The sequence below is a fragment of the Streptomyces sp. enrichment culture genome (assembly GCF_964273255.1).
Lineage (GTDB): Bacteria > Actinomycetota > Actinomycetes > Streptomycetales > Streptomycetaceae > Streptomyces.
In genome coordinates this window covers 1,828,727-1,886,397 of the sequence record NZ_OZ186835.1, presented here as the reverse complement: position 1 = coordinate 1,886,397, position 57,671 = coordinate 1,828,727, and the positions used below count along the sequence as shown (strand labels likewise).

The 57,671-nt window shown below is 73.4% G+C and carries 44 protein-coding genes (1 of these 44 cut by a window edge); 29 read left to right on the top strand and 15 right to left on the bottom strand.

The window, feature by feature from the left end; translation table 11 throughout:
• Nucleotides 1–110: 110 nt before the first annotated feature.
• The 9 genes from ACSU53_RS07945 (at nucleotide 111) to ACSU53_RS07905 (ending at nucleotide 13,155) form a co-directional block, all read left to right on the top strand.
• Nucleotides 111–1,733, top strand: a complete 1,623-nt coding sequence (locus tag ACSU53_RS07945; RefSeq protein WP_437025933.1) for a PucR family transcriptional regulator — start codon at nucleotides 111–113, stop codon at nucleotides 1,731–1,733.
• A gap of 168 nt (nucleotides 1,734–1,901) precedes the next feature.
• Entirely contained in the window at nucleotides 1,902–3,347 is a 1,446-nt protein-coding gene (locus ACSU53_RS07940) for an aldehyde dehydrogenase family protein (protein ID WP_437025931.1), read from the top strand.
• Nucleotides 3,348–3,587: 240 nt separating this feature from the next.
• Nucleotides 3,588–5,537, top strand: a complete 1,950-nt coding sequence (locus ACSU53_RS07935) for an acyl-CoA dehydrogenase family protein (protein WP_437025930.1) — start codon at nucleotides 3,588–3,590, stop codon at nucleotides 5,535–5,537.
• 101 nt (nucleotides 5,538–5,638) lie between these two features.
• On the top strand, nucleotides 5,639–6,901 hold the full coding sequence (gene dxr, locus ACSU53_RS07930; protein WP_437025928.1) for a 1-deoxy-D-xylulose-5-phosphate reductoisomerase: 1,263 nt from the start codon (nucleotides 5,639–5,641) through the stop codon (nucleotides 6,899–6,901).
• Nucleotides 6,902–6,909: 8 nt separating this feature from the next.
• On the top strand, nucleotides 6,910–8,202 hold the full coding sequence (locus tag ACSU53_RS07925) for a M50 family metallopeptidase (protein WP_437033073.1): 1,293 nt from the start codon (nucleotides 6,910–6,912) through the stop codon (nucleotides 8,200–8,202).
• Between the two features lie 206 nt (nucleotides 8,203–8,408).
• Nucleotides 8,409–9,566, top strand: a complete 1,158-nt coding sequence (ispG, locus tag ACSU53_RS07920; protein ID WP_437025927.1) for a flavodoxin-dependent (E)-4-hydroxy-3-methylbut-2-enyl-diphosphate synthase — start codon at nucleotides 8,409–8,411, stop codon at nucleotides 9,564–9,566.
• Between the two features lie 290 nt (nucleotides 9,567–9,856).
• Nucleotides 9,857–10,705 carry a GNAT family N-acetyltransferase gene (locus ACSU53_RS07915; RefSeq protein ID WP_437025925.1) on the top strand — a complete coding sequence of 283 codons (849 nt, stop codon included), beginning with the start codon at nucleotides 9,857–9,859 and terminating at the stop codon, nucleotides 10,703–10,705.
• A 52-nt stretch (nucleotides 10,706–10,757) separates the two neighbouring features.
• The gene (locus ACSU53_RS07910) at nucleotides 10,758–11,327 is read left to right on the top strand and encodes a GNAT family N-acetyltransferase (protein WP_437025923.1); all 570 of its coding nucleotides are present in this window, start codon (nucleotides 10,758–10,760) and stop codon (nucleotides 11,325–11,327) included.
• Between the two features lie 124 nt (nucleotides 11,328–11,451).
• Nucleotides 11,452–13,155, top strand: coding sequence for a proline--tRNA ligase (locus ACSU53_RS07905; RefSeq protein ID WP_437025921.1), 1,704 nt, complete (start codon nucleotides 11,452–11,454; stop codon nucleotides 13,153–13,155).
• 99 nt (nucleotides 13,156–13,254) lie between these two features.
• Here the strand turns inward: ACSU53_RS07905 and ACSU53_RS07900 are convergent, their stop codons facing one another.
• Nucleotides 13,255–13,500, bottom strand: coding sequence for a hypothetical protein (locus ACSU53_RS07900; RefSeq protein ID WP_437025919.1), 246 nt, complete (start codon nucleotides 13,498–13,500; stop codon nucleotides 13,255–13,257).
• 143 nt (nucleotides 13,501–13,643) lie between these two features.
• Nucleotides 13,644–14,066, bottom strand: coding sequence for a helix-turn-helix domain-containing protein (locus tag ACSU53_RS07895; protein ID WP_437025917.1), 423 nt, complete (start codon nucleotides 14,064–14,066; stop codon nucleotides 13,644–13,646).
• A 406-nt stretch (nucleotides 14,067–14,472) separates the two neighbouring features.
• On the opposite strand from ACSU53_RS07895, the gene ACSU53_RS07890 reads away from it, so the two are divergent.
• The 3 genes from ACSU53_RS07890 to ACSU53_RS07880 are packed head-to-tail and all read left to right on the top strand — an operon-like array spanning nucleotide 14,473 to nucleotide 16,540.
• Nucleotides 14,473–15,054, top strand: coding sequence for an RNA polymerase sigma factor (locus ACSU53_RS07890; protein WP_437025915.1), 582 nt, complete (start codon nucleotides 14,473–14,475; stop codon nucleotides 15,052–15,054).
• Nucleotides 15,051–15,992 (top strand): BN159_2729 family protein, encoded by a 942-nt coding sequence (locus ACSU53_RS07885; protein WP_437025913.1) that lies wholly within the window; start codon nucleotides 15,051–15,053, stop codon nucleotides 15,990–15,992. Before ACSU53_RS07890 ends, ACSU53_RS07885 begins: the two co-directional genes overlap by 4 nt.
• Entirely contained in the window at nucleotides 15,992–16,540 is a 549-nt protein-coding gene (locus tag ACSU53_RS07880) for a hypothetical protein (RefSeq protein ID WP_437025911.1), read from the top strand. The genes ACSU53_RS07885 and ACSU53_RS07880 overlap by 1 nt, the downstream gene beginning before the upstream one ends.
• A 131-nt stretch (nucleotides 16,541–16,671) precedes the next feature.
• Here the strand turns inward: ACSU53_RS07880 and ACSU53_RS07875 are convergent, their stop codons facing one another.
• From ACSU53_RS07875 to ACSU53_RS07865, 3 genes are all read right to left on the bottom strand, one after another.
• Nucleotides 16,672–17,583: an aminoglycoside phosphotransferase family protein gene (locus tag ACSU53_RS07875; protein WP_437025908.1), complete on the bottom strand. Its 912-nt coding sequence runs from the start codon at nucleotides 17,581–17,583 to the stop codon at nucleotides 16,672–16,674.
• A 103-nt stretch (nucleotides 17,584–17,686) separates the two neighbouring features.
• Nucleotides 17,687–18,130: a DUF4439 domain-containing protein gene (locus ACSU53_RS07870; protein WP_437025905.1), complete on the bottom strand. Its 444-nt coding sequence runs from the start codon at nucleotides 18,128–18,130 to the stop codon at nucleotides 17,687–17,689.
• A complete protein-coding gene (locus ACSU53_RS07865) occupies nucleotides 18,127–18,732 on the bottom strand; it encodes a hypothetical protein (RefSeq protein WP_437025903.1) in 606 nt (201 codons plus the stop codon). Before ACSU53_RS07865 ends, ACSU53_RS07870 begins: the two co-directional genes overlap by 4 nt.
• A gap of 207 nt (nucleotides 18,733–18,939) precedes the next feature.
• Between ACSU53_RS07865 and rimP the strand changes: the two genes are divergently transcribed.
• The 9 genes from rimP (at nucleotide 18,940) to ACSU53_RS07820 (ending at nucleotide 31,377) form a co-directional block, all read left to right on the top strand.
• The gene (rimP, locus tag ACSU53_RS07860; protein WP_437025901.1) at nucleotides 18,940–19,473 is read left to right on the top strand and encodes a ribosome maturation factor RimP; all 534 of its coding nucleotides are present in this window, start codon (nucleotides 18,940–18,942) and stop codon (nucleotides 19,471–19,473) included.
• 2 nt (nucleotides 19,474–19,475) lie between these two features.
• Complete coding sequence (gene nusA, locus ACSU53_RS07855) at nucleotides 19,476–20,474, top strand: transcription termination factor NusA (RefSeq protein ID WP_437025899.1); 999 nt, start codon at nucleotides 19,476–19,478, stop codon at nucleotides 20,472–20,474.
• A 182-nt stretch (nucleotides 20,475–20,656) separates the two neighbouring features.
• Entirely contained in the window at nucleotides 20,657–20,938 is a 282-nt protein-coding gene (locus ACSU53_RS07850) for a YlxR family protein (protein ID WP_362101673.1), read from the top strand.
• Nucleotides 20,939–21,102: 164 nt separating this feature from the next.
• Nucleotides 21,103–24,126 carry a translation initiation factor IF-2 gene (gene infB / locus ACSU53_RS07845; protein ID WP_437025897.1) on the top strand — a complete coding sequence of 1,008 codons (3,024 nt, stop codon included), beginning with the start codon at nucleotides 21,103–21,105 and terminating at the stop codon, nucleotides 24,124–24,126.
• A 197-nt stretch (nucleotides 24,127–24,323) separates the two neighbouring features.
• Nucleotides 24,324–24,620 (top strand): DUF503 domain-containing protein, encoded by a 297-nt coding sequence (locus ACSU53_RS07840; protein WP_362101735.1) that lies wholly within the window; start codon nucleotides 24,324–24,326, stop codon nucleotides 24,618–24,620.
• A gap of 47 nt (nucleotides 24,621–24,667) precedes the next feature.
• A complete protein-coding gene (gene rbfA / locus ACSU53_RS07835) occupies nucleotides 24,668–25,117 on the top strand; it encodes a 30S ribosome-binding factor RbfA (RefSeq protein WP_019527009.1) in 450 nt (149 codons plus the stop codon).
• Complete coding sequence (gene truB / locus ACSU53_RS07830) at nucleotides 25,114–26,019, top strand: tRNA pseudouridine(55) synthase TruB (RefSeq protein WP_437025895.1); 906 nt, start codon at nucleotides 25,114–25,116, stop codon at nucleotides 26,017–26,019. Before rbfA ends, truB begins: the two co-directional genes overlap by 4 nt.
• Nucleotides 26,020–26,564: 545 nt before the next feature.
• Nucleotides 26,565–30,173 (top strand): trypsin-like peptidase domain-containing protein, encoded by a 3,609-nt coding sequence (locus ACSU53_RS07825; RefSeq protein WP_437025893.1) that lies wholly within the window; start codon nucleotides 26,565–26,567, stop codon nucleotides 30,171–30,173.
• 247 nt (nucleotides 30,174–30,420) lie between these two features.
• Nucleotides 30,421–31,377 carry a bifunctional riboflavin kinase/FAD synthetase gene (locus tag ACSU53_RS07820; protein ID WP_437025891.1) on the top strand — a complete coding sequence of 319 codons (957 nt, stop codon included), beginning with the start codon at nucleotides 30,421–30,423 and terminating at the stop codon, nucleotides 31,375–31,377.
• A 153-nt stretch (nucleotides 31,378–31,530) separates the two neighbouring features.
• Here the strand turns inward: ACSU53_RS07820 and ACSU53_RS07815 are convergent, their stop codons facing one another.
• The 8 genes from ACSU53_RS07815 to eccE all read right to left on the bottom strand — a co-directional run bounded on the left by ACSU53_RS07815 (nucleotide 31,531) and on the right by eccE (nucleotide 43,905).
• The gene (locus tag ACSU53_RS07815; protein ID WP_437025889.1) at nucleotides 31,531–32,565 is read right to left on the bottom strand and encodes an ABC transporter ATP-binding protein; all 1,035 of its coding nucleotides are present in this window, start codon (nucleotides 32,563–32,565) and stop codon (nucleotides 31,531–31,533) included.
• Nucleotides 32,562–33,572: an ABC transporter ATP-binding protein gene (locus ACSU53_RS07810; protein ID WP_437025888.1), complete on the bottom strand. Its 1,011-nt coding sequence runs from the start codon at nucleotides 33,570–33,572 to the stop codon at nucleotides 32,562–32,564. Before ACSU53_RS07810 ends, ACSU53_RS07815 begins: the two co-directional genes overlap by 4 nt.
• Complete coding sequence (locus ACSU53_RS07805; RefSeq protein ID WP_437025886.1) at nucleotides 33,569–34,579, bottom strand: ABC transporter permease; 1,011 nt, start codon at nucleotides 34,577–34,579, stop codon at nucleotides 33,569–33,571. The genes ACSU53_RS07810 and ACSU53_RS07805 overlap by 4 nt, the downstream gene beginning before the upstream one ends.
• The gene (locus tag ACSU53_RS07800; protein WP_437025884.1) at nucleotides 34,576–35,655 is read right to left on the bottom strand and encodes an ABC transporter permease; all 1,080 of its coding nucleotides are present in this window, start codon (nucleotides 35,653–35,655) and stop codon (nucleotides 34,576–34,578) included. Before ACSU53_RS07800 ends, ACSU53_RS07805 begins: the two co-directional genes overlap by 4 nt.
• Nucleotides 35,656–35,687: 32 nt before the next feature.
• Nucleotides 35,688–37,595 (bottom strand): ABC transporter substrate-binding protein, encoded by a 1,908-nt coding sequence (locus ACSU53_RS07795; RefSeq protein ID WP_437025882.1) that lies wholly within the window; start codon nucleotides 37,593–37,595, stop codon nucleotides 35,688–35,690.
• Nucleotides 37,596–38,279: 684 nt separating this feature from the next.
• The gene (locus ACSU53_RS07790; RefSeq protein WP_437025881.1) at nucleotides 38,280–41,561 is read right to left on the bottom strand and encodes an SCO5717 family growth-regulating ATPase; all 3,282 of its coding nucleotides are present in this window, start codon (nucleotides 41,559–41,561) and stop codon (nucleotides 38,280–38,282) included.
• A gap of 209 nt (nucleotides 41,562–41,770) precedes the next feature.
• Entirely contained in the window at nucleotides 41,771–42,583 is an 813-nt protein-coding gene (locus tag ACSU53_RS07785) for a hypothetical protein (protein ID WP_437025879.1), read from the bottom strand.
• Between the two features lie 5 nt (nucleotides 42,584–42,588).
• Nucleotides 42,589–43,905, bottom strand: coding sequence for a type VII secretion protein EccE (gene eccE, locus ACSU53_RS07780; protein WP_437025878.1), 1,317 nt, complete (start codon nucleotides 43,903–43,905; stop codon nucleotides 42,589–42,591).
• Nucleotides 43,906–44,120: 215 nt separating this feature from the next.
• Between eccE and eccB the strand changes: the two genes are divergently transcribed.
• The 7 genes from eccB (at nucleotide 44,121) to ACSU53_RS07745 (ending at nucleotide 51,520) form a co-directional block, all read left to right on the top strand.
• Nucleotides 44,121–45,656, top strand: a complete 1,536-nt coding sequence (gene eccB / locus ACSU53_RS07775) for a type VII secretion protein EccB (protein ID WP_437025877.1) — start codon at nucleotides 44,121–44,123, stop codon at nucleotides 45,654–45,656.
• 13 nt (nucleotides 45,657–45,669) lie between these two features.
• On the top strand, nucleotides 45,670–46,932 hold the full coding sequence (mycP, locus tag ACSU53_RS07770; RefSeq protein ID WP_437025875.1) for a type VII secretion-associated serine protease mycosin: 1,263 nt from the start codon (nucleotides 45,670–45,672) through the stop codon (nucleotides 46,930–46,932).
• Between the two features lie 256 nt (nucleotides 46,933–47,188).
• Nucleotides 47,189–47,647, top strand: coding sequence for a hypothetical protein (locus ACSU53_RS07765; RefSeq protein ID WP_437025874.1), 459 nt, complete (start codon nucleotides 47,189–47,191; stop codon nucleotides 47,645–47,647).
• Nucleotides 47,647–49,431, top strand: coding sequence for a hypothetical protein (locus tag ACSU53_RS07760; protein ID WP_437025872.1), 1,785 nt, complete (start codon nucleotides 47,647–47,649; stop codon nucleotides 49,429–49,431). The genes ACSU53_RS07765 and ACSU53_RS07760 overlap by 1 nt, the downstream gene beginning before the upstream one ends.
• A gap of 117 nt (nucleotides 49,432–49,548) precedes the next feature.
• Nucleotides 49,549–50,748 carry a S8 family serine peptidase gene (locus ACSU53_RS07755; protein WP_437025870.1) on the top strand — a complete coding sequence of 400 codons (1,200 nt, stop codon included), beginning with the start codon at nucleotides 49,549–49,551 and terminating at the stop codon, nucleotides 50,746–50,748.
• Between the two features lie 84 nt (nucleotides 50,749–50,832).
• The gene (locus tag ACSU53_RS07750; RefSeq protein ID WP_164337346.1) at nucleotides 50,833–51,174 is read left to right on the top strand and encodes a WXG100 family type VII secretion target; all 342 of its coding nucleotides are present in this window, start codon (nucleotides 50,833–50,835) and stop codon (nucleotides 51,172–51,174) included.
• Between the two features lie 43 nt (nucleotides 51,175–51,217).
• Nucleotides 51,218–51,520, top strand: coding sequence for a WXG100 family type VII secretion target (locus ACSU53_RS07745; RefSeq protein ID WP_437025869.1), 303 nt, complete (start codon nucleotides 51,218–51,220; stop codon nucleotides 51,518–51,520).
• Between the two features lie 120 nt (nucleotides 51,521–51,640).
• Here the strand turns inward: ACSU53_RS07745 and ACSU53_RS07740 are convergent, their stop codons facing one another.
• Both ACSU53_RS07740 and eccCa read right to left on the bottom strand, forming a co-directional pair.
• Nucleotides 51,641–52,363, bottom strand: coding sequence for a hypothetical protein (locus ACSU53_RS07740; RefSeq protein WP_437025867.1), 723 nt, complete (start codon nucleotides 52,361–52,363; stop codon nucleotides 51,641–51,643).
• Nucleotides 52,364–53,122: 759 nt separating this feature from the next.
• Nucleotides 53,123–57,100 (bottom strand): type VII secretion protein EccCa, encoded by a 3,978-nt coding sequence (gene eccCa, locus ACSU53_RS07735; protein ID WP_437025865.1) that lies wholly within the window; start codon nucleotides 57,098–57,100, stop codon nucleotides 53,123–53,125.
• Between the two features lie 417 nt (nucleotides 57,101–57,517).
• On the opposite strand from eccCa, the gene eccD reads away from it, so the two are divergent.
• Nucleotides 57,518–57,671, top strand: partial view of a type VII secretion integral membrane protein EccD gene (gene eccD, locus ACSU53_RS07730; protein ID WP_437025863.1) — the start only. The gene runs 1,358 nt beyond the window's last position; the window shows 154 of its 1,512 coding nt (coding positions 1–154); it begins with the start codon at nucleotides 57,518–57,520; its stop codon lies off the right edge, out of view.

The window sequence follows — 57,671 nt, the reverse complement described above, 5'->3', positions numbered from 1 at the left end:
ACGCCGCCGCACCGTACAGTGAGGCAGAATCACCACAGGACGTTCATACATGGCGGCCAAAAGATCACCGTTCATCCTCACTGAAGCAGACCCGGAAGCGCGACAGCCCCATGCCCCTGACGCTCGCCTCGCTCGTGCACCACACCGCGCTGAAGCTGACCGTGCGCGCGGGGGAGGACCGTCTCGACGTGCCCGTCCGCTGGGCCCACGCCAGCGAACTCGCCGACCCCGTGCCCTACATGGAGGGCGGGGAGCTGCTGCTGATCACCGCCCTGAAGCTGGACGCGGAGAACCCGGAGGCCATGCGCCGCTACGTGAAGCGGCTGGCCGGGGCCGGCGTCGTCGGGCTGGGCTTCGCCGTCGGCGTCCACTACGAGGACATCCCCGCAGCGCTCGTCGACGCCGCCCGCGCGGAGGGTCTGCCCCTGCTGGAGGTGCCGCGCCGCACGCCGTTCCTGGCGATCAGCAAGGCCGTCTCCGCCGCCATCGCCGCCGACCAGTACCGCGCGGTGACCGCCGGGTTCGCCGCCCAGCGGGAACTGACCCGGCACGCCCTCAGCGACGGACCCGAGGGTCTGCTCGCCGCCCTCGCCTCCCAGGTCGACGGATGGGCGGCGCTCTACGACGCCTCCGGTGCTGTCGTCGCGGCGGCACCGGACTGGGCCGGCCGGCGCGCCGCCCGTCTCACCGCGGACGTCCAGCGGCTGCGGGAACGGCCCGCGCCCGCCTCCGCGGTCGTCGCCGGACCCGAGGGCGAGGACCGTGACGACCGCGTCGAACTGCACTCCCTGGGCACCGGCCGGCGCCCCCGCGCCGCCCTCGCCGTCGGCACCGCCGCCGCCCTCGGCACCGCCGAGCGCTACGCCCTGCACTCCGCCATCGCCCTGCTCACCCTCACCACGGAACGCTCCCGCTCCCTGCACGCCGCCGAACAGCGCATCGGCGCCGCCGTCCTGCGCATGCTGCTCGCCGGACAGCCCGACCACGCCCGCGCGGTGGCCGGCGACCTGTACGGGGACCTGCTCGACGCGCCCTTCCGGATCGTCGTCGCCGAGACCGTGCCGGCGCCCGGCGGCGTCCACGACCGCGGCGACACCGGCACCGACGCCCTCGGGGCCCTCACCGAGGCCGTGGAGTCCGCCGCCGCCCGGTCCGGCGAGGCGGTCCTCGTCGTCCCCGAGGGGGAGCGGCTGGTGGTGCTGGCCACCGACGGCGGCGCCGCCGTGACCGCCTGCTGCGATCACGCCGCCGCCCAGGAGGCCGCCCGCACCGGCGGCCCGGCCCGGCCCCTCGGCGGCCCCGACCAGGGCGACCTCGTCGTCGGCCTGTCCGCCCCCGCCGGACCGATCGCCGCCGCCACCGCCTACAAGCAGGCCGGGCAGGCCCTGTCGGTGGCCCGGCGGCGCGGCCGGGCCCTGGTGGAGCACGAGCAGATGGCCGCCGGGTCCGTCCTCCCGCTGCTCGCCGACGACGCGGTCCGGGCCTTCGCCGACGGACTGCTGCGGGCCCTGCGCGACCACGACGCGACCGGGCGCGGCGACCTCGTCGCCTCGCTCCGTGCCTGGCTGTCCCGCCACGGCCAGTGGGACGCCGCGGCGGCCGACCTGGGCGTGCACCGCCACACCCTGCGCTACCGCATGCGCCGCGTCGAGGAGATCCTCGGCCGCTCGCTGGACGACCCGGACGTCCGCATGGAGCTGTGGCTGGCGCTGAAGGCGACCTCCGCGGACTGACACGCCGGGCGTGCGCCCGTTCGTTCCCCGGACGGAACCCTTGCGCCAAAGCGGCGCGGCTGCTCACCCGACTGCTACGACTCGGACAAACGACCGCCCACCGGCCCGCCCCTACCGTGGTTCTCACCGATCCATGCATCCCCTCACACGCGGAAGGGCCGGGACTCCATGACTTCCACCCACGCCTTCTGGCTCGCCGGCCGCCAGGCCACCGGCGAGGCCGCCTTCGACGTCACCTCCCCCTGGGACGGCCGGGTCGTCGGCACCGTCAGCGTGCCCACCGACGCCCAGGTCGAGGAGGCCGTGGCCGCCGCGTACGCCGTGCGGGACGCCTTCGCCGCCACCCCCGCCCACTTCCGGGCCGCCGCCCTGGACCACGTCAGCCGCCGCCTCGTGGAGCGCACCGAGGAGATCGCGCTGCTGATCTCCGCCGAGAACGGCAAGCCGGTCAAGTGGGCGCGCGGCGAGGTCGGCCGGGCCGTCTCCGTGTTCCGCTTCGCCGCCGAGGAGGCCCGCCGGTTCAACGGCGGCGAGGCCCAGCGGCTCGACACCGACGCCGGCGGCCAGGGCCGTCTCGCCTTCACCCGGCGCTTCCCCAAGGGCGTGGTCCTCGGCATCGCGCCGTTCAACTTCCCGCTGAACCTGTGTGCCCACAAGATCGCCCCGGCGATCGCGGCCGGCGCGCCGATCGTCCTCAAGCCCGCCCCGGCGACCCCGCTGTCCGGGCTGATCCTCGGCGAGCTGCTCGCCGAGACCGACCTGCCGGCCGGCTCCTGGAGCATCCTGCCGGTCCCGAACGACCGCATGCCCGCCCTCGTGCAGGACGAGCGGCTGCCGGTCATCTCGTTCACCGGCTCCGAGCAGGTCGGCTACGCGATCATGGACTCGGTGCCACGCAAGCACTGCACCCTGGAGCTGGGCGGCAACGGCGCGGCCGTCGTCCTCGCCGACTTCGCGAGCGACGAGGACCTCGACCGGGCGGCGAGCCGTATCGCCACCTTCTCCAACTACCAGGGCGGCCAGTCCTGCATCTCCGTGCAGCGGGTCATCGCCGACGCGTCCGTGTACGACCGGCTGCTGCCGCGCATCGTCGCCGCCGTCGAGGCCCAGGTGACCGGTGACCCGAACGACGACCGGACCGACGTCGGCCCGCTGATCAGCGAGGACGCCGCGAAGCGGGTCGAGGCCTGGGTGGACGAGGCGGTCGCCGCGGGCGCCACGCTGCGCACCGGCGGCAAGCGGGACGGCGCCTCGTACGCGCCGACCGTGCTGACCGACGTGCCGGCCGACGTCACCCTCTCCTGCGAGGAGGTCTTCGGCCCCGTCCTGACCGTGCAAAAGGTGGACGGCGAGGCCGCCGCCTTCGACGCCGTCAACGACTCCAAGTACGGCCTCCAGGCAGGCGTGTTCACCCACGACCTGCAGACCGCCTTCCGGGCCCACCGCGCCCTGGAGGTCGGCGGCGTGGTCATCGGCGACGTGCCGTCCTACCGCGCCGACCAGATGCCGTACGGCGGCACCAAGCAGTCCGGCGTGGGCCGCGAGGGCGTCCGCTTCGCGATGGAGGACTACACCTACGAGCGCGTGATGGTGCTGACCGGCCTCGACCTCTGAGCCCGTCCGTCCCGTCCGTCCCGTCCGCCGGGGCCCGGCACCGGAACCCTCCGGCGCCGGGCCCCGCGCGTCGTTCCCGGACCGCCCGGCGGTCCGCTGCGGGGCCGCACGGACGAGGGCCGGCATCGGCCGAACGGGCGCACGAGGGGTGGTGGTGCCGCTACCCATCAGGTACATACGATCGGGTAGCACCAGTCGGTAACGCACCCACTCCCCCCGATTCGCGGCGAGGTGAGCCTCATGTCCGCAACACCCGCAACGCCCCCGGTTCCGTCTCCCCCCACCGTCACCGAACGTGAGGCACGCCAGGTCGCGGAGGCCGCCCGGGAACAGGACTGGCGCAAGCCCAGCTTCGCCAAGGAACTGTTCCTCGGCCGCTTCCGCCTCGACCTGATCCACCCGCACCCGCTGCCCGCCGACGAGGCCGCCCAGCGCGGCGAGGAGTTCCTCGCCAAACTGCGCGACTTCTGCGAGACGAAGATCGACGGCGCCCTGATCGAGCGCGAGGCGCGCATCCCCGACGAGGTGATCACCGGGCTCAAGGAGCTCGGCGCCCTCGGCATGAAGATCGACACCAAGTACGGCGGCCTCGGCCTGACCCAGGTCTACTACAACAAGGCCCTCGCCCTGGTCGGCTCCGCCAGCCCGGCGATCGGCGCGCTCCTCTCCGCCCACCAGTCGATCGGCGTCCCCCAGCCCCTGAAGATGTTCGGCACCCGGGAGCAGCGGGAGACGTTCCTGCCGCGCTGCGCGCGCACCGACATCTCGGCGTTCCTGCTCACCGAGCCGGACGTCGGCTCCGACCCGGCCCGCCTCGCCACCACCGCCGTGCCCGACGGCGACCATTACGTGCTCGACGGCGTGAAGCTGTGGACCACCAACGGCGTGGTCGCCGACCTCCTCGTCGTCATGGCCCGGGTGCCGAAGTCCGAGGGGCACCGGGGCGGCATCACCGCCTTCGTCGTCGAGGCCGGCTCCGAGGGCATCACCGTCGAGAACCGCAACGCCTTCATGGGCCTGCGCGGACTGGAGAACGGCGTCACCCGCTTCCACCGGGTCCGGGTGCCCGCCGCCCACCGCATCGGCGAGGAGGGCCAGGGCCTGAAGATCGCGCTCACCACCCTCAACACCGGCCGGCTGTCCCTGCCCGCGATGTGCGTCGGCGCCGGGAAGTGGTGCCTGAAGATCGCCCGCGAGTGGTCGGCCGCCCGCGAGCAGTGGGGCAAACCGGTGGCGCTGCACGAGGCCGTCGGCTCCAAGATCTCCTTCATCGCCGCCACCACCTTCGCCCTGGAAGCGGTCCTCGACCTGTCCTCGCAGATGGCCGACGAGGACCGCAACGACATCCGCATCGAGGCCGCTCTCGCCAAGCTGTACGGCTCGGAGATGGCCTGCCTGATGGCCGACGAACTCGTCCAGATCCGCGGCGGACGCGGTTTCGAGACCGCCGACTCCCTCCGGGCGCGCGGCGAACGGGCGGTTCCCGCCGAGCAGATGCTGCGCGACCTGCGCATCAACCGCATCTTCGAGGGCTCCACCGAGATCATGCACCTGCTGATCGCGCGGGAGGCGGTCGACGCCCACCTGTCCGTCGCCGGCGACCTGATCGACCCCGAGAAGTCCCTCGGCGACAAGGCCCGGGCGGGCGCCAACGCGGGCGTCTTCTACGCCAAGTGGCTGCCCCGGCTGGTCGCCGGACCGGGACAGCTCCCCGGCGCCTACGGCGACTTCAAGCACGGCATCGACCTGTCGCCGCACCTGCGCTACGTCGAACGCACCTCCCGCAAGCTGGCCCGCTCCACCTTCTACGCCATGTCCCGCTGGCAGGGGAGGATGGAGACCAAGCAGGGCTTCCTCGGCCGGATCGTCGACATCGGCGCCGAACTGTTCGCAATGAGCGCCGCCTGCGTCCGCGCCGAACTGCTGCGCCGCCGGGGCGAGCACGGCCGCGAGGCGTACCAGCTCGCTGACGTCTTCTGCCGCCAGTCCCGCATCCGCGTCGAGGAACTGTTCGACCGGCTGTGGACCAACACCGACGACCTGGACCGCAAGGTCGTCAAGGGCGTCCTGTCCGGCACCTACACCTGGCTGGAACAGGGGGTCGTCGACCCCTCCGGGGACGGCCCCTGGATCGCGGACGCCTCGCCCGGCCCGAGCACGAAGGAGAACGTGCACCGGCCGATCCGCTGACGCCGCCACCGGCCCGCCCGGCGGCCGGAAGCACGGCGGACACGGGAACCGGCTGCCGGGGCGGGACCCGGCAGCCGGCGCGACCGGACACAATAGAGCCCATGACCGACGCTCCAGCTCCCCTGGCCGATCCGCATCTGGTGTACGACCCCGTTGCGGGGGACGGCCCCAAGGACGTGGTGATCCTCGGCTCCACCGGGTCGATCGGCACCCAGGCCATCGACCTCGTGCTGCGCAACCCCGACCGCTTCCGGGTCACCGCCCTGTCCGCCCACGGCAGCCGGACCGGCCTCCTCGCCGAGCAGGCCCACCGGCTGCGGGTGCGCACGGTCGCCGTCGCCCGCGAGGACGCCGTACCGGCGCTGCGTGAGGCGCTGTCCGCGCGGTACGGGGCCGGGGAGCCGCTGCCCGAGATCCTCGCGGGGCCCGACGCGGCCACCCACGCCGCCGCCTCGCCCGCCCACACCGTCCTCAACGGCATCACCGGCTCCATCGGCCTCGCCCCGACCCTCGCCGCCCTGGAGGCGGGCCGCACGCTCGCGCTGGCCAACAAGGAGTCGCTCATCGTCGGCGGGCCGCTCGTCAAGGCGCTGGCCAAGCCCGGTCAGATCATCCCGGTGGACTCCGAGCACGCCGCGCTGTTCCAGGCGCTCGCCGCGGGCACCCGCGCCGACGTCCGCAAGCTGGTCGTCACCGCCTCCGGCGGCCCCTTCCGCGGCCGGACCCGGGCGGAGCTGGCCGACGTCACCGTCGAGGACGCCCTCGCCCACCCCACCTGGGCGATGGGGCCGGTGATCACCATCAACTCGGCGACGCTCGTCAACAAGGGCCTGGAAGTCATCGAGGCGCACCTGCTGTACGACATTCCCTTCGACCGCATTGAGGTCGTCGTGCACCCGCAGTCGTATGTCCACTCGATGGTTGAGTTCACGGACGGATCGACACTGGCCCAGGCGACGCCCCCCGACATGCGGGGGCCCATCGCCATCGGCCTCGGCTGGCCCGAAAGGGTCCCCGACGCCGCCCCGGTCTTCGACTGGAGCAAGGCGTCCACCTGGGAGTTCTTCCCCCTGGACCACGAGGCGTTCCCCTCGGTGGGCCTCGCCCGGCACGTGGGCGAGCTCGCGGGGACCGCACCGGCGGTGTTCAATGCCGCCAACGAGGAGTGCGTGGAGGCCTTCCGGGCCGGCACGCTGCCGTTCAACGGCATCATCGAGACCGTCACGCGGGTGGTCGAGGAGCACGGCACCCCGCGGCCGGGAACCTCGCTGACCCTGTCGGACGTCCTCGAAGCGGAGACCTGGGCCCGCGCGCGGGTCCGGGAACTGACCGACCGGACGGCGAGCGCGGAGGCGCGTGCATGACGACCCTGATGTTCTTCCTCGGCATAGTCGTCTTCGCGGTCGGCCTGCTGGTCTCCATCGCCTGGCACGAACTGGGACACCTGTCGACGGCCAAGATGTTCGGCATCCGGGTGCCGCAGTACATGGTCGGCTTCGGACCGACCCTCTGGTCGCGGCAGCGGGGCGAGACCGAGTACGGCGTCAAGGCGATCCCGTTCGGCGGCTACATCCGCATGATCGGCATGTTCCCGCCCGGCCCCGACGGACGGCTGGAGGCCCGCTCCACCTCCCCGTGGCGCGGCATGATCGAGGACGCCCGCTCGGCGGCCTTCGAGGAACTGCAGCCCGGCGACGAGAAGCGCCTGTTCTACACGCGCAAGCCGTGGAAACGGGTCGTCGTCATGTTCGCCGGCCCCTTCATGAACCTCGTCCTGGCCGTGGCGCTGTTCCTGACCGTCCTTATGGGCTTCGGGATCCAGCAGCAGACCACCACCGTCAGTTCCGTCTCGCCGTGCGTCATCTCCCAGAGCGAGAACCGCGACAAGTGCAAGGCCGGCGACCCCGAGTCCCCGGCCGAGGCGGCGGGCCTGAAGGCGGGCGACCGGATCGTCGCCTTCGACGGCGTGCGCACCGAGGACTGGGCCACGCTCTCCGACCTCATCCGGGACAGCGCGGGCAAGGAGGTGCCGATCGTCGTCGACCGCAAGGGCGAGGAGGTCGCCCTCCGGGCCGAGATCGCCACCAATCTGGTCGCCAAGAAGGACGGCAACGGCACCTACGTCGAGGGCGAGTACGTCAAGGCCGGCTTCCTCGGCTTCAGCGCGGCCACCGGCGTCGTCAAGCAGGACCTCGGCGACTCCGTGGTCTGGATGACCGACCGGGTCGGCGACGCCGTCGACTCCCTCGCCGCCCTGCCGTCCAAGGTCCCCGCCCTGTGGGACGCGGCCTTCGGCGACGGACCGCGCGAACCCGACTCCCCGATGGGCGTCGTGGGCGCGGCCCGGGTCGGCGGCGAGATCGCCACGCTGGAGATCCCCGCCTCCCAGCAGATGGCCATGTTCGTGATGCTGCTCGGCGGCTTCAACCTCTCCCTGTTCCTGTTCAACATGCTCCCGCTGCTGCCGCTCGACGGCGGGCACATCGCGGGCGCGCTGTGGGAGTCGCTGCGCCGCAACCTGGCCCGGGTCCTGCGCCGGCCCGACCCCGGACCGTTCGACGTCGCGAAACTGATGCCGGTGGCCTACGTGGTGGCCGGGATCTTCGTCTGCTTCACGCTGCTCGTCCTGGTCGCCGACGTCGTGAACCCGGTCCGCATCTCCTAGCCCCAGGGGGCGGACACCCCCTGGCCGGACACCCGTCACCCGCCGTTCACGACGGCCCGGAACCGCCCGGTTCCGGGCCGTCGTCCTTTGGGTGGGTTTAGGGGCGTGATGTGCCCGGCCGCGCGCCCGTACCGTAATCTCGGGACCCGGAGCCCGCTGCTCACCGGGAGCCGGACCTTGATCCACGACTTGGGGTTGCACAGCAGATGACTGCGATTTCTCTCGGCATGCCGTCCGTTCCGATCAAGCTGGCCGAGCGCCGCAGGAGCCGCAGGATCCAGGTCGGGTCGGTGGCGGTGGGCGGTGACGCGCCGGTGTCGGTGCAGTCGATGACGACGACGCGGACGTCGGACATCGGTGCGACGCTGCAGCAGATCGCGGAGCTGACGGCGTCGGGGTGCCAGATCGTGCGGGTGGCGTGTCCGACGCAGGACGACGCGGACGCGTTGTCGGTGATCGCGAGCAAGTCGCAGATCCCGGTGATCGCGGACATCCACTTCCAGCCGAAGTACGTGTTCGCGGCGATCGAGGCCGGGTGCGCGGCGGTGCGGGTGAATCCGGGCAACATCAAGAAGTTCGACGATCAGGTCAAGGAGATCGCGAAGGCGGCGGGGGAGCGGGGGACGCCGATCCGGATCGGGGTGAACGCGGGGTCGCTGGACCGGCGGCTGCTGCAGAAGTACGGCAAGGCGACGCCGGAGGCGCTGGTGGAGTCGGCGCTGTGGGAGGCGTCGCTGTTCGAGGAGCACGGGTTCCGGGACATCAAGATCTCGGTGAAGCACAACGACCCGGTGGTGATGATCGAGGCCTACCGGCAGCTGGCCGAGAGTTGCGACTACCCGTTGCATCTGGGGGTGACGGAGGCGGGTCCGGCGTTCCAGGGGACGGTGAAGTCGGCGGTGGCGTTCGGTGCGCTGCTGTCGCAGGGGATCGGGGACACGATCCGGGTGTCGTTGTCGGCGCCGCCGGTGGAGGAGATCAAGGTCGGTAACCAGATCCTGGAGTCGCTGGGGTTGCGGCAGCGGGGTCTGGAGATCGTGTCGTGTCCGTCGTGCGGGCGGGCGCAGGTGGATGTGTACAAGCTGGCCGAGGAGGTCACGGCGGGTCTGACGGGGATGGACGTGCCGTTGCGGGTGGCGGTGATGGGCTGTGTCGTCAACGGTCCGGGTGAGGCCCGGGAGGCCGACCTGGGGGTGGCGTCGGGCAACGGCAAGGGGCAGATCTTCGTCAAGGGCGAGGTCATCAAGACGGTGCCGGAGTCGAAGATCGTCGAGACGCTGATCGAAGAGGCGATGAAGATCGCCGAGCAGATGGAGAAGGACGGCATCGCCTCGGGCGAACCCCAGATCTCCGTCGCGGGCTGACCAGGGCCTGTCCCGCAAGATCCGCCGGACGGACCCCGGACCGCCCACGCCGTTTCGGACGCGTCCCGACGACCGGGCGGACGGGGGCCCGCGGCGGCCCCCGCCCGCCCGGCGGCGACAGCGGCCTCCCGTTCCGGCCCCGCGGCCGACCGGGGCCCGGCGCCGGTGCCCGTCGGCCCGGCACGGGTCTCCGACCGGGCCCCGGGCAGGCGTCCGCACGATGCGGCGCGGCAGCGGCTGCGCAGGTACAGTGCGGAAACCAGCAGACCCCAGTGTGTGAGGCCCCGCGCGTGTTGACGCAGACCACCTCCCGGGTCCTCGAACCGAGTGACCTGGACGCCGCTCTCGCGGTCCTCGACCGCGAGCCGGTCGCCAACGCCTTCGTGACGTCCCGGGTGCAGGTCGCGGGCCTGGACCCCTGGCGGCTCGGCGGCGAGATGTGGGGCTGGTACGAGGGCGGCATGCTGACCTCCCTGTGCTACGCGGGCGCCAACCTCGTCCCCATCTGCGCCACCCCCCGGGCCGTGCGCGCCTTCGCCGACCGGGCCCGCCGGGCCGGCCGCCGCTGCTCCTCCATCGTCGGCCCGGCCGAACCCACCGCGGAGCTGTGGCGTCTGCTGGAACCCCAGTGGGGCCCCGCCCGCGAGGTCCGCGCCTGCCAGCCGCTCATGGTCACCGACCGCATGCCCGCGGACCTCGCCCCGGACCCCTACGTGCGCCGCGTCCGCAAGGACGAGATGGAACGGATCATGCCGGCCTGCGTCGCCATGTTCACCGAGGAGGTCGGCATCTCCCCGCTGGCCGGTGACGGCGGACTGCTCTACCAGGCCCGGGTCGCCGAACTCGTCGGGGCGGGACGTTCCTTCGCCCGCTTCGACGCCGACGGCAACGTCGTCTTCAAAGCGGAGATCGGCGCCGCCACCGACCGCGCCTGCCAGATCCAGGGCGTCTGGGTGGCCCCCGAACACCGCGGCACCGGCGTCGCCGCCCCCGGCATGGCCGCCGTCGTGCGCTACGCCCTCGCCGACATCGCCCCCGTGGTCAGCCTCTACGTCAACGACTTCAACACGCCGGCCCGCCGCACCTACCGGCGCGTGGGCTTCGAGGAAGTCGGCGCGTTCATGAGCGTGCTGTTCTGAGACGGCCGGGCGAGCCGTTCTGACCGGTCCACACGCCCTGTAGTCTCCCCGCATGCTGCGCTTTCCCGGTCACGGCCGACCCGCCGCCGACGACATCGTGATCGGCCCCCTCGACCTGCCCGCCCGCGTCGACGACGCCCTGGCCGTCCAGGCGGTGGCATTCGGCCTCGGCCCCGACGAGGTGGCCGTGCGCCGGCAGATCGTGCTGCGCCACATGACGCTCCCCGGGGCCCGGGCGTTCGGCGCCACCACCGCCTCCGGGCGCCTGGTCGGGTTCGTCTACGGCATGCCCAACGACCGCGGCCACTGGTGGTCCACCGTGGTGGAGCCCTACCTGCGCGCCCTCGGCCACGCGGACTGGCTCGACGACTCCTTCGTCATCACCGAGCTGCACGTCCACCCGCGGCACCAGCAGCACGGCATCGGCCGCGCCCTGATCACCACGATCACCGACGGCGCCGACGAGCCCCGCTCGATCCTCTCGGCCATCGACGTGGAGAGCCCCGCCCGCCGCCTCTACCGTTCCCTCGGCTACCAGGACCTGGCCCGGCGGGTGCACTTCCCCAGCGCCACCAAGCCCTACGCCGTGATGGGCGCGCCCCTGCCCCTGCTGCGCCCCTGACGGGCCCGCTGCCCCAAACCGATTTCCACCGCCCCGTCCCGCCCGGCTAACCTCTCGTCATCACCTTCCCCCCTCTCGGCTGCGTTCGAGCCGGGGGACCCCCAGCAGCAGGAGTACGAGAACCATGGCGAACGCACCGGTCCAGCGCATGTCCCAGTTGATGGCGAAGACGCTGCGCGACGACCCGGCGGACGCCGAGGTCCTCAGCCACAAGCTGCTCGTCCGTGCGGGCTACGTGCGCCGCACCGCCGCCGGCATCTGGAGCTGGCTGCCGCTCGGGAAGAAGGTCCTCGCCAACGTCGAGCGCATCGTCCGCGAGGAGATGGACGCCATCGGCGCCCAGGAGGTGCTGCTGCCCGCCCTGCTGCCGCGCGAGCCCTACGAGGCGACCGGCCGCTGGGACGAGTACGGCGGCGAACTGTTCCGCCTGAAGGACCGCAAGGGCGGCGACTACCTCCTCGGCCCGACGCACGAGGAGATCTTCACCCTGCTGGTGAAGGACCAGGCGTCCTCCTACAAGGACCTGCCGGTGATCCTCTACCAGATCCAGACCAAGTACCGCGACGAGGCGCGTCCCCGGGCGGGCATCCTGCGCGGCCGCGAGTTCCTGATGAAGGACTCCTACTCGTTCGACGTCACCGACGACGGGCTCGGCGAGTCCTACGCCCTGCACCGGCAGGCGTACCAGCGCGTCTTCGAGCGGCTGGGCCTGGACTACCGGATCTGCGCGGCCACCGCCGGTGCGATGGGCGGCTCCAAGTCCGAGGAGTTCCTGGCCCCGGCGGAGGCCGGCGAGGACGTGTTCGCCGACTGCCCGAACTGCGACTTCGCCGCGAACACCGAGGCGATCACCTACGAGGTGAGGCCGGTCGACGCTTCGGACGTGCCCGCGGCCGAGGACATCCCGACCCCGGACACCCCCACCATCGAGACCCTCGCCGCCTCCCTCGGGGTGCCGGCCTCCGCCACCCTGAAGAACCTGCTGGTCAAGGTGGATGGCGAGATCGTGGCCGTGGGCGTGCCCGGTGACCGCGAGGTCGACATGGGCAAGCTGGAGGCGCACTTCGCGCCCGCCGAGGTCGAGCTGGTCACGGAGGCGGACTTCGCCGCCCGTCCCGACCTGGTCCGCGGCTACGTCGGCCCGCAGGGCCTGGAGAAGGTCCGCTACCTCGCCGACCCGCGCGTCGCGCCGGGCACGGCCTGGATCACGGGCGCCAACCAGGCCGACACGCACGCGAAGAACGTCGTCGCCGGCCGGGACTTCGAGGTCGACGCCTACGTGGACGTCGTCGTCGCGCAGGACGGCGACCCCTGCCCGAAGTGCGGCACCGGCCTGCGGCTGGACCGCGCCATCGAGATCGGCCACATCTTCCAGCTCGGCCGCAAGTACACCGACGCCCTGAAGCTGGACGTGCTCGGCCAGAACGGCAAGCCGGTCCGCGTCACCATGGGTTCCTACGGCATCGGCGTCTCGCGCGCGGTCGCGGCGCTCGCCGAGCAGCACGCCGACGACAAGGGCCTGATCTGGTCCAAGGAGGTCGCGCCCGCCGACGTGCACGTGGTGGCCGCGGGCAAGGCGCTGCAGACCGAACTGGCCCTGGACGTCTCGGACAAGCTCGCCGCGGCCGGTGTACGCGTCCTGGTCGACGACCGGGCCGGAGTCTCCCCGGGCGTGAAGTTCACCGACTCCGAGCTGATCGGCGTCCCGCAGATCCTGGTCGCCGGACGCCGCGCCGCCGAGGGCGTCGTGGAGCTGAAGGACCGCCGCACCGGCGAGCGCGAGGAGCTCACCGTCGAGGAGGCGGTGGCCCGTCTGACCGCCCTCTGACGCGGCCCGCGCGTCGCCCCCGGCCGGCTCGGCCCGGCCGGGGGCGACGCCGGCCGGAGATCCCGGCCGCGCACCGCCGCGGACGGGCCCCCGGCGGAGTCAGCAGACGCCGGCCGTGACCGGTTGCCCGGTGAGGCCGACGGGAAGTTCGAGCCGCGCGCCGCAGAAGCACAGCAGCGCGGTGCCGGAACCCTCCGGCGCGCCCAGATCGATCGTCAGCAGGGCCCGCAGTTCCCGGAACACCTCGAAGGCCCGGGAGCCCCGCGCCACCAGGACACTGACTTCATCGGGGTCCCACACGACGATGTCCGGCAGATCGTCCGCCACGAACACGTGGATGCACATGACTGTCTCCCCAGGGATGCACAACGGCATGAAGTTCCGCTTCGGGAGGCCAGCGGCCACCTGATGGTATCGGTGCTCTGGGTCACCTGTGGGGTTTTTGGTGCATTGGTCGGCCGTCGGGCCGAGGTTGCGACGCGTCGCGTTCAGGACATCCGGCTGACCTGGAGCATGGCTTCCGCGTCCTTGATCAGCGCGCGCTGCCGCGCTTCGGGGAGCTGGCGGTAGAGCTTGAGCAGCCGGGCCTCGCGCTCGTCGCGGCCCGGTCCGGGCACCGGCCGCCCGACCGCCTCGAAGAACTCCTTGGGCGTGGTCCGTACGCCCCACCGCCGGAACACCTCGACCATGGCCCGCAGGCGCTCCGGGGGGATCCGCGAGGTGCCGCGGGTGCGGTTCATCCAGGCGTTGAGCGTCTGGTAGGAGATGCCGGCCTCCCTGGCCAGGTCCTTCTGGCTCCGGCCGGGGGCCTGGGCGAGGAGGCGTTCGAGCAGCGCTGCGAGATCCTCGCCCGGCTGTTCCTGGTCGTCACCGGCGGCGGAGGGGGAGGGAGGCGTCTCGCGGTTCGTCACGCGTCAGAGGATCGGCCATGGCCATCTACAAGCGCAAGTAGATCGCAGATCGTCGCCGGGTCACGTGGTGTGCGCCCGCGCACGTGAGCCAGTCGCGCACCACCTCCGGGCGCCGTGCGTTCCGTGACGCGAGTATGCCCCCGGTACCTTGACACGATCTACATCCACACGGAGACTGTAGACGGTTTGGGGGGCCGGATCCCGGCCGTACCGGGACGGACGGGCGTGCGAGCGTCCGCACCGTCCCGGTCGGACGGGCCTCCTCGGGTGGTGAGGCCCGTTCGAAGCGTCAGGCAAGAATCCACATCTACATGAAGATTGCAGGCGGTGTCCTGTCCTGCGCGTCCCGGCGGGGCGCCGCACACCGGGCGCCCGCCCGTGACCCGACGTCGAAGGAGAACCGACCGTGTCCTTACAGACCGGCAGGGGAACCACCCCGGAGCCCGCGTGGCTCGCTCGTGCCCGCACCGGGGACAGGGAGGCGTTCGCCCACCTCTACCGCGAGCACTACGGCTTCGTGTACCGCTATCTGCTGTGCCGCACCCGCGACCGGCACCTGGCCGAGGACCTGGCCCAGGAGGTGTTCGCACGCGCCCTGCGCACCATCGGCGGCTTCGCCTGGCGGGGCACCGACCCGGTCGCCTGGCTCACCATCATCGCCAGGAACCTCCACCTCGACGAGGTCGGCCGCAGCCGCACCCGCCGGGAGACCCTGGTCGCCGAGTTCGGCGACCCGGTGCAGCCCGGCCCCGGCACCGAGTCGCTGGTGCTGCGCGAACTGGACGCCGTCGAGGCCGGCGAGACCGTGCGTCGGGCGCTGCGCACCCTCGCCCCGCCCCAGCGGCACTGCGTCGAACTGCGCTTCCTCGGCGGGCTGTCGGCCGAGGAGACCGCACACGCCATGGGCCGCACCGTCGGCGCCGTCAAGGCGCTGACCCACCGCGCCATGCACAAACTGCGCTGGGCGGCGGGAGTGATGTCCTCGTGAACGAACGCCCCCTCCACGCCGTCGACGGACACCTCGGCACGGCGTACGACCCCCTCCCCGGCGGCGGGCACGCCCACGCGGCCGATGCCCACCTCCACGCCCCGGACGCGCACGGCCACACGGCGGACGCCGCCCTCCGTGCCGTCGACGCGCACGCCCACCCCGCGGACGGCTTCCCCGCGGACGGCTTCCCCGAGCACGCCCGCGCCGAGGTCCGCACGGTGTCCGTCGTCCGCGTGACCGTCACGACCTGCCGGCACGAACAGGTCCTCGCCGTCGCCCTCCCGGCCGCCCCCGGGGCCCTCCCCGCCGGACCCCTCGAGTTCCCGGCGGCGCTCCTGCCGACCCCTGAGGGCCACCTCCACGCCCTGCCCGGCGGGGGCACGACGGCGCACCCGGCCACGGCCGCGGCCCCCGGCCAGGACGACGCCCGGGCCCGCGCCCGGGAGGTGGCCCGGACCGTCGAGCGCGAGGTCGGCACCCACCCGGACGTGCGCGGCGTCCGGGCGGACGGCGACACGGTGCGCGTCCTGCTCCGGCTCGGCATCCCGTCCCGGCGCTGGGACGCGTGGTGCGCCTACTTCGGGGTCACCGTGTCCGGCGAGCAGCCCGGCCCCCGCACGCCCGCCGGCGAAGGACGGCGCGACGGAGTCCGGGTGACCGTCCTCGCCCGCGGCCCGGACGGCACCCACGAGGACGGTGCGGACGGGACGGCCGAGCGGACCTACCGCTACGGCGGCACCGCCTACGACCTGACGCTCCCGCACCGCGACGCCCACGGCGAGACCTGGTACTTCCAGGGGCTGCGCACCCCCGACGGGATGCCCCTGCTGTCGGTCGACGGCCGCCCGGAGCGCTGCTCCCTGGCCAACGTCGCCGAGTACGCCGGCCCGCTCACCCCCGTCCGCGCCGCCCCCTACGACGACGAGGAGCAGTGATGAGGACCCCGGCCGCCGTGGGGGCGGCCGGACGGCGTCCCGGCGGCCTGCTCGGTCGGCTCCTGCGGCACCGCACGGCCCGCCGCCGGGAGACCGAGGACCGGCTGCGCCTCCAGCACGAACTGTCCGTCAGCAGACAGCGGCTGGCCCGCTGGCAGCAGCACGCCGACTCCTACGAACGCCAGCTGGGCCGCGTCCAGCGGGAACGGGCGCACCTGCTGGCCTGGCTCGCGGCGCTGCACCCCGCCAGCGCGGTCCTCACGCCCCTCACCGGCCCCGGCCAGGGACCGCAGGAGGCCCACCGCCTGTGCCTGGTCGCCGGGGGCTGGCACCTGTCGTGGCGGATAGCACCGGGTGACCTCGCCCTGTTCGCCCACGTGCCCTGCGGGGCGGAGACCGTCCCGCACCCCGTGCCCGACGGCGAGGCCCCTGACCAGGACGCCGTCATCCGCCGCCACACGCAGCTGCTCGCCTGCGAAGGAACCCTGTCGGCCGGTTTCGCCGCCGCGGCCGGCCGACAGGCACCGGGGCCCCCGGCCGGTCCGTGACCCGTGCCGGGGCCCCGGGACTCCGGCCGGCAAGCTCGGGAGGCACGCCGACCGGACCACCTGCGCCCCCCTGCCACCACACACGGCAGGGGGGCGCACCCGCCCGCACACCGCCCGAGAGCACCGAGGAGTCAGAGCCAGGTGGCGAACTCCAGCAGCAGTTCCGCGTCCTGGACGCGGCCCACCCGGCGGGCGCGCACGCCCGACTCCACCGCGCGGAAGAGGGTCCAGCCGCGCAGCCGCTCCTGGTCCACCTCCAGCGACTCCGCGAGCCGCTTCACCCGGCGGCGGGTCGTCGCCGCACCGGACGGCTGGGCGATCAGGTCCTCCACCCGGTCGCGGACGAGCCGGGCCAGGTCGAAGGCGCACTCGCCGACCACCGGGTCCGGGCCCACCGCCAGCCACGGCATCCGCTCGCCCGCGAGCACCTTGCTCTGCCGGAACGTCCCGTGCAGCAGCCGGGGTTCGGGCGGCCCGGCGAGCAGCTCGTCGCGGGCGGTCAGCGCCGCCCGCACCAGCGGGGCCGCCTCCGGGTCCGTCCGGGCGCTCGCCCGCATCGCCTCGGCCTGCCGCCCGGTCCGCTCGGCCACCGTCTCGAAGCCGTGGTCCGCAGGCGGCGGCACCCACAGGCGGCGCAGTGTCCCCGCCGCCTCCAGCAGGGCCCGCGCCTCGGGCAGCGACCGCACCGACACGTCCGGGTGCAGCCGCTCCAGCAGCAGCACCCCCTCGGACTCCTCCGGGACGGCGCCCGCGTCCAGCAGCTGCACCGCGCCCCGCCCCGCCCAGTGGGCCAGCGCGGCCCGCTCGGCCTCCGGCCGGAACCGGCGCGGGGCGAGCTTCAGCACGGCCGGCGTGCCCTGCGCCGTGCTCACCAGCACCACCAGACTGCTGCGGCCCCCGGGCACCTGCACCCGCTCCACGGTCAGCCCGAGCGCGGCGACGGCCCGCCGTGCCGCACCGGGCACCTGCTCCAGCCAGCGGTCACCGTCCGGAGCCGTCTCCGCGAGCGCCCTCACCAGACGCCTCGGCGGGTCGAAAACCATGCGCGCGTCGTTCCCTTCGTGGTGTCGCGGGGCCTGCCGCCCGTCGTGCGCCGTCCGTGCACCCGGCGCCGTGCCGTCCCGGGCCGCGCCGCCCGCGGGCACCTCAGCCGTCCGGACCGGCCCGCTCGGCCAGCCCAGGGAAGGCTACGCTCCCCCCGCTCCAGCGGGCCGAGCGCACCGCCGCCTCCCGCAGCGCCTCCGCCGCGGCCCGCCGCCGCCCGCCCCGGCTGTCGCGGACGAGGTCGGCGTAGACGCCGGCGAGGCGGTTCTCCAGCTCCGCGGCCAGCCGCAGGGCCGCCGCCGCGTCCGGCACCGGGAACGGCAGCGCGTACCCGGCGGCCGCGGCGACCGGTGCGGCTCCCGCCTCCCGGACGTCGCGCACCAGCGCGTCCCGGCGGGCCCGGTGGGCGTCGTACGCCGCGCGGACCTGCGGTCCGTGCTCCTTGCCGACGCGGCCGCCGACGACTCCGTAGCCGTACACCGCCGCGTGCTCCGCCGCCAGGGCCGCCTGCAGGGCCCGCAGCTCCCGCTCCTCCGCCTCGTTCACGCCCGTCCCTCCGTCAGCAGGTACACGTGCGCCGCCCCGGCCGCGGCCGCGGAGGCCAGCAGCCGGGCCAGCTCGCCCGGTGCCTCCAGCAGCGCGCGGGTGCGCCGGCCGGCGAGCTCCCGCTCCGCCGCGGCGAGGTCGGCCAGGGCCTCCTTCGGCGTCGCCGGCACGGCGCCGGAGGACGGCGGGACCGGCGAGGACGGCGAGACCGGCGCCGCGGACTCCCCGGCACCGGTACCGGACGGCGTCGCCGCCCCCGACGGCGACGACGCCGCTGACGGCGATGACGACGACGGCGAGGGCGACGGCGCGGGTCCGAAGGCTTCGGCGTGCCGGACGACGTCCGCGTGCAGCGGGCGCAGCCGCTCGGCGAGCCCGGGGTGGGCGGCGATCACCGCGTCGTACCGGGCGGCCAGCTCCCTGCTGTCCCGGGCCGCACGGGCGCGGGCCCGGTCCGCGGCCGAGGGGCCGTTGCCGCGGGGGGTGCCGGAGTCGTCGGAACCGGCGGAACAGCCCGCGGCGAGCAGGGCCGCGGGGGCGACGGCGAGCAGGATCCGTCTGCGGGGCCCCGAGCGGGTGCCCGGAGAGAGGGGGAACGGCACGGGAGACGTCCTCGGGGGGCTCGGTCGAACGTGGCGGCGACGGCGGGGGCCGCAGACGCGTGATCACGGTACCCGGGGTCGCCCCCGGCGGCGGTCAGCGGCACCCTCCGTCACCGGGTGGACGGCATCACCCTGTGCGACCGGATACCCTTTGACCAGACACGCGCACCGTCCCACAACAGCACACGCGGCCGAGGAGTCACCCGGATGAGCACCACCCAGAACGAGAGGCTGCGAGAACTTCTGGAACCGCTCGTCAGCTCACAGGGCCTCGATCTCGAGGAGATCGCCGTCGACTCGGTCGGCCGCAAGCGGGTGCTGCGCGTCACCGTCGACTCCGACACCGGCGCCGATCTGGACCGGATCGCCGAGGTGAGCCGCGCGCTCTCGGCGAAGCTGGACGAGACGGACGCGATGGGCAGCGGGGAGTACACCCTCGAGGTGGGAACCCCCGGCGCGGAGCGCCTCCTCACCGAGCACCGGCACTACGTGCGTGCCACCGGACGCCTGGTGAGGTTCCAGCTGACCGAGGGCGGCGAGCTGACCGCCCGCATCCTGACGGCCGACGACGAGGGACTCGACGTCGAGGTGCCGGGGGTCAAGGGCCGCAGGCCCACCGCGCGCAGGCTCGCCTTCGGCGACATCGCCCGGGCGCGCGTCCAGGTCGAGTTCAACCGCAAGGACGACAAGTCCGACGACGCGTCCGCCAGGCAGGACGACGAGAAGGAAGAGGAGGCGTAGCCGTGGACATCGACATGAGTGCCCTGCGGGGCCTGGTGCGGGAGAAGGAGATCTCCTTCGACCTGCTGGTCGAGGCGATCGAATCGGCCCTCCTCATCGCCTACCACCGCACCGAGGGCAGCCGCCGCCAGGCGCGCGTGGAGCTCGACCGGAAGACCGGGCACGTGACCGTGTGGGCGAAGGAGGACCCCGAGGACCTCGACGAGGGCCAGGAGCCCCGCGAGTTCGACGACACCCCGTCGGGCTTCGGCCGGATCGCCGCGACCACGGCCAAGCAGGTCATCCTGCAGCGGCTGCGCGACGCCGAGGACGACGCGACGCTCGGCGAGTACGCGGGCCGCGAGGGCGACATCGTGACCGGTGTGGTCCAGCAGGGCCGCGACCCGAAGAACGTGCTGGTCGACATCGGCAGGCTGGAGGCCATCCTGCCGGTGCAGGAGCAGGTCCCGGGCGAGACGTACCCGCACGGCATGAGGCTGCGCAGCTACGTGGTCCGGGTGGCCAAGGGCGTGCGCGGTCCCTCCGTCACGTTGTCGCGCACCCACCCCAACCTGGTGAAGAAGCTGTTCGCCCTGGAGGTGCCGGAGATCGCCGACGGCTCCGTGGAGATCGCCGCGATCGCCCGTGAGGCCGGTCACCGCACCAAGATCGCCGTCCGTTCCCTGCGGTCCGGGCTGAACGCCAAGGGGGCCTGCATCGGTCCCATGGGCGGCCGGGTGCGCAACGTCATGGGCGAGCTGAACGGTGAGAAGATCGACATCGTCGACTGGTCGGACGACCCGGCCGAGATGGTGGCGAACGCCCTGTCGCCCGCCCGGGTCTCCAAGGTGGAGGTCGTGGACATGGCGGCCCGGTCCGCCCGGGTGACGGTGCCGGACTACCAACTCTCCCTGGCCATCGGCAAGGAGGGCCAGAACGCCCGGCTCGCCGCCCGTCTGACCGGGTGGCGGATCGACATCCGGCCGGACACCGAGCAGCCGGGCGAACAGCCCGGCGAGTGACCCGGGCGGCGGTGCGGCACGGATCCGGTCTCCGGCCGCACCGTGCGCCGCCCGGCCGGCCCGCGAGCGGCCGGGGAATGGATCCAGGCCGCAGGTCGCTGAGATCACGACAGCTTTTCTGCGGCACGTGTTCGATCCTTGCCCCGAAGGGGTGAGGTCGGTTCGGGGAGGTAGACTGAGCTGTGTCTGGCCGGACACCTACCCGTGCATGCCCCGAGCGCACCTGCGTGGGGTGCCGGGAGCGAGCGGTCAAGAACGAGCTGCTGCGGATCGTGGCGGTCGAGGGCGCCTGCGTCCCCGATCCTCGCGGTACGCTGCCCGGCCGGGGTGCTTACGTACACCCCGTCCCGCTCTGTCTGGACCAGGCGGTGCGCCGCAGGGCGTTCCCGCGGGCGTTCCGCGTCCCGGGACCGCTCGACGTAAAGGCGTTGCGCCACTACGTCGAGCAGGCACAGGGTTGCTGACAGCAGCCCGACAGGAAGACATGCCGTACGGAACCCCCCGTGCGGTCTGGTACCTCGCGAGTCGAAAGCAGGTCGAGATTGCGATGAGCACTCGATGAGTACGCGATGAGTACGCCCATGAACTAGCGACGGTCCGGACGCAACCCGGACCTCAAAGGAGCGAAGTGGCTAAGGTCCGGGTCTACGAACTCGCCAAGGAGTTCGGTGTGGAGAGCAAGGTCGTCATGGCCAAGCTCCAGGAACTCGGTGAATTCGTCCGTTCGGCGTCTTCGACCATCGAAGCGCCCGTAGTACGCAAGCTGACCGACGCCTTCCAGGGCGGCGGCAACGGCAAGTCCGCGGCGAAGCCGGGAGCGCCCCGCAAGGCGGCCCCCAGGCCCGCGGCACCCTCTCCGGCACAGGCCGCAGGCCCCCGCGCCGCCAAGGCGCCGGGGGAGCGTCCGGCTGCCCCGAAGCCGCCGGCCGCGCCCAAGCCGGCCGCGTCCCAGTCCCCGGCGCCGTCGGCGCCCTCGCCGGCGACCCCCGGTCCGCGTCCGACGCCGGGCCCGCGCCCCGCGCCGCGTCCGGCTCCGGCCGCGCCGGAGTTCCAGGCCCCGCCCGCGTCCCCGGCCGCCCCGTCCGGGCCGAAGCCCGGCGGCGCGCGTCCCGGTGCCCCCAAGCCCGGCGGTCGTCCCGCCGGTCAGGGCCAGGGTCAGGGCCAGGGCCGTCCGGCGGGTCAGGGACAGCGTCCCGGCGGGCCCCGTCCGGGCGCCCGTCCGGCCGGTCCCCGTCCGGGCAACAACCCGTTCACCTCGGGCGGCTCCACCGGCATGGCCCGTCCGCAGGCGCCGCGTCCGCAGGGCCCGCGTCCCGGCGGCCCCGGTGCGCCCGGCGGCGGTCCCCGTCCCCAGGCACCCGGTGCCCAGGGCGGAGGTCCGCGTCCGCAGGCTCCGGGCGGGCAGCGCCCGACCCCGGGCTCGATGCCGCGTCCGCAGGGCGGTCCCCGTCCCGGCGGCCCGCGTCCGAACCCCGGCATGATGCCGCAGCGTCCCGCTGCCGGCCCGCGTCCCGGCCCCGGCGGCCGCGGTCCGGGCGGTGCGGGTCGTCCCGGCGGCGGTGGCGGCGGCCGTCCTGGCTTCGCCGGGCGTCCGGGTGGCGGCGGCGGTGCCGGCCGTCCCGGTGGTGGCGGCGGTTTCGCCGGCCGTCCCGGCGGCGGCTTCGGCGGCGGCGGTGGCCGTCCCGGCTTCGGTGGCCGTCCCGGCGGTCCCGGTGGCCGCGGTGGCACGCAGGGCGCCTTCGGCCGTCCCGGCGGTCCCGCGCGTCGTGGCCGCAAGTCGAAGCGGCAGAGGCGCCAGGAGTACGAGGCCATGCAGGCCCCGTCGGTCGGCGGTGTGATGCTGCCTCGCGGCAACGGCGAGACCATTCGCCTGTCGCGCGGTGCGTCGCTCACCGACTTCGCGGAGAAGATCAACGCCAACCCGGCGTCGCTCGTCGCGGTCATGATGAACCTCGGCGAGATGGTCACCGCGACCCAGTCCGTCTCCGACGAGACGCTCCAGCTCCTCGCGGACGAGATGAACTACACCGTTCAGATCGTCAGCCCGGAGGAGGAGGACCGCGAGCTGCTCGAGTCCTTCGACCTGGAGTTCGGCGAGGACGAGGGCGACGAGGAGGACCTGGTGGTCCGTCCGCCGGTCGTCACCGTCATGGGTCACGTCGACCACGGAAAGACCCGTCTGCTCGACGCCATCCGCAAGACCAACGTCGCCTCCGGCGAGGCGGGCGGCATCACCCAGCACATCGGTGCCTACCAGGTCACGACCGAGGTCAACGAAGAGGATCGCAAGATCACCTTCATCGACACCCCGGGTCACGAGGCGTTCACCGCCATGCGTGCCCGTGGTGCGAAGTCGACCGACATCGCGATCCTGGTCGTCGCGGCCAACGACGGCGTCATGCCGCAGACGGTCGAGGCGCTCAACCACGCCAAGGCGGCCGACGTCCCGATCGTCGTCGCGGTCAACAAGATCGACGTCGAGGGCGCCGACCCGACCAAGGTGCGCGGTCAGCTGACCGAGTACGGCCTGGTGGCCGAGGAGTACGGCGGCGACACCATGTTCGTCGACATCTCCGCCAAGCAGGGTCTGCACATCGACAGCCTCCTGGAGGCCGTCGTCCTCACCGCGGACGCCTCGCTCGACCTGCGGGCCAACCCGAAGCAGGACGCGCAGGGCATCTCGATCGAGTCCCGGCTCGACCGCGGCCGCGGTGCCGTGGCGACCGTCCTCGTCCAGCGAGGCACGCTGCGGGTCGGCGACACGATGGTGGTGGGCGACGCCTACGGCCGCGTGCGCGCCATGCTCGACGACACCGGCAGCAACGTCGCCGAGGCCGGCCCGTCGACGCCGGTCCAGGTCCTGGGCCTGACCAACGTCCCGGGTGCGGGCGACAACTTCATCGTCGTGGACGAGGACCGTACGGCCCGTCAGATCGCCGAGAAGCGTGCCGCCCGTGAGCGCAACGCCGCGTTCGCCAAGCGCACGCGCCGCGTCTCGCTCGAGGACCTGGACAAGGTGCTCAAGGCCGGCGAGGTCCAGCAGCTGAACCTGATCATCAAGGGTGACGCGTCCGGATCGGTCGAGGCCCTCGAGTCCTCGCTGCTCCAGCTGGACGTCGGCGAAGAGGTCGACATCCGCGTCCTGCACCGCGGCGTCGGTGCGGTCACGGAGTCCGACATCGACCTGGCGATGGGCTCCGACGCCATCGTGATCGGCTTCAACGTGCGCGCCGCCGGGCGGGCACAGCAGATGGCCGAGCGCGAGGGTGTGGACGTCCGGTACTACTCGGTCATCTACCAGGCGATCGAGGAGATCGAAGCGGCCCTCAAGGGCATGCTCAAGCCGGAGTACGAAGAGGTCGAGCTCGGCACGGCGGAGATCCGCGAGGTCTTCCGTTCGTCCAAGCTGGGCAACATCGCGGGTGTCCTCATCCGCTCCGGCGAGGTCAAGCGCAACACCAAGGCGCGCCTCCTCCGCGACGGCAAGGTCATCGCGGAGAACCTCACCATCGAGGGTCTGCGTCGCTTCAAGGACGACGTCACCGAGATCCGCGAAGGCTTCGAGGGCGGTATCAACCTCGGAAACTTCAACGACATCAAGGTCGACGACGTCATCGCGACGTACGAGATGCGCGAGAAGCCGCGGGCGTAACCGCCACGGTCCACGCGCCGGCCGACGGGACGCTCCATGTCCCGTCGGCCGGCGCGTGCCCGGTCCCGGCCCGGCCGGGAGCCGTGGGGCGCAATATCCGTCGATCACGCGGCCCGCTTCGTTGTACCGTTCGTGATGTCCCCGCCCACTGGATGGCGGGGCCATCGATCCCGTGCCGGCGGGTGAACCGGTTGCACATGTATGTGGGGACGCTGTCCTTCGACCTCCTCCTCGGCGACGTACGGTCGCTGAAGGAGAAGCGCTCCGTCGTCCGCCCGATCGTCGCCGAGCTCCAGCGCAAGTACGCGGTGAGCGCGGCCGAGGTGGACCACCTGGACCTTCACCGCAGGGCGCTCATCGGCCTCGCGGTGGTCTCCGGCGACGCGGGGCACATCACCGACGTGCTGGACCGGTGCGAGCGGCTGGTCGCCGGGCATCCGGAAGTGGAGCTGCTGTCCGTCAGGCGGCGCTTCCACGGCGAGGACGACGACTGACGACCAGCTTTCGAGAACGAGATCAGGAAAGAACGGGAGACGGACCAGTGGCCGACAACGCGCGGGCGAAAAGGCTGGCGGACCTCATCCGAGAGGTGGTGGCCCAGAAGCTGCAGCGCGGGATCAAGGACCCGCGGCTCGGCTCGCACGTCACCATCACGGACACCCGGGTCACGGGTGACCTGCGGGAGGCGACCGTCTTCTACACGGTGTACGGGGACGACGAGGAGCGCAAGGCCGCCGCGGCGGGCCTGGAGAGCGCCAAGGGCGTCCTGCGTTCCGAGGTGGGCCGGGCGGCCGGCGTGAAGTTCACGCCCACCCTGACCTTCGTCATGGACGCCCTCCCGGACACGGCACGCAACATCGAGGACCTCCTCGACAAGGCGCGCCAGTCCGACGCCAAGGTGCGGGAGGCGTCCGCGGGCGCCACGTACGCGGGCGGGGCCGACCCGTACCGCAAGCCGGAAGACGACGAGACGGACGACACCGCCGAATGACCCAGAAGCCCCCCACGCCCGACGGCCTTGTCATCGTGGACAAGCCGTCGGGCTTCACTTCGCACGACGTGGTCGCCAAGATGCGGGGCATCGCACGCACCCGCCGGGTCGGCCACGCCGGCACCCTCGACCCCATGGCGACGGGCGTCCTCGTCCTCGGCGTCGAGAAGGCCACCAAACTCCTCGGCCACCTCGCGCTGACGGAGAAGGAGTACCTGGGCACCGTCCGGCTCGGGCAGAACACGGTCACCGACGACGCCGAGGGGGACATCACCTCCTCCACCGACGCCTCGAAGGTCACCCGCGAGGCACTCGACGCCAGGATCGCCGAGCTGACCGGCGACATCATGCAGGTCCCGTCGAAGGTCAGCGCCATCAAGATCAACGGGGTGCGGTCCTACAAGCGGGCCCGCGAGGGCGAGGACTTCGACATCCCGGCCCGGCCGGTCACCGTCTCCTCGTTCGACCTGTACGACGTGCGGGAGGCCGTCGCCGAGGACGGCACCCCGGTGCTCGACCTGGTCGTCTCCGTCGTCTGCTCCTCCGGCACCTACATCCGGGCCCTCGCCCGTGACCTCGGGGCCGGACTCGGGGTCGGCGGGCACCTCACCGCGCTGCGCCGCACCCGCGTCGGCCCCTACCGGCTCGACACGGCGCGGACCCTGGAGCAGTTGCAGCAGGAACTCACCGTGATGCCGATCGCCGAGGCGGCGGCTGCCGCGTTCCCCCGCTGGGACGTCGACGCCCGGCACGCCCGGCTGCTCACCAACGGGGTGCGGCTGGAGATGCCCGAGATGTACGCGGGCGCCGGTCCGGTCGCCGTCTTCGGTCCGGAGGGCGGCCTGCTCGCCCTGGTCGAGGAGCACCGGGGCAAGGCCAAGAGCCTGGCCGTCTTCGCCTGACGACGACCCGGGCGCCCGTCGGGGGCGGACGGCACCACCGCCCGCCCCCGGCCGGGGAGCCGGGCCGCCGATCCGTCGCCCTCCCGCTGCCTCGCGCCCTGCCGAACCCTCGCCCCGCCGGGGCGCCTGGCGGTCCGTCGCCCTGTCGCGTCGCCTGTCGATCCATCGCCCTGTCGATCCGTCGACCCGCTCCGGTGGCTCGCCCGGTCGATCCGTCGACTTGTCTCCTCGTCGGCGCGCCGATGTGCCCGCGTGCCCGCGTGCCGGTGGAGCGGGCCTGCGGGGCGGTCGGCGTGGCCGGTTCCGCCCGTGGAGCGACGTCACGGGGGCCTGCCCCTGCCGCCGCTCCACGGTCCCCCTCGGTTCCCCCACCCCTAGGGTGTATCCACCGGACGTCCCGTGTTCACCCGTACGTGCAGGCGCTCGGAGTGAACCGGGGGAGCGGAAGGGGGCGCGTTCGCCGCAGGGCGTTTCCCGCTGATCATCGTGGCCTACTGTCCAGAACACAGGCACGGTGGTAAGGCAGTACGCGGGGAGGTACGGCGATGACGTCGCACAGCCGGCTCCGTCGCGGGCTCGACGCCCCCCACGGTCCGGACACCCCTCGGCACACCCCTCAGCACACCGGTCAGGGCCCCGGTCAGGGCCCCGCTCCGGACACCGGGGGCCGGCCGCCCGGGCCGCCGGCCCCCGAGGACCTGCTGGTGCGGATCCAGGACCTCGCCGGGCGGCCGCGCGGCACCGGCTTCCTCGCCGACCACCACGGCACGGTGATCACCAGCCACGAGGCCGTCGACGGACTGCCCCGCCTCGTCCTGCGCGCACCGGACGACCGGCACTGCGTGGTCGGCGCCGACGCCGTGACCGCGCTGCCCGCCCTCGACCTCGCCCTGGTGCGCACCGACGGGCTCGGCCTCGACCCGCTCCCCGTCACCGCACGCGACCGGGTCGACAGCGGCACCTATGTGACCCTCGCCGCCGGCTGCTGGCGCGAGGCCCGCGTCCTGGGCGCCACGACCGTCACCTACACCGCCACCGACCGCTTCCACCGCCTCGACGACGCCCTCGAACTGGCCATCGGCACCGCGGGACGGGACGCGCTGCGGCTCGGCGGCGGAGCGGCCGGCGGCCCCGTGCTCGACGCCGGGACCGGCGCCGTGCTCGGTGTGCTCGGCACCGCGCTGCGCTCCCCGCACCGCGACACCGGCTTCGCCGTCCCCCTGCGTTCCCCGGCCCCCGCCACGGCCGAGGAGGCCCACCCCGGCCGGTCGGACGGCACGCCCGCCGGTGCGCGGAGGGCCGACGGCCCGCTCGCCGCCCTCCTGGCCCGGAACGCCACCACCGTGCCCGCCTACGGCGCCGACCTGAATCTCGCCGGGGTCCTGCACCTCACCGCCACCTCCGTCGCGCAGGACGGCCCTGCGGGCGTCCTCACCGGGGACACCACCGCGCCCGGCGGCGTGCCCCGCATCGAACGGGCCCGCGTCACAACGGAGTTCACCGCGTTCGAGCAGGGCCCCGCGGCCGTGCTCGGCCTCGTCGGCCCGCCCGGCAGCGGCCGCACCACCGAACTCGCCGCGTACGCCGCCCGCCGCCACCGGGACGGCCGGCCCACGCTCTGGCTGCGCGGCGCCGACCTCCACGAGGACGACGCCTCCCTCGCCGACGCCGCCCGCCGCGCCCTGGACCGGGCCGCCCGGATCGCGGCCGCCTCCCGCAGCCCCTTCCCGGCCGGCCCGGACGGCCTCGGCGACACCGGGCCCGAGCGCCTCGCCGCCCTCGCCCGTGCGGCCGGACGCCCCCTGACCGTCCTGCTCGACGGGCCCGAGGAGATGCCCCCCGTCCTCGCCCACCGCCTGGCCGCGTGGACCGACGGCACCGCGCGCTGGCTGCGCACCACGGGCATCCGCCTGGTGGTGGCCTGCCGCCCGGAGTTCTGGGAGAACGCCGCGCCCCGCTTCCCCGCCGGGCTGCTGCACACGCCCCGGGACGCGGCGTACCGCTGCGATCAGGCCCCCGCCCGCGTGTCCCTCGGCGACCTGTCGGCCGAGGAGGCCCGGCGCGCCCGCGCCCACCACGGCCTGCCCGACGGCGTCCTCGGCGGTGCGGACGCCCGGCACCCCCTCGCCCTCCGGCTGCTGGCGGAGGTCCGGGACGCGCTCGGCGGCCCGCCCGGGGTGCCCGTCGACCGCGACGACCTCTTCTCCGCCCACCTGGACCTGATGTGCCTGCGCGTCGCGGTCCGCCTCGCCGCCGAAAACGGCCTGCGCGGCACCGCCGTGCGCCGCCTCGCCACGCGCGTCGCCGGACAGGTGCACGAAGCCGCACGGCGCAGCCTCGGGCCGGGCCAGGGGGAGCTGGAGCGGGCCGCGTTCGAGGAACTGTTCCCCTGGGGTCCTGCCCCCGCCCACCTCGGCGGGGGCACCGGCTGGGCCACCGCCGTGCTCACCGAGGGCGTCCTGGTGCCCGCCGGGAGCGGTTACCGCTTCGCCCACGAGGAGTTCGCCGACTGGATCCAGGGCGTCCACCTCGACCTGGACGAAGCCCTGCGCGCCCTGGTCCACGCCCCCCGCACCGCCGACGACCCGGATCGCGTCCCCGTCCCGCACCACCGGGCCGGCCCCGTCGTCGAGGCCCTGGTGCGCCTCGGACGCCGCCGCGGCACCGGACCGCTCGCCTCCCGGCTCGCCGACCTGGTGCACGCCCTGGACGCCGACCCGGCCTCCTGGTGGGCCGCCCGCCTGCTCTCCGCCACCCTCACCCGGGTGCCCGACGCCACGCCCTACACGGCCGTCCTGGGCCTCCTGGCCCACCGTGTGGCCGCCTGGCGGCAGCAACACCGCCCCGTGCCCGCCGACCTCGGCCCGGACTTCTGGAGCACCGTCCCGCTGCCGCCCGACACCCGCTTCGCCCTGCTGCGACGGCTCGTCCCCGCCGACGGCCCGCCGTGCGAGACCGGCCCGCGCTTCCTTGACGCCGCCGCCCGGCTGCTCACCGCCGACCCCGTCGCCGTCATCCCGCAACTCGTCCGCTGGTTCGACGACGAGCGGGCGCTGCCCGCCACCCCGCACGCGACCGTGGCGACGGCCGCACAGGTCCTGCTGCACACCCACCGCGACCGTGCCTCCGACGCGCTCACCGACGCCCTCGCCGACAGCGCCCACCGCCGGGCCGGACAACTGCTGGCCGTCCTCGCCGAGGAGGAACCCGGCGCCGTCTGCCGGGCCGTCCACCGGTGGGCGCACGACGAACGGTCCGCGCGCCGGGCCGCGGCCGCGGCCCACGGGCTGCGCGTCGTCCCGTACGTCCGCGACGGCGCCGACCGCGCCCTGCTGCGGCAGGCCGCGCTCGCCCTCCTGGACCGCACCGACGACCCCGCACCGCACGGCGGCGCCCTGGCCCTGCTCGTCCGCGACCCGCACACCAGGGATCGGCACCTGGCCCGCGCCCTGGAGCACTTCGCCGCCGGGGACCCGCAACTGCCCCCGGACGCGCTGACCGGCGCCCTCATCACCCACCCCGGGCCGGTCCTCGCGGCCTTCGGGACACGGCTGGGCCGGGCGGACGCCGCCGAGACCCTCCGCGTCCTGGGCGACGCCACCACTCCGGGCCTGGCCGGCCGGGTCGCCGCCCTGCTGCGGGACGCCGTCCGACGGCGCCCGGAACTCGCCGGCCACCTCGCGGCGTACGCCGACCGACGCCTGAACGGCGGACCCGCCGCCCAGGACGTCCTGTTCCCCCTGCTCACCGGCCTTCTCGACGGCGGTCCCGCCCCGCTGCGGGCGGCCCTCGCCGGCCTCCTCGCCGACCCCGGCACGCCCGCCTCCCGGCCGCTGCGCCGCGTCCTGCTGGACACCCTCCTGGCCCGCGAGCAGGACCCCGACGTCCTGACCGCGGTCCTGCACGCCGCCGCCCGCACCACCGGCCCGGAGCTGCGCGACCTCGTCCACCGCACCGGCCTCCTCCTCGCCCGCACCCCGGAGGGCGCCGCCCGCCTCGACCGGGCCCTGGCCGGCCTGGCCCGGCACGTCCCGGGCTTCGCCGCGGCGCTGGCCGGCTGGCTGGCCGACGCCCCGGGCGTCTGGGCGCCCCTCATCGGCACCGGCGCCCGCCGGACCGTCGAGGACGTGGTCGGCACGCGCGTGCCGGTGTGAACCGGGCGAGCACGGACGGTGCGGGCCGGTCCGGCCGGGGCAGCCGAACCGGCCACGACGGGTGAGGTGGGGGCCGGGCCGGGGCAGGCCCGGTGGGCGAGCCCGGCGGTCCGGGCGGCGGGGCCACTGCGACCATGCCGCTGCGCGTCCCGGGGGAACGGCATGGCACCCTTGGTCCTGCGCGGAAAGAAGTCCACGCGACGTCCACGGACTCGGCTCGACAAGGTTTCGACAAGGAGCAGGCACAGTGCAGCGCTGGCGTGGCTTGGAGGACATCCCCCAGGACTGGGGGCGCAGCGTCGTCACCATCGGCTCCTACGACGGAGTGCACCGCGGGCACCAGCTGATCATCCGGCACGCCGTGGACCGTGCCCGCGACCTGGGCGTCCCGGCCGTCGTCGTCACCTTCGACCCGCATCCCAGCGAGGTCGTCCGCCCCGGCAGCCACCCGCCGCTGCTCGCACCTCACCACCGGCGCGCGGAACTCATGGCGGAGCAGGGGGTGGACGCGGTCCTGGTCCTCCCGTTCACCAGCGAGTTCTCCAAGCTCTCCCCGGCCGACTTCGTGGTCAAGGTCCTGGTGGACAAGCTGCACGCCAAAGCGGTCGTCGAGGGCCCCAACTTCCGCTTCGGCCACAAGGCCGCGGGCACCGTGGACTTCCTCGCCGAACAGGGCAAGCTGTACGACTTCGAGGTCGAGGTCGTCGACCTGTTCGTGTCCGGTGAGGCGGGCGGCGGCGAGCCCTTCTCGTCCACCCTCACCCGGCGCCTGATCGCCGACGGCGACGTCGAGGGCGCCGCCGAGATCCTGGGCCGCCCGCACCGCGTGGAGGGCGTCGTCGTCCGCGGCGCCCAGCGCGGGCGCGAGATGGGGTTCCCGACGGCCAACGTCGAGACCCTCCCGCACACCGCCGTCCCCGCCGACGGTGTCTACGCCGGCTGGCTGCACGCCCGGGGCGAGGCCATGCCGGCCGCCATCTCCGTGGGCACCAACCCGCAGTTCGACGGCACCGAGCGCACCGTGGAGGCGTACGCCATCGACCGCGTCGGCCTCGACCTCTACGGCCTGCACGTCGCCGTGGACTTCCTGGCCTTCGTGCGCGGGCAGGCAAAGTTCGACACGCTCGACGCCCTGCTGGAACAGATGGGCCGCGACGTGCAGCGCTGCCGCGAACTGGTCGCCGCGGCCGAACGGCCCGCCTAGGTGTGCTGACCGGACAGGTTGTGACGCGGCTGGCTGGTGGGTGGCCGCCCACCCTGTGAGGGCGCTCCCGGCTCGGTCCGGCTGCCGCGTCCGGCCCGCCCGTCGGTCCTTATCGTCCCGGTGCCGCGCGGCGGGCAGCGCCCGCCGACGGCCTCAGCGCTCGGGGGCGGTGTCCTCCGTCTCCCGGGCGCCCGTCGCGGGGGCCCAGTGACAGGCGACCTGGGCCGTGTCGCCGCCGGTCAGGATCTCCGGGTCCACGGTCCGGCACGCCTCCGCGACACCCGCACGGTCCGCCTCCCCGGAGGCCAGGACCTGGCAGCGGGCGTGGAAGCGGCAGCCGCCCGGGACGCGGGACGGGTCCGGCGGCTCCCCGGTGAGCACCACGGGTTCGCCCTGGGCCTCCGGCAGCACCGACAACAGGGCCCGGGTGTAGGGGTGCCGGGGCGCGGTCAGCACCTGTTCCACCGCTCCGCTCTCCACGATCCGGCCCAGGTACATCACCGCCACCCGGTCGGCGATGTTCCACGCCAGCCCCAGATCGTGCGTCACCACCAGGGCGGACAGCCCCAGTTCGGTCCGCAGCCGCAGGAGCAGCGCCAGGATCTCCCCGCGCACCGAGGCGTCCAGGGAGGCCACCGGCTCGTCGGCGACGAGGAGTTCGGGCTCCAGCACCAGCGCGCCCGCGATCACCACCCGCTGCCGCTGACCGCCCGACAGCTCGTGCGGGTAGCGCAGGAAGAACCGTTCGGGAGGCCGCAGCCCGGCCCGGGACAGCGCGTGCGCCACCGCCGCCCGCTCGTCACCGCCGTGACCGTGGATGCGCAGCCCCTCGGCGACCGCGTCGTACACCGTGTGCCGGGGGTTGAGCGAGCCGCTGGGGTCCTGCAGCACCAACTGCACGCGCCGGCGGTACGCCTTGAGGGCCCGGCCGGAGTAGTCCAGCGGCCCGCCGTCGAACGTCACCCGGCCGCCGGTGGGCCGCACCAGGCCCAGCAACGCGCGGGCCAGCGTCGTCTTGCCGCAGCCCGACTCGCCGACCAGGGCGACGATCTCACCGGCGCGGATGTCGAGGTCGACGCCGTCCACGGCACGGGCGCCCGGCGCGCCGCGTCGCCCGGGGAAGGCGACCCGCACACCCCGGGCACTCAGCAGCGGGGCGGCCGGAGCCGCGGTGGGGGAGGTGGTCATGGGGTGCTGGGCCTCGCCTTCCGAAGGGGAGCCGCCGCCGCGGCGGCCGCCGTCGCGTCCTCGTCGACCCGTACGCAGGCCGCCCGCCGGGCCGCGTCCACCCTGCGCAACGGCTGGTCGTCCACCGCGCAGGACTCCAGCGCCACCGGGCACCGCGGATGGAACGTGCAGCCGGACGGCAACGCCGACGGATCCGGCGGGTCCCCCGGAAGGCCGCGCGGCGCGAAACGCGACGCCGGGTCGCCGATGCGCGGGAACGCCGCCGACAACGCCCGGGCGTACGGGTGGCGGGCGGCACGGTGGACGGCGTCGGCCGGGCCCTCCTCGACGACCCGGCCCGCGTACATCACGGCGAGGCGGTCGCACGTGTCGGCGAGCACCGCCAGATCGTGACTGATCATCATCAGGGCGACGTCCTGGTCGGCGACCAGCCGTTCGATCAGCCGCAGGATCTGCGCCTGGATCATCACGTCGAGCGCGGTGGTCGGCTCGTCCGCGATGATCAGCCGCGGATCGCAGGCCAGCGCCATGGCGATCATCACGCGCTGCCGCTGCCCGCCGGACAGCTCGTGCGGATGGGCGGCCGCCCGCGCCGCCGGGAGACCCACCTGTTCCAGCAACTCGCCCGCCCTGCGCCGCGCTTCGGCCGGTGTCGCCCGGCGGTGCAGCAGGAGCGGCTCGGCGATCTGGTCGCCCACGCGGTGCACCGGGTTCAGGGAGTGCATCGCGCCCTGGAACACGATCGAGGCCCCGGCCCACCGCACCGCCCGGACCCTGCCCCACTTCATGGCCAGCACGTCCTCACCGTCCAGCAGCACCTGCCCGCCGGTGCGCGTCCCGGCGGGGAGCAGCCGCAGCAGGGCCAGCGCCAGCGTGGACTTGCCGCAGCCGGACTCCCCGGCGATCCCCAGTTTGCGGCCCGCCTCCAGCCGCAGGTCCACCCCGCGCACGGCGGCCGCCCCGCCGGGGTACGTCACGGTCAGGTCCCTGACCTCCAGCAGACTCAACGGGACACCCCCAGCCTGGGGTTGAGGACGGACTCCACGGCCCGCCCGCACAGCGTGAACGCCAGCGCCACCGAGGCGATGGCCAGGCCCGGCGGCACCAGGTACCACCAGTGGCCGGAGCTGACCGCGCCCGCCTCCCGGGCGTCCTGGAGCAGTCCGCCCCACGACACCACGGTGGGGTCGCCGAGGCCGAGGAAGGCCAGGGTCGCCTCCGCCAGGATGGCGGTCGAGATGATCAGGGTCGTCTGGGCCAGGACCAGGGGCATCACGTTGGGCAGCACGTGCCGGCTCATGACGTGCCAGTGCCCGCCGCCCAGCGCCCGGGCCCGCTCGATGTAGGGCCGGGTCTCCACCGCGAGCGTCTGGGCACGCACCAGCCGTGCCGTGGTCGGCCACGTCGTCACCCCGATCGCCACCACGATGGTGACCAGCGAACGGGGCATCACACTGGCCAGGGCGATCGCCAGCACCAGGGTCGGCATCACCAGGAACCAGTCGGTGACGCGCATCATCACCGTCGCGTACCAGCCCCGGAAGTGCCCGGCGGTCACCCCGATCAGCGTGCCGATGGCCACCGACAGCACGGCCGCGAGCAGCCCCACCAGCAGCGACACCCGCGCCCCCTGGATCACCAGGCCGAGCAGGTTCCGCCCGAACCGGTCGGTGCCGAACGGGAACGCGGCACTCGGGCCCTCCAGCGCCTCGCCGGGGGCGTCCGTCACCTGGTCGACGTCGGAGCCGACCAGCAGGGGTGCGGCGAGCGCCAGCAGCCCGGCCAGCAGCAGCGCGGCCAGGCCGGCGACTCCCGCGCGGTGGGTGCGGTACTGCCGCCAGAAGCGGGCCACCGAGGCGCGCCGCCGCTGCCGGGCCAGGGTGCGCGCGGACGCCTCCACCGGCACCGGGGCCGGCGGGGAGTCAGTCGGCGGGGAGGCGAGCGGCGGGTCCCCGGCCGGGGCGCCGGGAACCGGTGCCGGCGGGTCCGTCGTGCCGTCGTGGTCGGTCGTCATCGGCCCACCCGGGGGTCGAGCAGCGGATAGATCAGGTCGGCCAGCGTGTTCATTACGATCACCGCGGCCGCGAACACGAAGAACAGGCCCTGCACCAGCGGCAGATCGGGCACACTCAGCGCCTGGTAGAACAGCCCGCCGAGGCCGGGCCAGGAGAAGACCGTCTCCACCAGGATGACGCCCGCCACGGTCCGGCCGAGGTTGATGAACACCAGCGTCACGGTCGGCAGCAGCGCGTTGGGCACGGCGTGGCGACGGCGCACCAGGTCGTCGCGCAGGCCCTTGGCCCGCGCGGTGGTCAGGTAGTCGCTGCCCATCTCGTCCAGCAGCGCGGACCGCGTCACCAGCAGCGTCTGCCCGTACTCCACCGCCACCAGCGTCACCACCGGTAGCACCAGGTGGTGGGCCACGTCCAGCACGTACGCGAAGCCCTCTTCGCCGCCCGACTCCATGCCGCCGGTGGGGAACAGGCCCGGGACCGGGCCGATGCCCACCGACAGCGTGACGATCAGCAGCAGCCCGAGCCAGAAGGACGGCACGGAGTACAGGACCAGCGCCAGACCGGTGTGGAACCGGTCGCCGAGCCGCCCGTTGCGCCACGCCGCCCGGGTGCCGAGCAGAATGCCCAGCGCCGTGTAGAGCACGAAGGCGGTCCCGGTCAGCAGCAGGGTGTTCGGCAGCGCCTCGGTGATCTTGTCGATCACCGGGGCGCGGAACTGGTACGACGTCCCCAGGTCGCCGGTGAGCGCCTTGCCGCAGTAGTCGGTGAACTGCTGCCACATGGGGAGGTCCAGCCCGAACTCACGTCGGTAGGCAGCCAGTTGTTCCGCCGACACCTGGCGCCCGCCGGTCATGAACTTCACCGGGTCGCCCGGGATCAGCCGGAACAGGAAGAAGCTCGTGACGAGGACGGCGAACAGGGACACGGCGGCCCCGGCCAGCTTGCCCGCCACGTACCGCAGGTAGCCGGCCGAGGAGCGGGCCCGCGGACCGCCGCGGCCGGCCGCCGGTCCGTCCTTGACCGGACCGGCGGCCCGCGCACCCCCGGCGGGCGCGGATGCTGCGTCAGCGGTCATGGGCGCCCGCTCGCCGCCTGCTCACGCGCCGCCTACTCACGGTCCTCGGCGGTCGCCCGCCGCCGCAGCGCCACGAACGCCCCCAGCCCCGCGAGGACCACGGCCCCCGCGACGATCCCGATGACCACACCGGCCGGCGAGGAGTCGCCGCCCGAGTCACCGGAGTCCGCCGGTACCGCGGACCACCAGCTCCAGTAGCCGTCCTGGCCGTAGATGTTGCCCGCCTTCGCCGGCATCGTGGTGATCGACTCGATGTGGTCCGTGCGGTACGCCTCCACGGCGTTCGGGTACGCCATGACGTTCATGTACCCGAGGTCGTACAGCCGGGACTGCATCTGCTTCACCAGACCGGCGCGTTCGGCCGGGTCGTACTCGGCGAGCTGGCGTGCGTACAGCTCGTCGTACTTCTCGTCGCAGATGAAGTTGTCGGTGGCGCCGGTGTCCTTCGGCGTCGCCGGCAGCGCGGCACAGGTGTGGATGGACAGGACGAAGTCCGGGTCGGGGTTGACCGACCAGCCGTCGAAGGCCAGGTCGTACTCGCCCGCCAGCCAGGGATCGGTCACGTTGTCCAGGCAGTTGAGCGTGACACCGATGCCGAGGTCGCCCCACCACTCCTGGAGGTACTTGCCGATGGCCTTGTCGTTCGGGTCGGTGGCATGGCACAGCACCCGGTACGTGATCGGCTCGCCGTCCTTGCCGACCCGCCTGCCGTCGGCGTTCTCCCGGTACCCCGCCTCATCCAGGAGCGCCGCCGCCTTCGCCGGGTCGTACGCCAGCTCCTGCCCGGCCGACGGCTCCCAGAAGTACTGCGAGAAGCGCGGGGGTATGTAGCCCGCTCCCTCCACGGCGTGCCCCTGGAACACCTTGTCGATGATCGCCTTGCGGTCCACCGCCATGAACAGCGCGTTGCGCACCCGCTGGTCGAGCAGCGAGGGATGGCCGTCGCCCATCTTCTCGCCGTTCTTCGCGCGCGCGCCCGGGTTCGTGGCGAGGGCGTAGAAGCGGCGCCCGGGTGCGTCGTTGACCCGGATGTTCTTGTCCTTCTCCAGCGACGCCGCCTGCGCGGGCGTCAGCGACGGCGACCCGGCGACGAACGACACCTCGCCCTTGCGCAGCGCCGACACGGCCGCGTCCTGGTCCTTGTAGTAACGGAAGACCAGCTCGTCGAACTTCGGCGCCCCGCGCCAGAAGGTCTTGTTCGGCTTCAGCCGCACGTAGCTGTCGGCCTTGTAGTCGGTGAGGACGAACGGCCCGTTGCCGACGAGGGGGAAGTCCTGGTCGTTGTTGAACTTCGCGTAGTCGTCGACCTTCTCCCACACGTGCTTGGGCACGATCGGCACGTCCAGCGCCGTCATGGTGGCCTGCGGCTTCTTCAGCTTGATGACCAGCTCGGTCGGGCTGGGAGCGGTGACCTTCTCGAAGTTGGCGACGAAGCTGCCGTTGGCGGTGGCCGCCCCCTCGTCGGTCATCATCGTGTTGAACGTCCAGGCCGCGTCCTCGGCCGTGGCCCGCTTCCCGTCGGACCACGTCGAGTCCGACCGGATCGTGTACGTCCAGGTCAGCTTGTCCGGCGACGACTCCCATTTCGTGGCCAGCCCGGGGACGACGTGGTTGTCCTCCGGGTCGTAGTTGGTCAGGTACTCGTAGGTGAGCCGGTGGATGCTCGTGCTGAGCAGTCGGACCGCGAGGAACGGACTGAGCGAGTCGACGCTCTGCGCCACCGCGACGGTCAGCACCTTCTTGCCGCCGTCGGCCGCCTCGGCCTGCTGGGGCGCCGGGTTCAGCGGCGTCACCAGCCCGGCGGTCAGCGTCAGCGCCGCCGCACCGGCCACCGCGACGACACGCAGCGGACCGCCGCGGAGCGACCCGCGCCGGGGCCCGGGGTGGGGGGTGGGGGGCCGCCTGCGGGGGCGCCCGCCGTACCGATCGTTCGTGTCCATAAGAGGGCTGACCTCGCGTCATCGCTCGCACGGAAGGGACAGGTTGATCAGGTGGGTGATGAGTGTGTCTATCAGCGCGGTCTGCCACCGTCAACGGCGCGTGCACCCCATGTGGCCTGCGGAAATAACGAATTGACGAGCGTTTCTCGCTCATTGGTGGAGACCACTGAAGCACTCCAGGCCAGAGGCTGGCGGCCGGATCCCGCCCTCGGGGCGCGATGACGCGCACCGGGCGGGTGGGGAGCCCGGCGCGCGGGATGCGCGGCAGGCGGGAGTGCGGGGCGCGCGGCAGGCGCGCGTGCGGGGCGCGGTGCCGGAGTGGACGGGGCCTGGGGCGCGGGGCGCGGGCGCCCGCGGGGCAGTTACGCGGGTGGGCGGCGTTCCGCGCCGGGTGCGTAACGGCTGGCGCCGTCCGCCGGCGACGTGGGCTGTGGGCGGGCGCGCGAAGTGGGCCGCGGGCGGGTCGCTGTGGGCCGCGGGCGGGTCGCTGTGGGTCGAGGGTAGGTCGCGGGTGGGCCGTATGCGGGTTTGGTTTCGTGAGGCCGGCTGTCCGTGGGGCGGAAGGGCGGGCCGGAAGGGGAGGGAAACGGGAGCGGAAAGGGGATCGGCCCCTCGGGGAGGGGCCGATCGGGGGCGGGACGGGGAGGCGCGCTGCCGGGGGCGGCGGCCGCCCCCATGCCGTCCCTACTGCTGGGGCGGTGGGGTCCGGCCCTGCTGGGGGTGCGCCTCCGGCGGGGCGGCCGGGGGCTGGGGCTGTGCCGGCGGATGCGGCTGGGCCAGGGGGTAGGAGTGGTCCGCCGCCGGGCCCGGTGCCGGGGGCTGCGGGTGGGCGGCGTGCGGCGGGACCGGAGGCTGCCCCGGCTGCCCGTGGGGAGGCTGGGCCTGGGGGTGGCCCGGCGCTGCCGGGTGGCCGGGCGAGGGGTGCGGCTGCCCGTGCGGCGCGGCCTGCGGGTGCGGCTGGGCGGAGGGTCCGCCGTACGGCTGCTGCGGGTACGGGCCCGGGTTCTGGGGCTGCCCGGGGATGTGGTGTCCGCCGGCGGGCGGCTGCTGCGGGCCGGGAGCCTGGGGTCCGCCCGGGTACGGCAGGCCCGGGACGCCCTGGCCGGGGGCACCCTGCCCGGGCACCGGCTGCCCCGGTACCGGCTGCCCCGGCAGCGGCGGGGCGGCGACCGGGGGCGGGTTGCCGTCGGAGGTCCACAGGCCGTGCGCCTGCTGGTGCCGGACGAAGTCCTCGGCCACCAGGGCCGCCAGGTTGAAGTACGCCTCGCGCACCTTCGGCCGCATCATGTCCAGGTCGACCTCCGCACCGGCGGCCAGGTGCTCGTCGAACGGCACGACGACCACACCGCGGCAGCGCGTCCTGAAGTGGGACACGATGTCGTCGACCTTGATCATCTTTCCGGTCTCGCGGACCCCGGAGATGACCGTCAGGGACCGGGAGACCAGCTCCGCGTACCCGTGGGCCGACAGCCAGTCCAGCGTCGTACTGGCGCTGGACGCACCGTCCACCGACGGTGTGGAGATGATGATGAGCTGGTCGGCGAGGTCGAGCACCCCGCGCATCGCGCTGTACAGCAGCCCCGTGCCGGAGTCGGTGAGGATGATCGGGTACTGCCTGCCCAGCACGTCGATCGCGCGCCGGTAGTCCTCGTCGTTGAACGTCGTGGACACCGCCGGGTCCACGTCGTTCGCGATGATCTCCAGACCGGAGGACGCCTGGGACGTGAACCGCCGGATGTCCATGTACGAGTTGAGGTACGGGATCGCCTGGACCAGGTCGCGGATCGTCGCACCGGTCTCGCGCCGCACGCGGCGGCCGAGCGTGCCGGCGTCCGGGTTGGCGTCGATGGCGAGGATCTTGTCCTGCCGCTCGCTGGCGAGGGTGGAGCCGAGCGCGGTGGTGGTGGTCGTCTTGCCGACGCCGCCCTTCAGACTGATGACGGCGATGCGGTAGCAGGACAGCACCGGAGTGCGGATCAGCTCCAGCTTCCGCTGCCGCTCCGCCTCCTCCTTCTTGCCGCCCAGCTTGAAGCGCGACCCGCCGCTCGCGGGGCGGGTGCTCTTCGCCTTCTGCCTCTTGCTGTTGAGCAGACGGTCCGAGGACAGTTCGACGGCCGCGGTGTAACCGAGCGGTGCCGCACCGGGGTTGGTCGGCTGCCGCTGGTCGTGCTGCACGGGCTGCGGCCAGGCGGCTCCGATCCGGGGGTCGACCGGTGGCTGCCCCGGGTGCCCCTGCTGGTCCGGCTGCGGTGCCTGCGGCGGAACGCCCGGGTGCTGCGGCTGTCCGGGGGCACCGGGCCCTCCCGGTGCCTGCTGGGCGGGCTGGGCGTGCTGCGCGGGGTGCTGCTGCGGGAAGCCGTAACCACCCGGCTGGGCCGGGGGAGTCGGGGCCGGGCCGGCCTGGGGGCCGGGGTGCGGGAAGCCGTAGCCGGCGGGCGCGCCGGGGCCGGGCGCACCGGCCTGCGGGAACCCGTACCCCGGCTGCGGGGCGACCTGGTCGGGCCGCCCGGGCTGGTCGGGTCCCTGCTGCGGCGGCACCGGCGCGGCCGGCGTCTGCCAGGCGGCCGGGGCGGACTGCGGGGCCTGCGGCTGGAACGCGGGCGGCTGCTGGGCGGCGACGCCCGGCTGCGGCGCGGGCGGAGCGGGGGTGGTGCCCTCCGGCTGGGGCGCGGTCGCCGGTGCCGGGGACGCCGGTGCCTCCTGCCCCGGCGTGTGCGGGGCCGGGGGCTGCGGCACGCTGTGGGGCTGCGCCGGCCACTGACTCGCGGGCGCGGGCGCCGCGGGGTAGGTGGGGGGCAGCGGCGGGACGTTCTGCGGGGGCGGGGGAGGGGCCCACGCGGGCGGGGCCGTGTCGGCTGCGGCCGGAACGGCGTCCTGCGGTGTGTCGTCACCGTGCGCGCCGGTGGGCGGCACGCCGGAGGGAGCGGTCTCCCCGTCGGGTGCTCCCGCCCCGGCCTCCGCCGGCGCGGGGGCGTCGGTGGCCTCCGCCCCGGACGAGGAACCTTCGGCCCCCGGAGGGGCGTCCGCGGTCACCTGCCCGGTGTGCGCGGTCGCCTGCCCGGCGTCGGCCGCCACCTGCCCGGCATCGGCGGCCGCGGGTCGAGCGGGCTCGCCCTCCTGCTGCCCGGACCCCGTCTCCGGTTCCGTGCCGCCGGAGCGTTCCGCACCGGCTGCGGCTTCGGCTGCGGCTGCCGACGGCACCGCCTCGCCCTCGCCCCCGTTCTCGCCCACGGGGACGCCGTCTCCCGAGTCACCGGCACCGGCAGCGGTGTCACCACCGTCCGCCACGGCGGAACCCGTCCCGGGGCCGGAAGCCTCGTCGGCCGTGGCGCCGTGTGCGCTGCCGTCGTCCTCCAACGTCCCGGAGGCGGCGGTCCCGTCGCCGGGCTGCCCGCCGGTGTGCTCGCCCGTGACCGGCCGGCCCGCCGACGGCCCGGCGGCCTCGGACCCGGCCTCCGGCTCGGCCGTCGACGCGGGCTCCGCGCCGCCCTCCTCGGGGAGCGCCGCCCCCTCGGACCGGGCTGCCGCCTCCGCGGCGGCGTCACGCCGTGCGAACTCCTGCTTCAGGGCGGCAGCGGAGAAACGCATCGTGGCGCCGCTCTCCAGGTCACCGTTGCCGGAGTCCGGCGTGTAGGCGTCGCCGCCCACCGGAGCGGGCGGTACCGCGGCCTGGTGACCGGGGCCGGCCGCCCGGTCCGCGTCGTCCGCCGGCCCCTCGGCCTGCTGCCGGGGCGGTTCGGGCTGCTGGGGCTCGAAGCCGCTGCCCGCCGGCAGCCTGGGCACCGCACCGGAACCGGCCGGGGGCGGAACCGAGCCCGCACCACCACCGGAGGCGTTCTGCGTGTACCAGGCCGGTGGTGCGTAGTCGATGGTGAACTCGCCCGTCGCCTCGACGGAATCCGCGTCGGGCTGGTCATCGCCGGGTGTCGCCCAGCCCCCGCGGTTCCCGTCCCGATCGCTGTTCACAGTTCCTCCTGGTGTGGTGGCGCACCCTCAGGCCGTGCCGGGGCGCCCATGCTCGTCGTCCGAAGTCTTCCGGGGGCTGTCCGAGGCCGCTGCGGAGTCGTCCGTTGCACGGTGTCCCCGACCGGTCCCAGCCTAATCACCACCACCGGCACCCCGGCAGGCCCCGTCGGCCCCTCGGTGCGCTTCCGCGTCCCGGTGGCCGACGGCGTTCAGTCCATCCGCCGGGGTGTACCCAGCAACCCGATCTCGGCGTCGGTCGGTTGGGTCATCACATACTGCCGGTCGCGGTCGGCGCACCACAGGGTGACGCCGTCGGGCAGCGTCGGCAGGGCGTCGATGTCCGCCCGGGGCAGCCCCATGGCGCGCCCCAGTTCGGCCGACTCGTCCGGCGAGATCCGCTGGACGCCCACCAGCCGTGCCTGACGCAGCAACCGGGGCGCGACGGGGCTGAGATACGGCAGCAGCGTCAGGACCGACTGCCACCGCCCGGACACCACCCGGCCGCGCGGCGGCCGCATTCCGCAGTCCCGCACGACGAGGACCGGCGTACCGGCCGAGGCGCCCTGCGGCGGCACCCGCCCGACGTCGTACACCGCGAGCCCGTTCTGCCCGCCGCCCATGGCGTGCACCATCTGCGTCCACGCCTGCGGACGCCCGGTCTCCACCGCCACCCGGGCGCCGGTCGCCGCGGCCCGCAGCGCCAGCACCTGGACCGTCCACAGGCTGCCGATCAGCACGATGTCGTACGGGGTGGGCCGGTTGAGCCCCAGCACCGCGGGCTGCCCCTCGGCGTCCACCCCGATGACGACGCCGTCGTCCCCGATCGGCAGCGCCAGGGCGTCCAGGTCGTCGGCCGTCAGGGTGTGCCGGCCGTGGCGCGGGCCGAGCAGCCCGAAACCGGTGCGCAGCACCTCCGCCGCGCGGGACGCCGTGGTGTCCGGCGTCCCCGGGACCGGCGACACCGGACCGCCACCGGGGGCGGGTGCGGGGGCGCCGGGCCCGGCGCCGGGTCCTGTGGTCATCGCCGTCACCGCACACCTCCCAGAGGCAAAGTGGCCAGTACACCGGGCAGTTGCTCACGGTCCAGACGCATGAGGGCCGCACCGGCCTCCCGCGCGGCACCCTCCAGCGCCCGCCGGGCGTCGGCCAGTTCCTCGGCGCTGCGGCCCGTCACCCGGAGGTGACCCGTCAGCGACAACTCCCGCCGGTCGTGGGCGGCCAGGGTGAGACTGACGGTGGTGGCGAGCGCCGGAACCGCGGTGACCCGGGCGACGAACTGGGGGAGCGACAGGCCGCCCTCACCGCCCAGTGCGGGCCACCGGCGGACCCAGTACGTGGTGTGTCTGCGGTTGTCACAGCGCCAGCTGCGGCCGGACTCCTCGGTGCGCCGCTCCTGCCGGGAGGCCCGCCCCGCCTCCGCCGTCACCAGCGGGTTGGCGCAGGCCGACGTCGCGATGGCCGAGGTCAGTTCCTCCTCGTCGAGCACCGTGGCCCGGAAACCGGCACCGGTCAGCCGGCTGGCGAGGTGGTCGGCGACCCGCACCGCGCACTTCTGCGCCCCCACCAGCCCGCCGCCCCGGGCCGCCACGGCCTCCGGACACAGCTCGGGGTCCACCTTCAGCGCGATCCAGGTGATGCGCACCGCCGGAGCGCCGGTCTGCTCCTGCAGCGGCGCGTAGTTGCTGACCGCCACCGACTGACGGGGCAGGTGCAGTGCGGGCGCGGGCTGCGTGTGCAGCACGATCTGCGCCGACTCCAGACGGATCCCGTCCACGTCGAGCGCGTCCCGCACCAGCGCCAGCGGCAGGGGCCGCCGGGAGCGCTCCGCCCGCAGGGCCGTCGCGTCCGCCTCCACCTGCACGACGGCCGTGACGAACGTGCCGTCCCCGACCAGGCCGACGGGGCGGCGCTCCCGCCCGCCGAACGCGTACGTGCGCAGGCTCGGATCGCACTCCACGGCAGGGGCCAGCCCCGCCTCCGTCCCCGCCGGGACCTCCAGCTTCGCCGCGCGCTTCTGCCGGGAACGCAGCGCCCGCACCGTGGCGATCCACTCGGGAAGGGAACGGCCGCGACGGCGCACGAACGCCAGCAGCACCAGCACCACCGCGACGACCGCGGCGGGCACCAGGAACACCGTCCCGAACACCCAGCCCGCGAGGAGCACGGCAGCGGCGAGCTCCACCAGGACGATCCGTTGCAACCGGAACGAACCGGGGCGTCCCGCACGCACCTTGAGCTGGAGACCTCCGCGCGCGGACGGCTGCCCCGCCGCCCCGGCGTCAGGTGCGGCGGCGCCGCGCGTCCGGGTCCGGCCACGGCCCGCAGGCCGCCTTCCGGAAGCCATCACTGCATTCCCCCAATTTGTTCACAACACGCAGGAAATCCCGCGTCCCACCAGGCCCTGCGGGGCCCAGGCACCCTACCCGCTCCGCACGTCGCTCCCCGCACCAGGCATAGTAGGGGCCCGGTCCGACACCGGCGGGCGGACGACGTCGGTCATCGCCCCCCGGAACGGGTGCGGGCGGGACACGTGCGGAACACGGGGAGAGACACGCACCAATGGCATCTCGGCGGGATCAGCTCAACGCCTACACCTTCGCGAAGCGCCGCTTGCTCGCGGCGTTCGTCCAGTCGTTCCCGCAAGGATCGGAGGAGGGAGCGCCCCGCCCGCTGCGCGGCGTCGTGCCCGGCCTCATCATCGGCGTGATCGTCATGGCCGTGTTCGGCGCGTGGGGCATGCTCAAGCCGACGGCCCCCAAGGGCTGGGACACTCCCAACGAGAAAGTCATCATCGCCAGCGAGTCGACCACCCGGTACGTCGTCCTGAAGACCGGCGACGAGGCCCAGCTGCACCCCGTCCTCAACATGGCGTCCGCCAAACTCCTGCTGGCCCCGAACAAGGGCGACGTGGTCACCGTCAGCGAGTCGCTCCTCGACAGCGGCAAGATCCCGCACGGCGCCACCATCGGCATCCCGTACGCCCCCGACCGCCTGCCCTCCGCCAAGGAAGCGGCCGCGGCCAAGCGGTGGGTCGTCTGCGAACGCCCCAGCGCGGGCGGCCAGTCCATCCAGAAGGCGGCCCTCGTCCTCGCCGACCGCGAACGCTCCCTGACCGAGGGCAAGCAGAAGCTGAAGGGCGGTCAGCTGCTCTACGTCGTCGACCCCGACGGCCACCGCCACATCGTGGACGCGAGCGGCACCGCCTACCGCGTCGACGAACTGGACAGCGGCGACGACCTGGAACTGCTGCTGCGCACGATCGTCGGCTCCGGCAGTGAACCGCAGCGGGTCTCCCGCGAGTGGCTGGCCACCCTCCACCGGGGCGACCCGGTCACCTTCCCCGAGCTCGACGCCACCCCCGGCACCCCCGCCGACGCCCCCGGCCGGCTCGACCCGTCGGCCGACAGGGTCGGCACCGTGCTCAAGGCCCTCGACAACAACAAGGTGCAGCACTACGTCGTCCTCCCCGGCCGCGTCGCCCCCGTCTCCGCCTTCGTCGCCAAACTCCTGCTGTTCAGCGAGGACTTGAGCTCACTCGGCCAGGCGGGACACGCCCTGGAGACCAGCCCCGGCGCGATCGTCCCGGGCAAGCCCTTCGGCCAGGAGCACGACTGGCCCACCGGCACCCCCGAGGCGGTCAACGAGGCCTCCGCCGCGAAGGGCAGCCGCAACACCGTCTGCAACGTCCTGCACCACGTCGGGAACAAGGGCGCCACTACCCTCAGCACCTGGGCCGGCACCGACTTCCCGGCCGACCTCCCCGCCGGATCCTCCAGCGCCTACGCCACCCCCGGCTCCGGCCAGCTCTACCGCCAGTTCCAGGGCACCGAGACCAAGGCCGGCCCGGTCTTCCTGGTCACCGACACCGGCCTGCGCTACGTGCTGCAGTCCAACGCGGACAGCGCGACCGACGACGCGGGCATCGGCATGTCCGCCGAGGAGAAGAAACAGTTGGAGCAGGAGGCCCAGCAGGCGCAGACCCGCCTCGGCTACGCCGACGTCGACCCGGCGCCCATCCCGGCCGCCTGGTCCGCGTTCCTGCCCACCGGACCCCGTCTGTCCACGGCAGCGGCCCGCCAGCCGCAGGGCTCCTGACCCGGGGGACGGCATGCGACGCACCCACCTCGCCCTGCTCCGTACGGCGACCGCGGCGGTCCTGCTGGCGGCCCCGGTCGCCCTCGCCCCGCCGGCCACCGCGGACGACTCCTTCTCCGACCAGTGCGAATACCCCAACGCCTCCTACCCCGGCCGCCCCTGGTCCCTCCAGCGCGTCCAACTCGACGCGCTCTGGAGCCAGTCCAAGGGCAAGGGCGTGCGGGTCGCCGTCATCGACACCGGCGTCGACATCACCCACCCGCAGCTCAAGGGCGCCGTCGACGCCAAGAGCGGCCGCAACTTCCTGCCCAAGGGCCTCAAGGACGAGAACGGCGATCCCGTCGACCGCGGCAAGGAGAACGGCACCACCGACACCGTCGGCCACGGCACCAAGGTCGCCGGCATCATCGCCGCCCGCCCCGCCGACAAGACCGGCTTCGTCGGCCTCGCCCCCGAAGCCACCATCATCCCGATCCAGCAGAACGACGCGGACGGCAACGGCGACACCGCCACCCTGGCCCGATCGATCCGCCACGCGGTCCAGGCCGAGGCCGACGTCATCAACATCAGCCAGGACACCTCCGACGCCGCCGAACCGGACCCGGACCTCAAGGCCGCCGTCGACGAGGCCCTGGAGGAGGACATCGTCGTCGTGGCGTCGGCCGGCAACGACGGTGCGGGCGGCAACGTCAAGAAGACCTACCCCGCCTCCTACGAGGGTGTCCTCGCCGTCGCCGCCTCCGACCGCAACAACGAACGCGCCTCCTTCTCCCAGTCCGGCGACTTCGTCGACGTGGCGGCACCCGGCGTCGACATGATCTCCACCGTCCCCAAGGGCGGCCACTGCCTCGACAACGGCACCAGCTTCTCCGCGCCCTACGTCGCGGGCATCGCCGCGCTCATCAAGGCGAAGCACCCCACGTGGACGCAGCGTCAGATCGTCGCGCAGATCGAGCAGTCGGCGGAGCGGTCGATCGCCGGCCGCGACCGCCTGGTCGGCTGGGGCGTGGTCGACCCGGTCGCCGCCCTCACCGAGGACGACCGCCCGATCGAGTCCCCGCGCCCCCGCGAGGGCCTCGCCCGGGCCGAGGCCCCCGCGGCGGCCGCCCTCCCGCTCGGCGAGACCGCCGACGAACGCAACGCCCGCCTCGCCACCTACGTCGCCGTCGGCACCGTGGTGCTGGTGGCCGGATTGGGCGGCACGGCGGTCGCCATCCGGGACGCGCGCAGACGAAAGCGGACGGTCACCCCGGATCACGGCGACAGCACGATGTGAGAAACACCGCTCGATCACCGTCCGCACGACGGCAACCGGCTCCGCATCCGTACCGTCCGGTGAAGAGAGGGTGAGGATACGCCGCTCCGCACGGCCGTGACTGCATATGGCAGTTGGGACTGTCGGTGCGGATCACTAGAGTGGTTCCGTTGCGGTCGTGATCGCTTCAGGGCGCGAACGGAACAACGCCCGAGCGGGTCCGACCGGCCACGGCACGGGGACAACGGGGCAGCAGTACCCACGGGGAGGAAGAAGCATGGGGCTTCCAGAGGAGGACAGGGCCGGAGCGCCGGGCAAAGCGTCCGGATCGGCGGACCTGCGCCGCGGCGTCATGGCGCTGTCGAAGTTCAAGGAGAAGGTGGACGACCTCCTCGAAACCTTCGAGGGATCACCCGGCGGCCCGGCCAAGGTCTCGGCCCACAGCCTGCCCCAGACCGCCTTCGGCACCGGCGCCTTCCCCGAGGGCCAGCAACTCCACCTGGAGTACGAGCGCGTCCACGAACGGATCACCACCCTGTCCAAGCTGCTGGGCCTGCAACTCGAAGCCATGCGGATCGCGGTGCACGGCGTGGACGTCGACTTCGACAACCTCGAGGAAGAGCAGCGGCGTAAGTTTCACGCCATCCGTACCACGGTCAACGAGACGAGCACGGAGATGCGCGACGCACACGGCAAACGGGACAACAAGGCGGACCAGACTGACGGGGGCTACTAGTGAGCGGCGACAAGAACAGGCCGGATCCCTACCAGGCCGAACGCGAGGACGCCACGTCACAGAACGGCGCCCTGGACGCGGTCATGACCATGACCCGCGTCGTCAACCCGTTCAATCCCCTCACGCCCTTCCCGAACGCCCGGGGCATCCACTTCGCGTCCACCGACTTCGAGGGCTACGACCTCAACGACATGGTGGACATCGTCGAATCGGCCAACCCCGAACTCCTCGAGTCCGCGGGTGAGGCGCTCCTCGCTGCACGTACCGCCATCGAGGAGGCCGCGGACATACTCGACGGTGACCTCAAGAACATCGACTGGGAGGGCGAGGCCCACGCCGCCTTCCAGAAGTGGGCCAAGAGCCTCGTCACCACCGCCAAGGGCCTGGCGAACTACGCGGAAACCGTCGGCACCCAGGTCATGGCCGCCGGCTCCGGCCTGGCCTCCGTCCGCAAGTCCATGCCTCCGCGCGACTCCCGGGCCAACCCCAAGACCGTCGACGACATCCCGCCCATCCAGCGGCTCGACACGAACGAGGAGTTCACTGCCGCCCGCAAGGCGGAACAGAACCGCCAGGAAGCCATCAACCAGATGTACCGGCTGGCGTCGTTCTACCGGGTGTCGCAGGGGAAGATGGCCTCGGCGGAGGAGCCGGTGTTCCCGAAGATGCCGGACGTGGGGGTTCCGGAGCCGCTGCCCTACGAGCGCCTGCCCACGCCGCCTGCGTCGGAACAGATGTTGCCCGCTTCCTCCCACGAGGCCCGCACCACGGCGCAGAGCGAACGGGGAGCGGAGCCCGGGCGGCAGTCCGTGGACGCGCAGGCATTGCTCAAGGAAGCGACCATGCCCGATGGGCTGCCGAAGCCTACTGTGGGCACGGAGATCAACACCGTTGGCACCTTGCCTCCTCAGGAAGCGGTGAAGCCGCCGACGGCCGGTGCGCCGCCGATGACCGCCGGTCCCGTCGGCCAGCCGGGTCCCGTCCCTCCCATGGCGCCCAGCACGATGCCGCCCGTCCTGCGCGGAACCGCAGGACGCCCCCTGGGTGGCCCTGGCGGGTTGCCCGGGGGCAAGGTTCCTCCCGTGGCGCACGGCCCGGCCGGTGGGCCGGGGCGGAACGGCACGATCGGACGTATGGGGCCGGGTGCCATGGGCACGGGGCCGGGCCCTGCAGCGGGGGGCGCCGGGCCGATGGGCAGGGCCACCGGTCCGCTGGGTCCCGTCGGGCGTGGAGCCATGCCAGGGCAAGCCTCCGGCGCCGGGAGCGGCACCGCAGGACGCGGCATCGTTGGTGGCGTACCGAGAAATGCGACGCCGATGCCAGGTCCCGTAGGCGGCGGCGCTCGCGGGCCGATGGGCCCCATGGGACCACCACTGGCAGGCCGCAGCGGAACCTCCGGCCGACGCGGTGACGGCGTGGTGGGCGGACGCCCTGTCGTCGGGGCACCGCAGTCCGGTGCCGGGACCACCCCGAGGCTGCCACGCGGCAACGTCATCGGCGGTGAGGGTGCAGCCGCCGCCGGCTCGAACGGGCAGAGGCCCGGTCAGCAAGGCGTGATCGGAGCACCCCCGGCGACCGCGAACAGGGCACCATCGGGCCGTCGTCCAGCCGGCAGCTCCGAGGGTGTCATCGGAGCGCCTACGGGGACTGGGGCGGCCTCCAGGAAGAGTGGCCGTTCATCTGAGGAACCCGGAGTGCGGCATGGCGCGTCGAAGGGCCGGAACGCCGGCTCGGGCCGTTCACGCCGCCGTGGGCGCCGCGACGACACATCCGCGTCCGACTGACCGGATGGACAAGGGACAGGCAGAAGCATGGTGTCAAGGGTGAGCCGACTCGCCGGGCGGAACACGTCTGTGGCCTCGCAGAGCCGGAACAGGAGACGGAGCGTTGCCATCTGCTCGATGGTCGGCGCTGTCGCTCTGCTGTCGACCGGTCTCACGACGGGCGTCGCAGCCGCGGACGTGCAGTCCAAGCAGTGGTATCTGTCAGCGATGCAGGCCGAGGGGATGTGGAAGGTCAGCACCGGTGAGGGCATCAAGGTTGCCGTGATCGACAGCGGCGTCGATCCCGACACTCCCTCTCTCAGAGGTCAGGTCCTCGCTGGTGAAGCGCCGGATTCCGTGGGGCACGGAGCGACTGAGGACTACTCGGGTCACGGCACGAGCATGGCTGAGCTGATCGCCGGCACGGGGGCGGGCGGTGGGCTCAAGGGACTGGCCCCGGGGGCGAAGATCGTTCCCTACCGGATCAACCTCGCCGGCTCGACAGCCAGGAAGCCCGTGCAGAACGCCCCTGACGTCGCCGAGGTGATCAGGGCCGTTGCTGACAGTGACGCACGGATCATCAACATGTCGTTCGGCGTCGATGCCGAGAACGACGAGGAAATGGCGGCAGTCAAGTACGCCCATTCCAAGGGCAAGCTGATGATTGCCGCTGCCGGCAACGATGCGGAGAAGCACAACCTCATCGACTACCCGGCGGCTTACCCCTACGTCGTAGGCGTTGCCGCCAGCGATGAGTCCGGCAAGGTCGCCAAATTCTCCGAGCACGGTAACTACATCGATGTGGCTGCGCCGGGGGTGAACATGCCTTCCTACTGCGACGCCACCCTCCGCTCCTATTGCGACGGCGACGGAGGCACCAGTGGCGCCACCGCCCTCACCTCCGCCGCAGCCGCCCTGATCTGGTCCGCGCACCCCGACTGGACCGCCAACCAGGTCCTCGCCAGCCTCATCGACACCGCCGGCCGCGACTGGGCCAAGGACGACCCGAGCATCTACCTCGGCTACGGCCTGATCCGCCCCCGCCGGGTGCTGGAGAAGCCGGACTTCGACCCGGGCCCCGCCGATGTCGACCCGCTGGCCAGGGAGAACGAGAAGGGTGTGCTCGACGAGTCGGGCAAGCCCGTCTCCGCGTCCGGGGCGCCGTCCCCCAAGCCCACGGGGGGCACGGTGAAGGACGAGTCCCACACCTCCACCTCCGCCGAGGAGTCCTCCGACGGCGGCAACACCACGCTCTGGATCACCCTCGGAGGCGTAGCCGCCGCCCTGGCCCTCGGCGGCGGAGCCTTCGCCGTGCTCCGTTCACGGCGCACCTCCTGACCCGACCCACCACCCACCACCGCGCGGTGAGCCGAACGCACCCCATCCCACCGCAGCACCGCACTCACGAAAGGGACCGCCGACATGGCTGACGGCCGCAAGCTCTACGAAGCCCAGGTAGAGAAGCTCCAGACGAACGTCATCGACCGGTACGACTCGATCCGCCAGCAGCTCGCGCGCCTCCAGGGCACGATCGACATGATCGAGAAGCACTGGACGGGCCAGGGCGCCATCGCCTTCGACAAGAAGCAGACGGAGATCAACGGCCACATGGCCTCGATCGGCCGCATGCTCGACGACTTCCTCGAGGGCATCGAGCTGAACAAGAAGGACAAGCGCAACCTCGAAAGCCAGATCGAGGCGGACATCGTCAAGATCTCGGTGGACGACCTCGGCGGCAAGACCTCCGCCCTCAGCCAGTACTGACGCGAGCCGACCACCTTCCGGCTTTCAACGAAACGAGGAGACCATGTCCGGAGTCCACTACGACGAACTCGCCGTCAAGTACGGCACGATGGACGCGCTCGCCACCGAGCTGGGCGACCAGGCCAAGAAGCTGGAGGACGACCTCGAAGCCCTGAAGAAGGCCGTGCTCGATGCGGCCGCCGGCTGGGGTGGCGAGGCCTACGACGAGTTCACCAAGCGGAGCAAGGACTGGGACCGCCACGCCCGGGGCATCCACCAGGCCCTGGTCAGCATCGCCCAGCGCGTCGGCACCGCCGGCGGTGACTACCGCGGCGGCGACCTGAAGGGCTCCAGCTACTTCATGTAGTGCGAGTTCGAGCAGTCCGTCGGGGCACGCACGCCCCACACGAACGGGGTGGACACGCGCGGGAGGTGTCCACCCTTTCGTGTGCCCGCGTCCCTGTGGGCGGCTGCCCTGCCCGCTCTCTCAGTCCAGTTCCCGCCCTGTGTTCCCCCGCGCCGCGGAGGAACTGTTGAGCGAGTCATAACGCAACGAGCGCCGTACCTTGCCGTCCAGACCGAGCGCCCTGCTCCAGACGTCGACCATGTCGGCGCTCTGCCGCTCGAGAAGGGTCCGACTGCCTTCCGTCCCCTTGGTGAGCAGCGCACGCCGCCACGAGACGATGAGGTGGTTCACCGGATCCTCGTCGTAGGACGACGGCTCGGGAATTCGCTTCGTCAGTCCCTGGAAAACCTCTCGTTCCCACTCGGCGGCCTTGCGCGCGCCCAGGTCCTCCCGCACGTCCTCGGCCACCGCGTCCAGCGCACCGAGCGTGTGGGCGGTGCGCGCAGGTGGAGCCGCGAGCTCGGCGCCGGTCGCGTCACGTTCCACTGCTGCAAGCCCTTCCGCAGCGTGCCGAGTCGCTGCCAGCCGGAGGACGACGAACGCCTTGGGCTCCTCGGACACCGCCCGCACAGTGCGCAGCAGTGCAGCGCGCGGAACGGCCATGTGGACGCCCTCGTCGTCCTCCCACGCCGGCTCGGAAGCGGAACTCCGGGCGACGTAGTCAGCGCTGCCCATACCGAGCATCACGCCCGTGTCCGAGGCGTAGTCCGCGAGCGATTCCGCAAGCGGCACACTCATCCCCGGATCCAGACGGCCGCCGGCCCTCGTCACCTCGTCGTCGACAGCCAGAAGCACATCCTTCATGGCTTGAGCCTGACGAAGCGAATGCTGCCCCGGCAAGGATCCCACGGTCACCTCTCGTACCACCGACCCGAGCTCGGAGCAGTTCATGCCGGTTGTGCGGGAGTCACCCAACGCTGCTTGGATACGTTCATCTTGCAACAGATCCTCGCAACCGCCGCTCTCATCGTCGGGGCCGAGGAATAGCCATGCCCCGATCCCGGCTACCGCTGCGCATGCGGTGGCGGTCAGAGTGAGGAGGTAGGAGTGACGGTTGCGGGGCAAGGGCCTTCGGGGCATGAAACTTCCTGGGCTGGAGGGCTGCGGAGCGAGATCAGTTCGTCGTGTCCGTCAGGTACTTCGCAGCGGTGCGCGAACCACGGTCGTGGCCGTCGAGAATGCCGTCGGTGAGAACCTGCAGCTGTGCCTTCCCTGCGGTCGTATCGCATGGGGAGGTCGCTGCCGACCATCTCTGTGCCCCGGCGGGGAGAGTGGGGTAGGCCGCTCTATGGAAGCCCATTCCGCCCAGATCGACGAAGCGGGGTGCGCCACTTCGCACATTCCGGTGCGGCTTTGGGCGCATCGAGGCGAAGGCCGGACTGTCCGACTCATCGAGCGAAGGCCTTGCCCGCGGGAGGCACGCTCAACTGCCGGCCGACACAGGCTCGCAACCGAGGTGACCAGCCACCCAGTCCCTCCGCGTCGATTTGAAGCGGCCTACCGCCGACCCGGCCGAAGCGCCCGCAGGTCCCCCGGCCCTATGACCTACCGACCAGCCCGCCGCTACAACTCCTCCTCCGCCACCAACCCCGTCTGCACCAGCGGCCGCCCCCGGCGCCGGGAGACGAACACGCCCCGCCCGGCCGGCATCGGGCGTGGGCGGACGCCGCCGAGGACGTCACCCTCACCGGGGTCGCCCGCCAGGACGACGCCCTGGGCGCCGAGTTCCTTGATGCGCTGCATGAACGCCTCGTAGGACGCGCGGCTCGCCCCCGCCGTGGAGCGGGCGATGATGAAGCGCACGCCGACGTCCCGGGCGAACGGGAGCAGTTCGGTCAGGCCGCTCAGAGGGTTGCCGCTGGACGTGGCGACGAGGTCGAAGTCGTCGATGACCACGTAGACGGTCGGGCCCTGCCACCAGCTGCGGTCGCGGAGTTGCTGGGCGGTGACGTCGGCGGTCGGAGTGCGCCGCTTCATCAGGTCGGCCAGGGCCACCATGTGGTGCTCCATGGCGTTGGACATGGGGATGTACTCGGCCAGGTGGGTATCGGGGGTGACGCCGAGCAGGGAACGCCGGTTGTCCACCACGAACAGCTTGCACTCGTTGCCGGGGTAGCGCGTGGTGAGCTGCTTGATCAGCAGCTTCAGCAGGTTCGACTTGCCGGACTCGCTCTCGCCGAAGACGAGGAAGAACGGGTCCTGGTCGAAGTCGACGAAGACCGGCTCCAGGTTGTCCTCGTCCAGCGCGAACGCGACGCCCCGCCTCGGGAACCGGTTGCCCGGCGGCAGCTGCTCCGCCGGGAACGCGCGGGGCAGCAGCCGGACCGCCGGGGCCTCGGAGCCCTGCCAGTGCCGGGACACCTCGGCCGCCAGCGCGGCGGTGGCGTCCGCGAGGTCCGTGTCGGAGGTGAGGCCGTCGATGCGCGGCACCGCGGCCATGAAGTGCAGCTTCTGCGGTGACAGACCTCGGCCGGGGACGCCGGCGGGCACGTTCGCGGCGACCTTGCGGTCCAGTTCGGAGTCCATCGTGTCGCCGAGCCGCAGCTCCAGCCGGTTGAGCAGGTTGTCCTTGAGCGCCGAGCGCACCTCCATCGAGCGGGACGCCGACAGGATCAGGTGGACGCCGTAGCCGAGACCGCGCGTGGCGATGTCGAGGATCACCTGATCGAGTGCCTCGTAGTCGCCGCGGAAGGTGGCCCAGCCGTCGATCACCAGGAACACGTCGCCCCACGGCTGGTCGGCGACCGAGATGTCGCCGCGGGCACGCCGGGTCCGGAACTCCGCGATCGAGGAGATGCCCGACGCGCGGAAGTACTCCTCGCGGCGGTTCAGCACGCCGTACACCTCCGCCACCGTCCGCCGGACCTTCTCCGGGTCCAGGCGGGAGGCGACCCCGCCGACGTGCGGCAGCCCGGCCACCGCGGCCATGCCGCCACCGCCGAAGTCCAGCCCGTAGAACTGGACCTCCTCCGGGGTGTGGGTGAGGGCGAAGGAACAGATCAGGGAGCGCAGCAGGGTCGACTTGCCGGACTGCGGACCGCCGAGGATCTGCATGTGGCCCGCCGCGCCGGAGAAGTCCACCCACAGCGGGTCGCGGCGCTGCTCGTACGGCTTGTCGACGAGGCCGACCGGCACCACCAGCCGACCCGCGCCCTCGTACCCGGGCTGGGTGAGGCCCCGGCCCGGCACGGCCGCCAGGCCGGGCAGCAGACCGTCCAGGGACGGCGGGCTGTCCAGCGGCGGCAGCCACACCTGGTGCGCGGCCGGGCCCTGGGCCTCCAGCCGCCGGACGACGACGTCCAGCACGGTGTCGGCGAGCGCGTCGTCCACCTCGTCGGTGCCGTCGGGCGAGGCGGCCCGCTGCTGCGGGACGGGCGCGTACCGCACCGGGACCTCCGCCGCGGTGAACAGCACCGGCCGCCGGTCCACCGGCAGGGGCCCGCCCGCCGACGCGTTCCGCTGCGCCCCGGACCGGTAGACGCCCGACACGTAGGCCGCCTTGAAGCGGACCATCTCGTCCGTGCCGAACTTCAGGAAGCCCGAACCCGGCACGTTCGGCAGCTCGTACGCGTCCGGCACGCCCAGCGCCGCCCGCGACTCGGCGGCCGAGAAGGTCCGCAGACCGATGCGGTAGGACAGGTACGTCTCCAGGCCGCGCAGCCGGCCCTCCTCCAGCCGCTGCGAGGCCAGCAGCAGGTGCACGCCCAGCGACCGGCCGATGCGGCCGATCTGCACGAACATGTCGATGAAGTCCGGCTTGGCGGTGAGCAGTTCGCTGAACTCGTCGATCACCAGCAGCAGCGACGGGATGGGCTGGAGCGGCGCGCCCGCCGCGCGGGCCTTCTCGTAGTCGTGGATGTTGGCGTAGTTGCCCGCGTCGCGCAGCATCTCCTGGCGGCGGTTGAGCTCACCGCGGATGGAGTCGCCCATGCGGTCGACGAGGGTCAGGTCGTCCGCCAGGTTGGTGATGACGGCGGCCACGTGCGGCATCTGCGCCATGCCGGCGAAGGTGGCGCCGCCCTTGAAGTCCGCGAGGACGAAGTTCAGGGTCTCCGAGGAGTGGGTCACGGCCAGCCCCAGCACCAGCGTGCGCAGCAGCTCCGACTTGCCGGAACCCGTCGCGCCGACGCACAGGCCGTGCGGGCCCATGCCCTCCTGCGCGGCCTCCTTGATGTCGAGCATCACCGGACGGCCGTCCTCGCCCACGCCGATCGGCACCCGCAGCCGCTCCGCCTGCGACCGCGGCCGCCAGGTCCGCCGGGTGTCGACGGACGCGGCGTCGCCCAGGTTCAGCAGGTCGGTGAACTCCAGGTTCGCCAGCAGCGGCTCGTCGTCGTCCCCGCCCTCGGCCATCCGCAGCGGGGCCAGCTGGCGGGCCAGGGCCTCCGCGGACTCGTACGACAGGACGTCCGGTGTTCCCTCGTAGACGGCGCCGTGCGCCGACTCCAGGTGCAGCGACCGCGGCCGGACCACCACGGACAGGTCGCCGCGGACCCCGGCCGGCTCGCCCTCGGTCACCTCGACCAGGGTCACGCCCTGCAGGCCCTCCGGGCTGAGCAGCATCGAGTCGGGCGGCAGGGACACGCCGTCGAGCACGACGACGATGTGCGGGGTCTCCGGCAGCGGCGCGGCGTTCGGGTGGAAACGAGGCCGCCCGGTCAGCCGCGAGGACAGCAGGTCCTCCGTCTCCCTCGGGTCGCCGCTGATCAGCCGGCGGGTGCCGGCACCGTCCGCGACCCCGGACAGCTGCACGTGCGGCAGCCACTTGGCCCACTCCCAGTGCGGCAGCGCCTCCCGCCCGGCCACCACCGCGACGATCAGGTCCTCGGGGGAGTGCAGGGCGGTGAGCGACCCGACGAGGGCCCGCGCGGAGGACCGCACGGACGCCGGCTCGCCGCCCACCGTCACGTGGTAGAAGGCGCGCAGCGACACGGCCATCGGCAGGTCGTCCAGCGTCCCGTGGACCGCGACGAACCGCTGCATCGACCCCGCGGCGAGCGGCTCCAACTGCTCCACGGGGGCCGTCTCGGGGGTGACCAGCTCGGTGGCCAGGGCCTGCGGACCGAGGCCGATGCGGACCTGCCCGAAGTCCTCGTCGCCCGGCCGCCGTTCCCAGACCCGGCTGCCCTCCGCGACCAGGGCCCACAGCTGCTCCGGCGACGGGTGCAGGTAGTACTGGGCGTCACGCTGCCTGCGCGCCGTCTCCTGGACCGTCCGGCGGGTCTGGGAGAGGTAACTCAGGTAGTCCCGGCGCAGATCGGCCAGCTGCCCCTGCGAACCGCGGCGGAAGCGGATCACCATCGCGATCGACATGGCGATCGTCGACGCGATCATCACCATGCCCATGATCCGCATGAAGGGCTGACCGCTGGTGAAGAAGAACACCACCGAACCGCCCATGCCGAGCGTCGGCAGCAACTGCATCAGCACGCTCTCCCGGTGGTCCCGCGGCAGCTCGGGCGGCGGCTGCAGCACGACCTCACCCGACGGCACCTCGGGCGGCAGCGCTCGTGGCGGACGCTTCACGACGATCTGGGTCACTGCTCACCAATTCCCTTGGCGGCCCGCCGGGTTTGTCGTCCACCACCCCGTGTCAGGCGGACGAGGGCCGCCGCGCGATCCTACTGATCCCACCATGTGCCGGCGGACGGTAGGGTGCCGGATGTTCGCGTCAGCACACGCGAACCCGGCCGGAGATATGGGGCATTACGTGAGATCCGGCGCGGCACGGAACACCGGCCCCGGCCCGACGGGCCCGCCCGCCGCGCCGGCCGGCCGCCCAACCGCCCGCCGGACGGGGGGCGGTGGTGCCGCCGGAAGAAATCACAAGCCCTTCACATCGCGAACACGGGCGCAGGACCGACGCCGGGCCGGCGCAGCACGGACGGCAGAACCCATGCAGGACCGACAGGACCGACGCAGTACGGACGCAGCACCGAGGGGGAACAGCAGGTGAGCATGACGGCCTCGACGGCGGCCACCGGTCCGGGCGGACCGGGGCAGGGGACGCCTCCCACCCGGGCGGCACAGGGGCTCGGCTTCTGCCGGGTCACCATCGTCGCCCCCGACAGCCGCATCGACGTGGCCCTGCCCGACGATGTGCCGGTCGCCG

Coding starts and splice junctions, on each gene's coding strand:
- ACSU53_RS07755 (WP_437025870.1), top strand. CDS start 49,549: ATGGTCGGCGCTGTCGCTCTGCTGTCGACCGGTCTCACGACGGGCGTC.
- ACSU53_RS07805 (WP_437025886.1), bottom strand. CDS start 34,579: ATGACGACCGACCACGACGGCACGACGGACCCGCCGGCACCGGTTCCC.
- ACSU53_RS07740 (WP_437025867.1), bottom strand. CDS start 52,363: ATGAAGGATGTGCTTCTGGCTGTCGACGACGAGGTGACGAGGGCCGGC.
- eccB (WP_437025877.1), top strand. CDS start 44,121: ATGGCATCTCGGCGGGATCAGCTCAACGCCTACACCTTCGCGAAGCGC.
- ispG (WP_437025927.1), top strand. CDS start 8,409: ATGACTGCGATTTCTCTCGGCATGCCGTCCGTTCCGATCAAGCTGGCC.
- ACSU53_RS07840 (WP_362101735.1), top strand. CDS start 24,324: ATGTATGTGGGGACGCTGTCCTTCGACCTCCTCCTCGGCGACGTACGG.
- ACSU53_RS07900 (WP_437025919.1), bottom strand. CDS start 13,500: ATGTGCATCCACGTGTTCGTGGCGGACGATCTGCCGGACATCGTCGTG.
- ACSU53_RS07945 (WP_437025933.1), top strand. CDS start 111: ATGCCCCTGACGCTCGCCTCGCTCGTGCACCACACCGCGCTGAAGCTG.
- eccE (WP_437025878.1), bottom strand. CDS start 43,905: ATGGCTTCCGGAAGGCGGCCTGCGGGCCGTGGCCGGACCCGGACGCGC.
- truB (WP_437025895.1), top strand. CDS start 25,114: ATGACCCAGAAGCCCCCCACGCCCGACGGCCTTGTCATCGTGGACAAG.
- ACSU53_RS07750 (WP_164337346.1), top strand. CDS start 50,833: ATGGCTGACGGCCGCAAGCTCTACGAAGCCCAGGTAGAGAAGCTCCAG.
- rimP (WP_437025901.1), top strand. CDS start 18,940: ATGAGCACCACCCAGAACGAGAGGCTGCGAGAACTTCTGGAACCGCTC.
- ACSU53_RS07880 (WP_437025911.1), top strand. CDS start 15,992: ATGAGGACCCCGGCCGCCGTGGGGGCGGCCGGACGGCGTCCCGGCGGC.
- ACSU53_RS07815 (WP_437025889.1), bottom strand. CDS start 32,565: ATGACCACCTCCCCCACCGCGGCTCCGGCCGCCCCGCTGCTGAGTGCC.
- mycP (WP_437025875.1), top strand. CDS start 45,670: ATGCGACGCACCCACCTCGCCCTGCTCCGTACGGCGACCGCGGCGGTC.
- ACSU53_RS07905 (WP_437025921.1), top strand. CDS start 11,452: ATGGCGAACGCACCGGTCCAGCGCATGTCCCAGTTGATGGCGAAGACG.
- ACSU53_RS07745 (WP_437025869.1), top strand. CDS start 51,218: ATGTCCGGAGTCCACTACGACGAACTCGCCGTCAAGTACGGCACGATG.
- ACSU53_RS07795 (WP_437025882.1), bottom strand. CDS start 37,595: ATGGACACGAACGATCGGTACGGCGGGCGCCCCCGCAGGCGGCCCCCC.
- ACSU53_RS07910 (WP_437025923.1), top strand. CDS start 10,758: ATGCTGCGCTTTCCCGGTCACGGCCGACCCGCCGCCGACGACATCGTG.
- ACSU53_RS07785 (WP_437025879.1), bottom strand. CDS start 42,583: ATGACCACAGGACCCGGCGCCGGGCCCGGCGCCCCCGCACCCGCCCCC.
- ACSU53_RS07800 (WP_437025884.1), bottom strand. CDS start 35,655: ATGACCGCTGACGCAGCATCCGCGCCCGCCGGGGGTGCGCGGGCCGCC.
- ACSU53_RS07825 (WP_437025893.1), top strand. CDS start 26,565: ATGACGTCGCACAGCCGGCTCCGTCGCGGGCTCGACGCCCCCCACGGT.
- dxr (WP_437025928.1), top strand. CDS start 5,639: ATGACCGACGCTCCAGCTCCCCTGGCCGATCCGCATCTGGTGTACGAC.
- ACSU53_RS07935 (WP_437025930.1), top strand. CDS start 3,588: ATGTCCGCAACACCCGCAACGCCCCCGGTTCCGTCTCCCCCCACCGTC.
- ACSU53_RS07925 (WP_437033073.1), top strand. CDS start 6,910: ATGTTCTTCCTCGGCATAGTCGTCTTCGCGGTCGGCCTGCTGGTCTCC.
- ACSU53_RS07875 (WP_437025908.1), bottom strand. CDS start 17,583: ATGGTTTTCGACCCGCCGAGGCGTCTGGTGAGGGCGCTCGCGGAGACG.
- ACSU53_RS07765 (WP_437025874.1), top strand. CDS start 47,189: ATGGGGCTTCCAGAGGAGGACAGGGCCGGAGCGCCGGGCAAAGCGTCC.
- ACSU53_RS07940 (WP_437025931.1), top strand. CDS start 1,902: ATGACTTCCACCCACGCCTTCTGGCTCGCCGGCCGCCAGGCCACCGGC.